This is a genomic window from Leisingera sp. F5 (genome assembly GCF_001593695.1).
The window spans coordinates 1-57,348 of the sequence record NZ_LUKH01000024.1 but is presented as its reverse complement, the minus strand read 5'-3'; the positions used below and the strand labels follow the sequence as shown (position 1 = coordinate 57,348).

Below are 57,348 nucleotides of genomic sequence, written 5' to 3'. Positions count from 1 at the left end.
TCCGAGATGTCGCCGAATGCGAACCGTTCGATCCAGCGCACCGAACCGATCAGCTGCACCACCTGCCAGAAACAGGCCAGTACCCCAATCACAAAGACAAAGACGATGAAACCGTTCAGCCAGGGATTGGCCTCGAACACCGGCAGCACCCGCGGCAAGGCGACAAAGGCGCCAAAGGCTGACAGCCCCAATGCGATCAGCATCATGATGATCTGCCGCACCGGCTGGGAAAACTGCGGCCGGGTTTTGCGGTCTGGCTGCGCCATATTACTTGGCTCCTGACACGTTGACTGCTCTTATTGGGTCGCAGCCTATAAGCAAAGTGTCAAAAGCGCCAAGGCTTTATGCGGTGATTTCCCGCACCCTTCCTGCCAGCCAATCCAGATCCTGGTCGTGCAGGCCGATCTCCGCCAGATGTTCGGCAGTGTTATAGAGGTACTCAGTATTGGGACCGCGCCCGCCCACCGCATGGGCGATCATCTGCGCCTGTTTTTCCAGGCTGAGACCGCCGCAATACTGCACATGGTGCGGGTCGATCACATAGGTGACGGCGGTGACAACGCTGCCATCCCCCAGTTCCACCTCCAGATCCCGCTCCAGATAGGCGGAGGAGATCAGCTCGCGCTCGCGCAGCTCAGCCAGGGTCCGTTCTTCGTGGCCTGCTTCCACCGACAGCGCCAGCCCTTTGCAGTTGGCCCCTTCGGTTTCGTCCAGCGCCAGCACCAGACCGGGATGATCCTCGGTGCCGCGGTGGTGGATCGAGGTCATGCAAAAGGATCTCGCATAGCCATGAAGCACCGCCACCTCGCGCCGTGACACCGGAAAGCCGGGGTTCCAAAGAAGCGATCCGTATCCGAATACCCACATGGTCATGTTGTCTGGCCCTTTCTGCTCCCCCTCTATAAACAGCAATCCTGATCCGGACAAAAGAGGCTATCCGATGCGCCTGGCAAAACTGCTGATTGCCGCCCTGATGGTGTGGAGCCTGTATTGGGCAGCAGCGTCCTGGGGGCTGCGCAGCGGCATCGCGGCCTGGTTTGCCGAGCAAGAGCGGCGGGGCTGGCAGGCTGAGTTTTCTGCTCTTGAAACCAGCGGCTACCCTATCCGCCATATGACCCGGATCAGCCGCCCGGCGCTGGCGGATCCCGGCACCGGCACCGCCTGGCGGGCCGACTGGCTGGATCTGGCAAGCCCTGCTGCCTGGCCGGGCAAGCTGGACCTGCACTTCCCTGCCTCGGCCCAGCGGCTGTCCTATTTCGACCAGACCGCAGTGATCACGGCCCAGGATCTGCAGGCCAGCCTGCATCTTGCGCCGGGCGCGGCGCTGGCATTGGAAGAACTGGCGCTGATCTCGGGCCCCTGGCAGATCGCCCGAAGCGGCGAGACGGTGCTGAGCGGCGCGGCGCTGGACCTGCGCATGGTACAGTCGGACAGGCCTGAGATATACCGGGTTACGGCGGAAGCCGCTGAGTTTGCCCCGCGCGCCGCCTGGCGGCGGCTGCTGGCGGCCAGTTCTGCACTGCCGGAACGGTTTGACATGCTGGCGCTGGAAATGACGGTTGCTTTTGACGCGCCCTGGGACCGGGCCGCGCTGGAACAGCGGCGGCCGCAGCCGCGCCGGATTGATCTGAAACTGGCAGAGGCCGGCTGGGGCGATCTGCGGCTGAAGGCCGCCGGAACGCTGACATTGGATGCGCAGGGCCTGCCGGAGGGCGGGATTACGCTGCAGGCGGAAAACTGGCGCGGGCTGGTGCTGATGGCGGAGCGCAGCGGCGCCCTGCCTCCCAGCCTGCGCAGCTCTGTCGAGCGGGTGCTGAGTCTCTTGGCTGAAACAAGCGGCAATCCGCGGAACCTGGACATCACGCTGGGGTTCTCCGGCGGCTACGTGACACTTGGCCCCCTGCCCCTGGGCCGCGCCCCGCGGCTGATCATCCACTGAAGAAGCCTGCAAGCGCTGCCGGCCTAACGCCGCCGCTGCCCTTTGCAGGCCATGAATACCAAAACCGGACAGGCGCATAAGGGCAGGCCTGCCACTGAGGCACGTCTCAGAAATTCCACTTCGCGCGCAGCGCGCCCGGCCCAAGGCTGTAATGTGCCCTTAGGCACTTTCAGGCGCGGGAGCACACCGCTAACGGCAATATGAACCGCCGCGGTGGCGCGCTACATCCAGGTGGAAATGGTCGCGGTGATAGCGGTCGGCTTCCGGCCCCAGCACGGTGCCGAAGGGTCCGCAGGCCGCGCGCCATATCTTCTTCAGCGTCTTGCGGGTCTTGCGGTTCTGCCAGCCTTTCAGCACCGTCACCGTCTCACCGCTGGCAAGGGTGAAGCCGGAGATGTCGATTGCCCGCCCTTTGCCATGTTCCGAAATCTTGGCACCGGGGCGGTTGTTGCGGGTGCGGCAGGCGTAATGGGCGGCGACGCGCAGGGAGACCACCTTGTTGCGGCGGCCGAAGGCGGTTTCGACCTCGCGGTTGATCCAAGTCTTCAGCGCACGGGCTGTATTGCAAGTCATCAGCGAGGCCTGGCTAAGGCGCACCCCGGCAATCTCGCGCACCCGCACCGCGTCCTTGGCGCCGCAGCCGGGCAGCGTGCCGGAGACATGACCGACGCTGTCGCCCTGGATATCAACATCGCCGCAGACCGACCCCTTGCGCCGTTTGCGGCGTTTGAACAGCACCTGCTCAGCCAGGCTGTCCGGCCGTGCAAAGGGCAGCAGCGATGATCCCGGCCCCAGCAGCGGCAGATCTGCGGGGCGGGCTGCTGCCGCCAGGACCTGCTCCGATTGCGGGCGCGAAACCGGGCGGAATTCTGGCGCTGTGGCAATGCCAGCGGCCTTTACGCCCGCATCAGCCTGCGGGCGCGCAGGCGGCTCAAGCGAGGTTTCCGGCGCAGCGGCCAGCGCGGCACCGCCAAGCAGTGCTGCAAGCAGAAGGGCGCCCGCGCGGATCATTTCTTTTGCCCCCGGCCAAAGTCCGGCGCATCGGTGTCCTGACCAGCCTCGATGATGCCGCGGCGGATCGCACGGGTGCGGGTGAAGTAGTCGTGCAGATGGTCGCCGTCGCCGGTGCGGATGGCACGCTGCAGGGCAAACAGCTCTTCGGTGAAGCGGCCCAGGATCTCCAGCGTGGCGTCCTTGTTGGTGAGAAACACATCGCGCCACATAGTCGGGTCCGAGGCGGCAATCCGGGTAAAGTCGCGAAAACCGGCGGCGGAATACTTGATCACTTCGCTGTCGGTCACCCGGCGCAGGTCGTCGGCAACGCCCACCATGGTGTAGGCAATGAGGTGCGGCGTGTGCGAAGTGACGGCCAGCACCAGGTCGTGGTGGTCGGCGTCCATCTCATCGACATTGGCGCCCATCCCTTCCCATAGCGCGCGCAGGCGGGCGGTGGCGTCCGGATCGGTGCCCTCGACCGGCACCAGCAGCGACCATCGGTTGTCGAACAGTTCGGCAAAACCGGATTCCGGCCCCGAATGCTCGGTCCCGGCCAGCGGGTGGGCGGGCACGAAATGCACACCTTCGGGAATATGCGGCAGCACAGCGTCGATCACATGGCGTTTGACCGACCCCACGTCCGAGACTGTGGCGCCGAGCTTCAGCAGCGCGGCGATGTCTTCCATCACCGGGCCCATGGCGCCGACGGGAACGCAGAGCACCACCAGGTCAGCATCCTGCACAGCCTCCCGCGCGCTGTCGCAGACGCGGTCGCAGAGGCCGATGCGGCGCGCCGTGTGGCGGGTTTCTTCGCTGCGGGCATAACCGGTCACCTCACCCGCCAGCCCTGCGCGTTTCATCGCCCAGAACATTGAGGAGGCAATCAGGCCAAGGCCGATCAGCGCGACGCGGCCATAAACATGTTCACTCATGCCTGGCCCTCTTTGAATGCTTTGACAGCTGCGGCCACACGGCGGCAGGAGTCCTCGTCGCCGATGGTGATGCGCAATGCTGTGGGCAGGTTGTACCCCGCCACCCGGCGCACGATCAGGCCCTGCGCTTGCAGGTAAAGGTCGCAAGCCTCTGCCTCTGCCTGGCTGGAAAAGCGGGCCAGGATGAAGTTGGTGCTGGAGACATCCGAGGGAACGCCCAATTCCGCCAGTGCATTTGCCAGCCAGGCGCGCCACTTGGCATTTTCGGCGCGGCACTGGTCCACGTAATCCGTGTCGCGCACCGACGCCTCAGCGCCCGCCAGCGCAGTGCTGGAGACGTTGAATGGCCCGCGCACCCGGTTCAACACGTTGATGACTTCCCGAGGGCCGTAGCCCCAGCCGATCCGGGCGCCGCCCAGACCGTAGATCTTGGAGAAGGTGCGGGTCATGAAGACGTTGCTTCGGGCGCCGATCAGCGCTGCACCTGCATCGAAACCTTCGACATATTCGGCATAGGCCCCGTCCAGCACCAAGATGGCGCCCGCCGGGATGCCATCGGCCAGCCGGGCCACCTCAGCCTCGCTGATCATGGTGCCGGTGGGGTTGTTCGGGTTGGCGATGAACACGAGCCTGGTACGGTCGGTGCAGCCCGCCAACAGCGCGTCCACATCGGTGACGCGCTCGCGCTCTTTCATCTCTACCGGGGTGGCACCGGCTGCAAGTGCACTGATGCGGTACATGGCAAAGCCGTGTTCGGTATAAAGCACCTCGTCGCCCGGTCCGGCATAGGCCTGGCACAGGAAGGCAATGATCTCGTCGCTTCCCGCGCCGCAGATGATCTGCTCCGGCTCCAGCCCGTGAACCTCGCCGATTGCCTGCCGCAAACCGCTGTGGTCCGAGCTGGGATAGCGGTGCATATTGGCCGCCGCGTCCTGCATCGCCTGGACGGCGCGCGGGCTGGGGCCCAGCGGGTTCTCGTTCGAGGAGAGCTTCACAACATTGCTCACCCCATTCACATGGGCAGCCCCGCCCTGATACAGAGCGATGTCCATGATACCGGGCTGCGGTGTGAGTTGGGTCATAATTCGGGCTCCTTAATTCCTGCCCGTTCTAGCGGCCCAAAGGCTGGTGGGGAAGCACCAAGATGACGCTTCCCCATTGCTGCCGTCCCCCCGGCGGCAGCCCCCAATGACGGTGCAGCCGGCGTTAATGCGCCGCTGCCGACTTGGGCATCTTGCGTTTGGCTTCGGCCATAATGATTTTTTGGATCTGCTTGCGCAGCTCCATGTCCTTGCGCATCGCCTCATTGGCCTGCTTCTGCATGGTCGAGGCCGATTGCGAGCCGTCCGAGCTGGTCAGAACCTCGCCTGCATATTTGCTGAAGGTCTTGCCGCTGATCTGCTTGGCAATCTCGCCATAGATCGCGTCGCCATGCAGCTTGATGAAATCCTCGGTCGCCTTGGTGCCGTATTTAGCAATGAGGTCCTTCTTGACCGCGCCTTCCATGGCGGCGGGCGCCAGTTTGGTCTTGAGGAATTTTTCAGCGGCGCCAGTGAAGCCGGAGGAGAATTTATCCAGCGCCTTGCCTGCGCCTGCCGACATGATGCCCGCGGTCAAGATTTTGGCAATGCTTTCCTTGATCTCCTTGGTGTTCGGCGGGCGGCCCTTTTCGATCAAGGGCTTGGCCAGGCCGATGGTTTCCTTCAGCGCTTCAGTCACCATCGCCTCGCCGGCCTTGGATTTCAGGAACTTCTCAAAGAAAACCTTCACCGCCTTTTTGGGAAACTCCCGCGAAAGCTTCGAGGCTGCGGCCTTGGCCAGATCATCTGCGAGGCCGGCTGACAGCTTGGCGGTCAGCTTGCCCCCTGCAGCCCCCGCAAGACCGGCGATAAAGCTGTCGATGAAGACTTTCTTGGCCGCACCATCCCAGGTCACCTTGTTGCCCGCCAGATGCTCGCCCAGCTGACCAGCGCTGGATTTCAGCGCTTCGGTGCTGGCGGCAGCAATGGCGTGGGCCTTGGCTGGTGACATGCCCTTGGTCGCCACCAGACGGGCGGTCATGTAGGTTTCGACCACGGCAAAGGAGACCTCGCGCACCACTTCCAGTTTCCAGACAATCCCGCCGGCGGTGGCGATCCGCTGGTCAATGAACTTCTTGAAGGCCTTGCCGCCGGTGTTATAGGCTTTGGAAGCCTTAACATCCTGTTTGTAGACCTTTTTCCAGTCAGGTTTCTTCTTGCTCGTGAGTGTTTTCAGCAGGCTGGATTCGGAACGGGCATTCAGGATCGGCGTCCAGGGCGGATCGGTCTTGTCATTGACGACGCTGACGGCAAATTCCGTCAGGGCGTTCAGGAAGGTGTCGTTGCCCTGGCGGGTGCTTTCTACCTCGTTGCAGAAATCAACCCAGGATTCCGCTTGGCCGTACATCATGTTGGCCTTAGCCAGAAGCTTGCGGCGCAGTTCCTCCTGTCCGGCTTCGAACTCTGCCACGGTGATCAGCTTGGTCTTGCCGTTCTCGACGACCTCGACCCGTTCGATCTTGGTATCAGTGGCATATTGCGCGGCCAGTTTGGGCAGACCTGCGTTCCAAGTGCGCATGCCGGGGTCGACAATGCCGTCGGGCTTGCGGAAGCCCAGTTTCTTCTTCTGAAAGTCCTTGATGGTCTTGATCAGCCCGGCGTCGCATTTGGTGCTGACCTCGATGGAATAGCCGTTTGCCTTGAGCATCAGGCGGACCAGCTCGACATCTGCGGGGGCGTTTTTGACCGGCTTGAATTTGCTCTCGCCAGTCTTGGGGTCCGGTTTGGTGATCCGTTTCTTATCACCAACAGGGGCGGAAAGCTTTAGGGCCATAACAGTGCTCCAATCAATAAAATACAGTTAAAGCGTGCCACGCACCCGTTCGCGCTGTCGCGGGGGATTTGACCGGCATATTCCCCCTTTAAATACAGGGATTCGATACCTACATATCACGTGTATGCGAGGTGCTTCCCAGCCCCGGGAAAGCACCCCTTCCGTTTGTTCCTATGCCACCAGCGCCTTGAACCGCGCGGTTTCCGGATCGACATTGTAACGGGCCGCAAGCTCCCCTGCCCTTTGGGTCAGATCGTTGACGCAATCAATGATGTATCGCGCGCGCGCCTCCTCCATCAGGTATGAGAAGTTGAGCCGAACCCAGCCGGGTTTCTTCATTTCCTCGCCTGCCTGCAGGTCAGCAAACAGCCTTTCCGACTCCGGCTGATCAATGCCCAGCAGCCTGTGCGCATAGGGTCCCGCACAGGCGCAACCACCGCGGGCCTGGATGCCGTAGACATCGCTCAGCATCCGGGTGAACAGCTGCTGATGCACCGGCTTGCCCGCCCCGTCCGAAACCAGGAAGGAGAAGATCGGCAGCCGGTGCGCATCACGGTGGCCCAGGATCTGCAGCCGCGGATTTGACGACCAGCCCGCCCAGGCCATGTTTGCGAACTTGGCTTCGCGGGCTTCGATCTTCTCTTGGCCGACTGCTTCCTTCACCAGAAATGCCAGCGCTGCGCGGATATCGCCGATCACGTTCGGCGTACCCGCTTCTTCACGAGTCGCCAGGTCCAGGCTGTATTCATGCTGCCAGGGGGACACAAAGCTGACTGTCCCCCCGCCCGGCCAGGACGGGCAACGGCGGCGCACCGCGCCGGTGTTGACCACCAGCACACCCGAAGCACCGGGGCCGCCCGGGAATTTATGCGGCGAGACCACCACGGCGTCTTTGCGGGCAGCCCCGTTTCTACCCATGTCAATCGGCAGGTACGGGCCGCCTCCCGCATAGTCCCAGACCGCCAGCGCGCCGTGTTCATGCAGCAGGCAGCTGATGGGATCAGGTTCGGTCAGGATGCCGGTGACGTTGGAGGCCGCCGAAAAACTGCCGATCTTCAGGTCACTGTCGGCATGCTGCTTCAGGGCAAGCTCCAGAACCGCCAGATCCGCCCCGCCCTCAGCGGCCTCGGGGATTTCCACCACCTCCGCCTTGCTTTCGCGCCAGGGCAGGATGTTGGAGTGGTGTTCATAAGGGCCAATGAAAACAACCGGCCGGACAGCCTCGTTCACGCCGAAAAGGCTGACCAGCCGATTGAGACCCGCGGTGGCACCCGATCCGGTGAAAATCACCGCATCATCCCCAGTGGCGCCGGTCATGCGGGCAATCTCAGCCCGGGCCTCGCGGCGCAGGCGGGTCATCTGCGTGCCGCAATAAGAAGCCTCGGTATGGGAGTTGGCATAGAAGGGCAGCACCTGGTCCGCCACGAAATCCTCGACCTGTCGCAGCGCCCGGCCGGAGGCAACGTAATCGGCATAGACCAGCGGCACCTCGCCATCGAGGCCCGGGATCATCACCCCGTCACCGATCACGCTGCGGCCCAAGGCGCCGCTTTGAGCCGCCTGCCGGATTGTCTGTTTGAATGCTGCCAGGGTCATGTCGCGCCTCCGAAATCTGTTGAGGCATGATGAACGGCTTCTGGCGCAAGAACTTAATCAATTACTGAGTGGAAACTACAGTTCTTGTGTCATATGATCTGCACATGAGCAAAATTGCCGATCAAATTGACCGAAGTATCCTGCGCGCGCTGCAGCAGGATGCCAGCTTGTCGCAACGGGAGCTGGCCGATCAGGTGGGGCTGTCGCAGAACGCCTGCTGGCGGCGGCTGAAGGCGTTGAACGACAGCGGGCTGCTCAAGGGCTCGACCGCGCGGCTGGACCGCAAGCAGCTGGGGCTGGATCTGGTGGTTTTTGTGCTGCTGCGCACAAGGCATCATTCAGCAGACTGGCTGCAAAAATTCCGCCGCCATGTGCTGACCATTTCCGAGGTGGTGGATTTCCACCGCATCGGCGGCGATTACGATTATCAGCTGAAAGTGGTCACCGAGGATATGGCCAGCTATGATAAGGTGTATCAGCGGCTGATTTCAGGTGTCGAGCTGGACAGCGTAACCTCCTATTTCGCGATGGAGGCCATCGCCGAGGGACGTCCGCTGCCGCTGTAGGAGAACGGGTTTAAAGGGGGGCGCCGCCCCCAGCCCTGCGGGCTCCCCCCGGAGTATTTTCAACCAGAAAGAAGCTGCGGTCGTTTAATGCCCGAAGGCGCTGTCCTTCATCCATTTCGGACGTTTGCCCTCCGGACCCATGCGCATGTGCAGGCAGGCGGTGCCGAGGCGCTGGAAGTAAAGGATGTCGACCGGGTACCAGCCCGCAGACGGCACCTCTACTTCTGTCAGGATGGTGCTGTCGCAGGACTGCCGGCCGTCGTATTCACCCACCACCTGGCCGCCGACCCTGGCGCGCAGCCCGTCATTGGTGAGGAAGTCGATATTGTGGATGCCGGGCTGGTCAATTTTCACATAGCCGGTGATCCGGGCCACGACGTTCAGCGCCCGTTTGGACGTGAGCGTGTTCTGCCCCTCCTCCGTGTCGCGATTGTCCAGGCCTGCGATGGGCTGGCCCGGTTCGCTGGAGATTTTCAGCGCCGAGGAGGCCTCAACCAGAGACTTCACATCATGCGGATAGGCATAAACCACAGACAGCCCCGGCTTGACACCGGAGGGCTGCGGATCCGCAGGTGTCAGCTTCAACGGCGCGGCGCCTGCGGAGGCGGCGGTCAATACTGCCATGGCGGCGGCGGCCTTCAGATAGGTTTTCATCACTTACTCCCTGTCGTTTTACAGGCAGGATAGTGGCAGGCGGCGCGCAGGGCTACCGGGTTTTACCACTGCGGGCACAGCACTGCAGGAAACGAAAAAGGGCTGCCCTGCAGGACAGCCCTTTCGCCATGCGCCGTGACGGCGGCAGGCTTAGTTTTTGGCGTAGAATTCCACAACCAGGTTCGGTTCCATCAGAACCGGGTACGGCACGTCGCCCAGGCCGGGGGTGCGCACGAAGGTTGCTTTCAGCTTGGAGTGGTCCGCTTCGATGTAATCGGGAACGTCGCGCTCGGCCAGCTGGGTGGCTTCCAGAACGGCAACCATCTGCTTGGACTTGTCGCGGACTTCGATCACGTCACCCTCTTTCACGCGGTAGGAGGGGATGTTGACGCGCTTGCCGTTCACGGTCACGTGGCCGTGGTTCACGAACTGGCGGGCCGCAAAGACGGTCGCAACAAACTTGGCGCGGTAGACAACCGCGTCCAGGCGGCGCTCGAGCAGGCCGATCAGGTTTTCACCGGTATCGCCGTTCACACGCACAGCTTCACCGTAGATGCGGCGGAACTGCTTTTCGGTCAGGTCGCCGTAGTAGCCCTTGAGCTTCTGCTTGGCGCGCAGCTGGATGCCGAAGTCGGACAGTTTGCCCTTGCGGCGCTGGCCGTGCTGGCCCGGGCCATAGTCGCGGCGGTTGACCGGGGACTTCGGACGGCCCCAGATGTTTTCGCCCATGCGGCGGTCGATTTTGTACTTGGCAGACGTGCGTTTGGTCACGGCTGATCTCCTTATTAGTGGCTTCGCAGCTTGTTCCGGAAACCGGTTCCCACTTTCCGGGCTGCGAACGCGTCTGCATCGGCAACCGTCTGGTTTGAACCGCCCCGGGCAAGCCGTGACTATTAAGGGCGTTGTCCTCTTGCTCCGGATCCAGGATCCGGGCATGACAGGCATCCCCTTGCGGGGGCCGCCAACACCAATGAAGCCGCGCTTATATAGGGGGATGGGGCAGAGTCAACACAGCTTTGGCGCGTTCGTCGTGAAAACTTGCAGGCGCGGCCCGGACCGGGCCTGAAATAGCGTTCTGCCTCGTGTTCGTAAAGGCTCAGGCCGCCTCGTGGCCCAGAATCGCAGCCTCGGACGCGCTCAGATTGCGGCGGGCATAAGCGCCATAGGCCAGCGGGTTGCGCTCCAGTCCGGGGTGCAGACGGAACAACCGTGCCCGGTCGCTGTCGCTGAGCGCCGTCAGCGACGCATTGGAGGGGTGGAAGCTCTCGGTCTCAACTCCATTGGCCCACAGCACCTGGTGGTTTGCCAGCATGATATGGATGTAGGTCGCCTGCCGCACCGAGGCGTCAGGCAGGATGGTGCGGCCATTGACCAGATCACCAGCCGCGACCAGCACTTCGGGCGTGTTGAACAGCGCCCGCACCCGGTCGCCGCGCAAGAGCATCCGGTGATCAGGCGAGACCAGCAGCTCCTGCTCCGGCCGGTCGATCCCCAAGGCCCCGGCGTGGATGCGGATCGGCCGCAGCCGCGGCATCACAAACAGCCGCGCACCGCTGATCCGGCGGGAGCCGATCCAGAGGATTTCCTGAGCACCGTTGTCGCGGGTCTGCACCTTTTCGCCCTCGCGCAACTGCTCGACCCGTTTCGGGCCGCCGGGCGTTGCGATCAAAGTGCCCGGTGTAAAGCAGATCACCCCGGTTTCGCCTTGCGGACGATCCGTGCCGGCCGTGCTCAGCGAATGATGCACGACCCAAAGATCAGCACCGCGCGGCGGGAGTTCATCAACGAACATCAAGAGCGGGCGCTGGCCCGGCCCGACTTCGATCAGGGTGACAGTAAAACTTTGCACGCCATTGGTCACGACAAAACTGCTGTCCATCAGCGGTTCATCCACCTCGACCGCAGCGACATCGGTCCGGTTCTGAACTGCCGCACCAACCAGCCGGCGCACCGACCGTGCTGCCCGGCGGCGCAAATCTGCCTCGCCATTTGCCATATCCAGCCGCAACAGCTCTGACGGCCCGTCCACCCGCACAGCATCGCCATGCCAGGACCAAGCCGCCCCTACATCAAGAGCGTCAACCGGTGCAGCCGGAAGGCCGTCAACCTCGGTTTGCGACCAGGAAACAACAAACGTGCCACGAAAGCCCGTTTTCATCTGCCTGTATGCCTGCCTAAATTCGTTTTTTATTAACGAAAGCTTAACAACGCACCTTCAGGCCTGAAACCGCAGGGCTATAAAATGGTTGTGAGCGTGCCCTTTACGCATCATTCCTCATGCGGTTGCAACCGTTTCGGCGGCGCTCAATCGCTGGGAAACAGCGCAGATTATTGTCCGCAAACGCACAGCAAAGCCGTTTCAATTCAGCGGACTATAGCTTGATCGCAAAGCCTGCGCAGCCTGCCGCACCACCTCTGCCACCTGCAGAAGCTGCCGTGCGAGCGGGTTGCTGCGGCGCCAGATCATGCCAATTGTGCGGGCCGGCTGAGGATCCCGGAACCGCGAAACCGAGACAACAGCCGAGCGGGTCTCGACCGGGACGGCCATTTCGGGAATCAGCGTGACGCCGATTCCGGCGCTGACCATCTGCACCAGGGTCGACAGCGAGCTGCCATCCAGAAGCTCGCGCGGAGCCGCCGATTGCATGTTGCAGAACGACAGCGCCTGATCGCGGAAGCAATGCCCCTCCTCCAGCAGCAGCAGACGCATTTCGCGCAGGCCATCGGGACCGGGAACCGGCTTGCCGGTGTCCGCGCCGGGACGCACCAGCACAAAGTCCTCCTCGAACAGCGCAACTTCCTCAAAAGCCGGCTCGGAAACCGGCAGCGCAACAATCGCCGTGTCCAGCCGGCCCTCTCCCAGTTCGTCAAGCAGCCTTGGGGTCACGGTTTCGCGCACACGGATGTCAGCTTCCGGATACTGCCGGGTCAGATTCCCGACAATGGACGGCAGCAAATAGGGGGCGATAGTGGGAATCACTCCGATCCTTAAACGTCCGGCCAGCCCCTCACGGGACGCGCGCGCCAGTTCGCCCAGCTCATCAACCGACCGCAGGATCCCGCGCACCCGCAGCGCCAGATCCTCTCCCAGTCCGGTAAGCCGTACCTGGCGTGCGCCGCGCTCAACCAGCTGCACCCCCAGCACTTCCTCCAATTCCTTGATCTGAACCGACAAAGCGGGCTGCGACACTGCGCAGGCATCTGCCGCGCGGCCGAAATGGCGATGCTGGGCCAGCGCCTCGAAATAGCGCATCTGGCGGAGGGTCACGTTTATCATAGGTTTTCATTATCACTGCGATGAATAAATGCAACTTAATCCAATGGAAATTCCCTGCTAGCCTCCTCTGCAGGACGACAGGGAATCCCGGCAACAGCAGTCTTTGCCCCAAATGCAGTTTCAGGCGGCGCCTGCGCTGCTGGACTGATCCGGGAACATTTCTGCCTCGACGCAGTTCAACTAATTGAAGCCACGATCGGAGAAGAATATGGACGGAAACACCCCCGCGGAAAAATGCCCGGTAATGCACGGCGCGGCGCTTAATACCGACAGCGGCGGCACCTCGAACCAGGATTGGTGGCCGAACCAGCTGAACCTGAAGATCCTGCATCAGCATTCGCCCAAGTCGAACCCGATGGGGGCAGATTTCAGCTACCGCGAGGCCTTCAAGACACTCGACCTGAAGGCCGTGAAGCGGGATCTGTTTGCGCTGATGACCGACAGCCAGGACTGGTGGCCTGCGGATTACGGCCACTACGGCGGGCTGTTTATCCGCATGGCCTGGCACAGCGCGGGCACTTACCGCACCGCCGATGGCCGCGGCGGCGGCGGCACCGGCAACCAGCGCTTTGCACCGGTGAACTCCTGGCCGGACAACGGCAACCTGGACAAGGCGCGGCGCCTGCTGTGGCCGATCAAGCAGAAATACGGCAGCAAGATCTCCTGGGGTGATCTGATGATCCTGGCAGGCAATTGCGCCATTGAATCGATGGGCGGCCCGGTGTTTGGCTTTGGCGGCGGCCGTGCCGACGTCTGGGAGCCTGAGGAGGACGTCTATTGGGGGTCCGAAAACGAATGGCTGGCCACCAGCGATCAGGCAAACAGCCGCTATTCCGGTGACCGGGAGCTGGAGAACCCTCTGGCAGCCGTGCAGATGGGGCTGATTTACGTCAATCCGGAAGGCCCCGACGGCAACCCGGACCCTGTCGCCTCGGGCCTGGATGTGCGCGACACATTTGCGCGCATGGGCATGAATGACGAGGAAACCGTGGCGCTGGTTGCAGGCGGCCACACCTTTGGCAAGGCCCATGGTGCAGGCGACCCTGAACTGGTCGGTGCCGAGCCTGAAGCCGGTTCGATGGAGCAAATGGGCCTTGGCTGGATCAATACGCATGGGTCCGGTAAAGGCGGCGATACGACGACTTCAGGTATCGAAGGCGCCTGGAAACCCAATCCGACAACCTGGGACATGGGCTATTTCGACGTGCTGTTCGGCTACGAGTGGAAGCTGGAGAAGAGCCCCGCAGGGGCGCAGCAGTGGCACGCGCAGGACGTGGCGCCTGAGCATATGGTGGTGGACGCGCATGATCCGAGCTTGCGCCATGCGCCGATGATGACCACCGCCGACATGTCGCTGCGGATGGACCCCGAGTACGAGAAAATCTCGCGCGATTTCCACGCCAACCCGGAGAAATTCGCCGATGCCTTTGCCCGCGCCTGGTTCAAGCTGTGCCACCGCGATATGGGTCCGAAGTCGCGCTACCTGGGCGCGGATGTGCCTGCCGAAGATCTGCTCTGGCAGGATCCGGTACCCGCGGTGGATCATGCGCTGGTGGATGAACAGGATACCTCGCAGCTGAAGGCCAATATCCTGGCAACCGGGCTGTCGGTCTCTGATCTGGTTGCCACCGCCTGGGCCTCGGCCTCGACCTTCCGCGGCTCGGACATGCGCGGCGGCGCCAATGGCGGCCGTATCCGGCTTGCGCCGCAAAAGGACTGGGAGGTGAACCAGCCAGACCAGCTGGCCAAGGTGCTGAACGCGCTGGAACAAATCCAGAGCGAATTCAATGCCAGCGCCTCTGGGGGCAAGAAGGTCTCGATGGCTGATCTGATTGTTCTTGCAGGAGGCGCCGGTGTCGAAGAGGCTGCAAAGGCTGCGGGCCACCCGGTGGACGTGCCTTTCACCCCTGGCCGCACCGATGCCAGCCAGGAGCAGACCGACACCGAAGGCTTTGCTGTGCTGGAGCCGGAGGCCGATGGTTTCCGCAACTACCAGAAGGCGGCCTACAGCGTGCCGACTGAGAAGATGCTGGTGGACCGGGCGCAACTGCTGACCCTTGGCGCGCCGGAAATGACTGCGCTGATCGGGGGCCTGCGGGTGCTGGGCGCCAATCATGGCGGCTCCAAGCACGGTGTGTTCACGGACCGGGTTGGCGTGCTGAGCACCGACTTCTTCACCAATATCACCGATATGGGTGTGGAGTGGAAACCGGCTGAGGACGGCACGTATGAGGGCCGCGACCGGGCCAGCGGTGCAATCAAGTGGACCGGCACGCGGGCGGATCTGGTGTTCGGCTCCAACTCGCAGCTGCGGGCATTGTCCGAGGTCTATGCGCAGGCAGACGGCGAGGCAGCGTTTGTGCGGGACTTCGTGGCGGCTTGGGTCAAAGTGATGAACGCAGACCGGTTTGACCTGGCGGCGTAAGCAAGTTTAAAAGGCTAACAAGGCGCTCCGGAAAACCGGGGCGCCTTTTCTGTTGCTGGCTTCGAGATAGAAAGCGGAGGGCAGCGCCCGGCCAGGCGGGGCATCTATTCAACCGCTGCCGCCCCCTGGCCGAATTCGATCACCCGGGTCTCCGCGGTGTAGTCCGATTCAATGATCAGAATGGCCAGCAGCCCGATCATCGCCAAGGGCGGCAGCAAAACCGCATAGATCAGCGCCAGCCGTTCCCAGGCCATATGCATGAACACCGCGATGATCAGCCCCGCCTTCAGCGTCATGAAGATCAGGATCAGGCTCCAGCGCAGCAGCCCCTGCAACTGGGCGTAATCGACCCAGTAGGAGGCCGCGCTGAGCACGAACAGCAGTATCCAGACCGCGAAATAGAGTTTGATCGGATGTTGCTGCCCCTCGTCATGCGCCATCTCTGCGGCCTCAGCGGTTTGCGGTGAATGTGTCATTTCGGCCCCCTACCATAGATAGAAGAATGCAAAGATGAAGACCCAGACCAGGTCGACGAAGTGCCAGTAAAGTCCCATGATCTCCACCGCCTCGTAATCGCCGTTGCCAGCGGACATCCAGCTGCGCTGGTTGCGGTCGAAATCGCCGCGCCAGACCCGCCGGGCGACGATGACAAGGAAGATCACGCCGATGGTGACATGGGTTCCGTGAAAGCCGGTGATCATAAAGAAACTGGCGCCGAACTGCTCTGCCCCCCAGGGGTTGCCCCAGGGGCGCACGCCCTCGGAAATCAGCTTGGACCATTCGAATGCCTGCATGCCGACAAACATCGCGCCCAGCGCGGCGGTGGCTAGCATCAGCACGGCAGTGGCCTTGCGCGCCTTGCGGTAGGCGCAGTTCACCGCCATCGCCATGGTGCCGGAAGAAGAGATCAGCACAAAGGTCATGATGGCAATCAGGATCAGCGGCAGGTTTGCACCCCCGATGTGCAGGGCAAAAACCTCGCTGGCGTTGGGCCATTCCACGGTGGTGGAGTTGCGGGCGTTCAGATAGGCGACCAGAAAACAGGCAAAGACAAAGGTATCGCTGAGCAGCAGGATCCACATCATCGCCTTGCCCCAGGAAACCTTCTTGAAGGCCCGCTGGTCCGAACCCCAGTCGGCGGCAAACCCGCTATGGCCCCGCTGCTGCAGCGTCTGGTCCTGGCCTTGAAGCGGATGATGTTCCATCGGTGTCCCTCCTCAACTCACAGCCGCGCGGCACAGCGCCAGAAACGCATTGCCCCAGCCCTGCAGCAGCGCAAACAGCATCAGCCAGAACGCCAGCAGCGCGTGCCAGTAGAGCGCGCAGAGCCGCACCCCCGGCAGCAGCGCCTTCACGTCTCCGGCGCCGGCGTGGCGGGCGCAGATCACCGCCAGCGCGATGATACCGCCCAGCATGTGCAACCCGTGCAGGCCGGTGATCAGATAGAAAAAGCTCGCCGCCGGAGTGCCGTCCAGCGGGTAGCCGCCATCGGTCAATGTGATCCACACCTGCACCTGGCCCGCCAGAAAAGCGAGTGTGGCGATGCTGGCAGCAATCAGGCTGGCACGCAGCCAGCGCGTGGTACCAGCCCGTGCCGAGATCACCACAAGCTGCAAAAAGAAACTTGCCAGCAGCAACAGTGCCGTGTTCATCCAGACCCGGCCGGGCAGCGGCACCAGCTCCCAAGGGGTTTCTTCGATCTGCATGACAAAGGCGCTGCCCAGCATAGCAAACAACCCGCCGATCACAGTGACAAAGATCGCGATGAAGATGATACCCGGCGCGCGGCCCGGACCATGGGCGGCCAAAGGCGCAATTCCGGTTTCCAGCCAGGGCTTGGAGGCCAAGTGCTGCTGCGACAGCCACAGACCGGCAGCCAGGGCGACCAGCGCCAGGAAGGCCAGGATGACGGTCACAGCCGCCGCCCCTCGCCGTCCGGCATCCAAGGATCAGTCTGCGCGACATAATCCTCGGGCGCGCCGGGCACGCTGTAGTCATAGGCCCAGCGGTAGACATTGGGCAGCTCGTCCCAATTGCCATGCCTGGGCGGGATTTCAGGTGTTTGCCACTCCAGCGATGCCGCCCGCCAGGGATTGCCGCCCGACGCGCGCCCGTGGCGCAGGCTCCAAAGGATATTGAACAGGAACAGCACCTGTACCGCGCCGACAATCAGCGCCGCCGATGAAATGAAGGCATTCAGCCCATCCACCGGCGCGGTGAGGAACTCCGGCTCGCCGATCTCAAAATATCGCCGCGGCACCCCGACAAGGCCGACATAGTGCATCGGGAAGAAGATCGCATAGGCACCGATGAAGGTGACCCAGAAATGGATCTGCCCCATTGCCTGGTTCAGCAACCGGCCCGTCATAAGCGGATACCAGTGATAGATCGCGCCAAAGATCACCATGATCGGCGCTACCCCCATCACCATGTGGAAATGGGCCACCACAAACATGGTGTCCGACAGCGGCACGTCTACCACCACGTTGCCCAGGAACAGCCCCGTCAGCCCGCCGTTCACGAAGGTCACGATAAAGCCCAGCGCAAACAGCATCGGGATGGTCAGGTGGATGTCGCCCTTCCACAAGGTCAGCACCCAGTTGTAGACCTTGATCGCGGTTGGAATGGCGATGATCAGCGTAGTCGTTGCAAAGAAGAAGCCGAACCACGGGTGCATGCCCGAAACATACATATGGTGCGCCCAGACGATAAAGCTGAGCGCGCCGATGATGACGATGGCCCAGACCATCATCCGGTAACCGAACACGGTCTTGCGCGCATGCACCGCAATCAGATCGGAGACGATGCCGAAGGCGGGCAGCGCCACGATATAGACCTCGGGGTGGCCGAAGAACCAGAACAGATGCTGAAAGGCAATCGGGCTGCCGCCGCCATAGCTGAGCTTTTCGCCCAGCTCCACCAGCGTCGGCATGAAGAACGAGGTGCCCAGGAGCCGGTCGAACAGCATCATCACACAGGCGACAAACAGGGCCGGAAACGCCAGCAGCGCCATCACGGTTGCGGTGAAGATCCCCCAGACCGTCAGCGGCAGCCGCATCATCGTCATGCCGCGGGTGCGGGCCTGCAGCACGGTCACGGCATAGTTCAGCCCGCCCATGGTGAAGCCGATGATGAACAGGATCAGCGAGAGCAGCATCAGGATGATCCCGCCCTGCGCGCCGCCCGGTGTGCCGGACAGCACCGCCTGCGGCGGGTACAGCGTCCAGCCTGCGCCGGTGGGGCCGCCGGGGACAAAGAAGCTGGCGACCAGCACCAGCACCGCCAGCAAATAAACCCAGTAGCTGAGCATATTGACGAAAGGAAACACCATGTCCCGGGCGCCCACCATCAACGGGATCAGGTAATTGCCGAAGCCGCCGAGGAAGATCGCCGTCAGCAGGTAAATCACCATGATCATCCCGTGCATGGTGACAAACTGGTAATAAGCCTCGGGCGTGATGAAATCGAAAGTGCCAGGAAACCCCAGTTGCAGCCGCATCAGCCAGGACATCACCAAGGCAACCAGGCCGATGGCCACGGCGGTGCCGGAATACTGGATGGCGATGTATTTGGCATCCTGCGAGAAGACATACTTGCCGATCCAGCTGTGCGCATGCGGCGGCATCACATCGGCAACTTCGCGCGGCGGCAGATTGCTGTCTGGTTCAGGCAAGTAGTCGGTCATTACAGAACTCCGTCACAGTTACCATACTCCGTCACAATTACCTTCCGCCCGGCTGCCCCCATGGACGGACACCTTGTTTCCCCGCAGTTTCCCCCGCAGCCAGGGCACCGGCTTTATCGCGTTACGGAACCGCGGTTGAGCGCGCTGCGAGCCGGGTTTGAGAACCGCCGGCGTTTGCGTATTCCTCAAAAGTCAGCTGCTCCTGCAGCCACTCCTGGTATTCTTCGGCCTCCACCACCGTCACATAGCCGCGCATAAACGGATGCGCTGTGCCGCAGTATTCGGCGCAAAGCACTTCATACGCGCCAGTGCGGGTGGGGGTGAGCCAGATGTAGGTGACCATGCCCGGCACCATGTCCATCTTGGCGCGGAACTCGGGCACGTAGAAATTGTGCAGAACATCAATCGAGCGCAGCAGCAGCTTCACCGGCTTATCGACCGGCAGATAAATCTCGCCGCCTTCGATGATCAGGTCATCCTTGCCAAAGCGGTCATGCGGATTGACTCCCAAAGGGTTCTCCCCGTTCACCCATTCCGCATCGGCAGTGCCCAGCACCCCGTCAGCGCCGGGCAGCCGGTAGGCCCAGCTCCATTGCTGGCCGAAGACTTCAAGTTCAGTGGCGTCTTCAGGCACGGTTACGAACTGCTTCCACACAAACAGCCCCGGCACCAGCATCGCCGCCACTCCCACAGCGGTCACCCCGGTCAGCCACAACTCCAGCCGTTTGTTTTCCGGGTCGAATTCCGCCTTGTGCCCGGGCCGGTGGCGGAATTTCCAGACGCAATAGGCCGTGAACAGGACCACCGCGGCAAACACCGCGCCGGTGATCCAGAAGGTTATAACCAGCGTATCGTCGATATAGTCCCAATTCGACGCGATCGGCGTCCACCACCACGGACTTAACAGATGGAACGCAACAGACCCCGCCACGATCAGCACAAGCACGACCGCAATCAGCATCCCGCCCCCTTTCCCCGCTGCCCGGACATTTCCGACCGTCCGGCACTCAGGTTCATTTGGCATGAGACGCCACTATATTACGGTTTCACAAATTAATCCAGAAACCGGAAGTTTTACGCCTTTTGCGGCAGGAAATTTCCATTTCCCAGCATTTTCCGGCAAAGCCAATGGGGTGCCCGGCTCCGGCACCCCATACTTTGCAAGACCGCAGATCCGGGCCTACTCCGGCAAGTATTTCTCCGACCAGGCCTCACCCGCAGCGCCGCCGGCAATCATTGCCTCCGCCTGTTCCGGCGCATAACCCAACCGCTCCAGAATGGCTCTGGTGTGCCCGCCGTATTTCGGCGCCGGCCCCGGGATAGTGATCCGGCCGGCTTGCGGGCGCACCGCATTCGGCGCCACCAGATCGCACCAGCGTCCCATGGGGTGCTGGTCGTGGCGGATCACCCGGAAAGTTGCTTGTGCAAGGTCTATACTGCCGGCGCTTTCCAGCTGCAGCGCCGCATCGCGGGTTTCGTGCAGCGAGGACAGCGGCACCGCGGTGGCAGAGGTGCCGGCAAACGCCGCGCGCCAATGCGCCAAGGGCTGAGTGCGGAACCGCTCCGCCAATGCGCCGTGCAGCTGATCCTCCGGCAGCTCAGCCAGATCCGTCAGCTCAGCCACCCGTACCAGCGCAGCGCCGCGTTCAGTGGGGGCGGCAAAGAAGAACCAGCAGTCCGAGGCCTGGTAGCAATGGTAGAACGGCCCCCAGCCCAGGGCCTCGCGGCCCGAAGGCTCGTCGAAGGGTACCCGGCCCGCGTGGTCAAACATGAACTGCGCCTGGATCAGGTTGCCGGCCGCTGCAAGCGAAGCCCGCGCCACCCCGCCCTTGCCAGTCTCCTTGAGTTGCAGCAAGGCGCCGCCCAGGGCCACGCAGGCGCAGAAGCCGGTCAGCACGTCGATGGTGCCGAAATGGGCGTGTTCCTCGGGCGTGTCCATACCGCCGCCAAAGCGCAGCATCACGCCGGTGGCTGCCTGCGCCAGATCATCATAGCCCAGATGATCGGACTTCGGCCCGCGCATGGGGCCGCCAAAGGCATCCAGCTGCACCAGGATCAGGCGCGGGTTGATCCCGGCCAGCCGTTCTGGAGACAGACCCAGATAGTCGCGCTGCTGGTCGGTGCCGTTCATCGTGATCATGTCAGCGCCGGCAATCAGACGGGCCAATGCCTCCTGCCCCTCGTCTGTGCGCAGGTTCAGCAGGATACTCTCCTTGCCGCGCTGCGCATGGATGCCAAAGACCACGGTGTTCCAGGGGTCGACAGACGGCTCTACCGGCTGCACCAGCGTCACCTCTGCGCCGAACCGCGCAAGCGTCGAGCCGATGGTCGGCCCGGCAATCACATTTGTGAGGTCGACGACCTTCAACCCGTCGAGCCATCCTTTGCCTTCATGACCGCTGCCAGTGCTGCGCTCCGGCTCAGCCAGCAGCGCCGCCAGATCAGCTTTGACGGCGCTGATCTTCTGCGCCGCGCCTGCGTCATCACTCAGCCAGGCGACATTGCCCATCTGCCGCATGGCGCCGTGTCTGGCGTCCTCTACCTGCAGCACCAGGCCCGAGGCCAGCGCATGCGGGTCATCGAGCCATTCCTTGGTAAAGCGCTGCGCGGTGGCGGGCGCCTTGGCGGCGCCAAACAGCTCTTCCCATTCATGCGACGGCTTCGTCAGGAAGGCGGCCTTCATTGCCGAAGACACCCGCGCGCGGTCAGACGGCCCCACCGGGTAATTGCGCATCGACCATTCTGCGGGCCAGTCCTTGGTATCCAAGTAAGCCGGGAAATCCGGCAGCTCGTCGGCCAGATCCTTCAGCCCCAAGGTCTCCAACACCCGGCGGGGATGAGTAGCAACCGAGCCGGCCACCACATAAAACCCTCGCCCGTCGCCGCAGGTATAGGTGCGGTAGAACGGGTCGAGGAACTCGGACAGCTCCTCGAACTTCAGGTTCATCGGCAGCCCCTCGGCGGCGCGGCGGTCCAGCTCCACCTCGCGCGGGGATTTGTAGCGCTCGGGATAGTCCTCGATCTGCTCGCAATTATAGACCAGCCCCTCCAGGAGCGCGGCGGCCAGCGGCACCTCGATATGGTCGCCGCCATTGGCTTCGCGGGCGTTCAGGGCAAACAGCACCGACATCGCGCCGAAGCTGGCGCCATAGGCCGAGGCCAGCGCCAGCGGCGAGAAGGACGGGTTGATGCCCATCAGACGGCGGTTCAGGCCCATGTCGGTGAACTGGCCGGTATAGGCCGCGATCACGGCCTCCCAGGCGGGCAGGTCAGCCAGCTCCGCGTCAGTGGAGGCAAAGCCCGGCATCGACAGATAGACCAGCTGGTTGTTGGCCGCGCGCAAGGTCTCCGGCCCCAGGCCCAGGCGGTCCATCACACCGGGGCGGAAGTTCTCGATCACCGCATCGGCGCGTTTTGCGAGTTCGATTGCGGTGGCGCGGCCCTCTTCGGACTTCAGCTCCAGCGCGAGCGTCTGCTTGCCCCGCGACAACATGTCAAAGGCCGGACCATCAAACCCGGTGCCGCCGGGCGGGGTGATGCGGATGACCTCAGCCCCTAAGTCGGCCAGCATCATGCCAGTCAGGGGGCCGGCCAGGTAGTGGCCGAAATCAAGAACACGAATATGGGAAAGAGGACGCTGCGGCATGGGAAGGTCTCGCCTGTTGTCGGTGCAAAGTTCAATCCGCAACAGATTATCTTCAGGCCCCGCAATATCCACTGGCCAAAAACGCATGCGTTCCCTAACAATTTCCTATGGAACGCTCAATACGCCCCACCGCCGGCTCGCTGAATGCCCTTTTGGTGCTGGAGGTGGCGGTGCGCCATGCCAGCCTGTCGCGCGCCGCGGCTGAGCTGGGGCTCAGCCAGCCTGCCGTCTCCCGCCATATCGCGACGCTGGAGGACCGGCTGCGGCAGCCGCTGTTCGAGCGCAACAACAACCGGATCGCGCCGACCGCCAATGCCGCCCGGCTGGCCGGTGCGGTGGCGCTGGGACTGGGCCATGTGGACCAGGCCTGGAGCGAGGTTCTGGCCGCGCCGGAAACCAACGAGGTGACGCTGGCCTGTACATTCGGCTTTGCCGACCAATGGCTGATGCCGCGCTATTCGGACTTGCGCGCCTATCTGGACGGCGGCCGGGTGCGGGTAGTGACCACCGACCAGCTGGGCGACATCGACCTCAGCCGCCTGGATGCAGCGGTGGTCTGGGATCCGTCACGGATGCCCGACCGCCCCTATTTTCCGCTGATCCCAGCAGAAACCTTCCCGATTTGCAGCCCCGGCTTTCTGCAGGCCCATCCCGAAGCCGGCGCGGATATTGCGAGGCTACCGCCGGAACTGTTTTTGCATTTCGACACCGGCGCCTCCGGTTTCCTGACCTGGGAGGGCTGGTTTGCCCAAGCCGGCCTGACAGCGCCGCAGTTCGGGGCGGCGGCTGAGTTCGATGCCTATCCGTTTCTGCTGCAATCGGTACGCCGCGGTGAGGGGATCGGGCTGGGCTGGACGGGGATCGCGGATCAGGCCCTGGCTGCCGGTGAGGTTCTGCGGCTGGGGCTCGCAGTTTCCGACCGGCCCCACAGTTATTTTCTGCAACACCGCGAAACCGGCGGCAGCGCGCTGGAGCAGTTGCTGAAGTGGTTCAAGCGGGAAGCCGCAGCCAGCCGGGGTCCGGCCAGCCCCAACTGAAAAGGGCCGGAGGGATCTTTCCCGCCGGCCCTGCTGCCGCCTGAACGGGCGGCTGATCTGTTTACCGGGCAGCCCTGAACAGCTCCGCCCGGCAGTGTTGCTTATTCAGCAGGTGCGCCTTCTGCAGCCTTTTCACGCTGACCGTCACGGAACAGCGCCTTGGCCAGCGCCACACACATCAGGCCCATGACCATGGTAAAGGGCAGCGCGCCGATGATCATCGCGCTTTTCAGCGCTTCCATCGGGTCCGCTCCGCCGTTCTGCTTGCCTGCGAAAAGCAGTGTGCCGATCACCGCGGTCAGGATCAGGCCCCAAACGATCTTATGCTTGTTGCCGATGTTCTGGTCGCCGCCGGACATGATGGTGTTCATCACCAGAATGCCGGAGTCCGCCGATGTAACCAGGAAGGTCATGATCAGCACCACGCACATGATGGTGATACCCGACAGCAGGCCGCCGTCGATCATGCTCTGCAGGGTCACGAACAGCTTGGCCGTGTTCGACGCGCCGATGATGGCGCCTTCGGCCGCACCGCTCAGTTCCAGATCGACCGCGGTGCCGCCCAGGATGGTCATCCAGGCAAAGCAGACCATCGCCGGTGCAAACACGCAGCCGATGATGAATTCACGCACCGAACGGCCGCGGGAAATGCGCGCCAGGAACAGGCCGACAAAGGGCGAGAACGCAATCCACCAGGCCCAGTAGAAGGTGGTCCAGCCTGCCTGCCAGCCGAATTGGCGCTGCGGTTCACCCGCTGCATAGGCGGCCGACAGAACGTCGTCGGACAGGGCAGCTGCTTCGCCTTCCAGACCCGATTTGAAGCCGTCGAAGGAGCCCCATGCATTGGTTGCACCACCGCGCAGCGCATCGGCATAAGGTGCCGCTTCGGCAGGCAGCGCTGCCGAGAAGTCGGCCGCCGCTTGCGGGGTGTAGGGACCGAAGCTCAGTGAGACAAAGTGCAGAATGTAGTCCACGAAGGCCGAGGCATATGTGGTCATTGCGAACATGAACGAGCCGAAGACCACAAAGGTCAGCAGCAGGATGATCGACAGAACCAGGTTCAGGTTCGACAGATACTTCACGCCGCGGCCCACGCCGGACACCGCCGAGATGATCGACAGGCCCATGATGGCAAACAGGCCGGACAGCAGGCCAACAGTGCCCGGTGCCGGAGCGTCGCCGCTCATGTCCATCATCCATTCCATGCCGGTGATGGCATAGACGCCGTCAACGAACTGCGACACGCCGAAACCGATGGTCACAGACACACCCAGGATGGTGGCAACCACGCCCAGCACGTCGACGACATGGCCCGCGATGCCGTTCATCAGCTTGCCGAACAGCGGTGTAAGCGCGGTACGGATGGTCAACGGCATATCGCGGGTATAGGCGTAATAGGCCAGCGACAGACCGGTCACCACATAGATCGCCCAGGCATGGAAGCCGTAATGCAGGAACGTGTAGCGGAAGCCGGACTGAATGGCTTCCTCGGTGTTAGGCACCACGTTTTGCGCCAGCACTTCAGGGTTGGAGCCCCAAAGACCAAGCGGTTCAGCAGTTGCAAAAACCATCAGACCGACGCCCAGACCGGCGCCGAACATCATCGAGAACCAGGAGAAGTCCGAGAACTCCTTGGCCTGACCCGGCGTCCCCATGATCCGCTTACCGGTTTGCGGCAATGCGGCGACCACAAACAGGAAAAAGGCGAAGAAGCCGACGATAACGATGTAGAAGGCATTGAAGTCTTCCAGAATGCGCCAGTTCAGGCTGCCCAGAACGCCAGTGGCGTTTGCCGGCCAGACCAGTGCCCAGAGAACCAAGGCGACCATGATCCCCTTGCTGAGCAAGGCGATCTCAAGGCTGTGCCCCTTATAGAAGCCACCGTCGGAGGTTTTAATCTCCAAATCGGTGAAAGGTTGTTTAATTGACATGCGTTTCCTCCCGTTTCGCACGTGCCGCACCGAAGTGCGGATTTTCGGCGGGTTGCGGTCCCGCCGGCATCCGGCGTCAGCCCATCAGGGCGTTGATCCTGTTCAGCGTTGCCACGCTGACCGCGACGCCATCTGTCCGGGCTTTGATCCGCTTGGTGCGGCGCCCGTCGCCCGGCAGATGTGCGCCGGCTTGCCCGCGCACCGCTTCTACGATCCCGGCCATTCCAGCACCAAAAGCGTCATTTGAGGTGGCAACCGGGTCGATTGCGATGAACATTTGGCCGGTTTTCGGCGGCCCGCCTGCAGTACCGGAAAATGGCGAGGCGTTGATGCCAAGGGTTGCACCGGTCAGAGCTGCGGCCATGATCTCGGTCAGCAGCGCAACACCGACGCCTTTGTAACCGCCTGACGGCGCCATTGACCCCTTAAGGCCGGCGTCCGGGTCGGTGGTCGGATTGCCGTCTGCGTCCAGCGCCCAGCCCAGCGGGATCTCCTTGCCTTCACGGGCGTGTTTCATCACTTCGCTTTTGGCGATGGTGCTGGCGCTCTGGTCGATCAGCAGTTCCGGTTCGCCGTCTTCACCCGGCACCGCCACGGAGAACGGATTGGTTCCGACAACCGGCTTGGCGCCGCCTGACGGAGCGATGGACGCGGGCGCATTGGTAAAGCCCAGACCTACCAGGCCTGCGCGGGCCAGACGGGCGGTGTGATAGCCCAGCACGCCGCAGTTATAGCTGTTGCGGATCGCCAGAACCGCGACACCCTGCTCGCGGGCTGCCGGGATCAGCGCCTCGAACCCCATGTCGATCGCGGAATGGGCAAAGCCGGTGGCGGCATCCACCGCCACCACGCCGGGACGCGGACGCGCCAGAGCCGGAACCGCCTGCCCGTCCACCTTGCCGCATTGCACATGCTCGGCATAGATCGGGATATAGGCCAAGCCATGGCTGGCGACGCCATCCGCTTCGGTTGCTGCGGTGGCAACAGCCAGCGGGCGGGCATTGGCCTCGGATGTGCCGGCCGCCACCAGGGCGCGGAAGGACAGATCCTCGATCTCGGCAAGGGTCAGGGTTTTGGTTTCGGTCATAGCGACGCCTCTTCAGTCGTTGTCGGACAGCCCGGCACCTGCGCCGCGCAATCGCGAAGCTTCGGTGGCGGGCGCATAAGTGCGGTGGGCAAGGACGCCAAGGCGGTCCCAGGCCTCGGCCGGAGCGCTGCCGCGCAAAACCGGCTCCCGGCGGTCGGTCATTTCAGCCGGAGTGGTGAAAGCAACCTTGTCGGCAAGCATCGCTGTGTAGGCGTCGGGAGCGCCCCGCGCGCACAGCTGGCGGCCATCCGTTGCAAGGTAGACACCTGCCCATTCAACAGCGACCGGAGTCTCCAGCCGCAGCGCGGCCCCTGCAGCGAAAGGAACCAGCAGCAGCGGCACGCAAACACGCTCCATTTCGATCCGGCCCGCATCCATCAGCTGCACCGCGCAGTCGCTCAAGGCGGCGCCGGCAATCAGCGGGCTCATCCGCCCCGAAGGCGCGCTCCACACGCCGGTCAGCGCTGCGGGCGCGAAATCGGCAGGCGGCAGACGGTCGTTCAGCTCCAGAAGCGCGGCCAGCAGCTCCGCTCCCGGAAGGCCGAAGGAGGACAGCCAGCGCGTGCCTTTTGCGGCTTCTTCGGCCAGGCCCCAGGGAAGGCCGGCGCCACGGGCAGCGCGTTTGCACATTGCTTCGATCTCATTCAGGGAATGGTTCATGCCAATGCCCCCTCTTCCAGCCTGGGATAGACCCAGAATTCGGCGTTCTCCTGCGAAAGCTCCTGCGGATAGGGCGCATTGCCGTACATGCAGATCCGCACCCAGCGGTCAGAGCGGGGATCAAACTGCGTGGCACCGAAGAAAGCGAGTTTGCAACGCAGCATGTCAATCGGCAGAACATCGTGCGAAATCGTATTGTCACGGATCTCAGCATAAGGTGCGCGGCCCGCGATCTGCGCGCGGCGCACCGTATGACGGTATTCAGGATGGCGCAGCAGGAACTCGGCAACGCGGATCTCCCCCTGCCAATGCGCCAGCGCATTGAACAGCGCCGCAGCATCCCGGCCAGGCGCCAGCGGCTGCTCGTATTCTTCCACCGGCTCCTCGAACCGTTCACCCAGGCGCGGTTCAAGCTTTTCTTCCGAAACATACCAGGCGCGGGCGCGGTTTTCCCGTTTCTGCCAGTCTGTACCGATCGCCCATTCATAAATCCGCGTCAGCAGCCCGCGCAGTTCTTCAATGGTCATCGCTCCGGCGATCCGGAATGTCGGCGTGTTGTCTGCCGCCATGCCGTCGCTCAAGTCGTCAACCAGGGTGCCATAGGGTTCCAGCATCATTGAGGCCAGCCATTCCTGACCTTCCAGAGACAGGGTTTCTTCGGCCCAGCGGTGCATCTGATCCCATGGCTGAGGACCGGTCAGCACCTGCGGAGTGCTCAGATAGGCGTCAATCTGTTCCAGATCGTTCCGCAGCCCGGCCAGTTTGCGCACCTGAATCTCATGCTCGGACTGCCACAGGGCAACATTTTTCTTGCTGCGCTGCAAAAGCCGCAGGAACAGGGCGATTTCGTCCTCCGAAGCGCTATCCAGGCTGCGGACAATACGGATGGCATCCTCGCGGGCTGAGATCCAGTTGTTGAATAGAACCGGATGGTTCAGCAGGAACGGAGCCATGCCCAGTCCGGTTGAATTTCCGATCCCCAGCGAACGGGCCAATTCCGGGTCCAACAGTGCTGCTGTTCGACCTGCCGCCTTAGCGCGCAGGTCCGCCATATGCTGCACCAGATCGCGCACGAACCAGCGGGTCAGGAAAACCGACAGCATCTCGGCCTGGAAGGGAACCTGGAATTCTGGGCGTTTTGCTATCATTTCGCGGTCCGCGGCGCCCAGTTTACCCGATCCGTAAACAGCCGTGGTCCGCATCAGATAGCCGACGGCCTCAAGCTGGGTGGCATCCGGCTGGCGGCCTTCGGACAAGGCGGAAACCACATGTTCCCACAGGCGCACGGACCGGTTCGCACGCGACACTGAAATCTCGCGTTCACTGACCCGGCCGGCTTCCTGATACGGGACATTGTTTGAAAGGCGTTCGATGTCCTCGTCCGTCGGGACACCATCGAACAGGGCAAACGTGGCATCCCACGCAGTTGCAATCACACGATCCGACCGCATTTCAGGCGGCAGATCGTGCGCAAAGGCGATCAGGGAATAGGTCCGCGCAGGGCCGGTTGCGGAAAAGACCGCAACGCCGACCCCGTTTTCATCAATATCAAACTTGGGGCGCGAAAAGCTCCAGTTTTCGCGTGCCATGCGCCGTGTCAGAATCCGCATGAAGCTGAGGCGGCACTGGTGCAAAGAGCCGAGACGGCTGAGGCGCATGACCTGCGCCGGGTCCCGTAGTGATATTGATGTCTGCGCGGTTGTTTCCATTTAGGTTATCCTTTGGGGCCAAAGTTTTCGGCAAAGAACCGGTGCCAGTTCCCGCCCATGATGCCGCTGACCTCACCATCGTTCATGCCCGTCGCGCGAAGGCCCTCTTCGATGTTTCCAAAGTCGCGGTTGTCCTTGAACCAGCTTGGCATTTCCGGGAAGCCCGGCGCGGCGGCTGATCCTTCGCCGTAGTCGATTTCCTTGCTCCAGCGGCCGACGCGCATCCACTCAACCACGCTGTCAGGCTGGTCCTGGCACAGATCGGTGCCGATGCCGAGGTGTGCCACCCCGTATTTGTCGGCAGTGCGTGCAATCATTTCGCAGAAGCTTTGCAGGGTGCAGGCGCCCTTGTCCTTCAGATGGTGCGGATAGACCGAAAATCCCAGCATGCCGCCGTGGCCGGTGACGGCCCGGATCACATCATCCTTCTTGTTGCGCAGGGCCGGCGACCACTCATACGGGTTGGCATGGGTGATGGCGATCGGGCGGGTGGAAATTTCCGCCGCCTCGATAGTGGAACGATCAGCCGAATGGCTCATGTCCACGACCAGGCCAACCCGGTTCATCTCCTTGATCACCTGCTTGCCCATGCGGGTGATGCCGGGATCCTCGGCCTCGTAGCAGCCGGTCGCCAGCAGCGATTGGTTGTTGTAGGTGAGCTGCATGAACCGCGCACCCAGGGTGTGCAGGATCTCCACCAGGCCGATGTCGTCCTCCATCGGCGACGGGTTCTGGAAGCCGAAGAACACTGCGGTACGGCCGGTTTCACGGGCCTTGTCGATGTCAGAGGCCCACTGCCCCTTCATGATCAGGTCCGGATACTGCTCGAACCAGCGGTTCCACTGTTCGAAGTTCAGAACCGTTTCGCGGAAGTTCTCGTGATAGGCAATGGTGACTTGGATCGCGTCCACGCCGCCTTCGCGCAGCTGGCGGAAAATTTTCTCCGACCAGTTGGCATATTGCAGGCAATCGATACGGTATCCGGTCATTCAAGCACCTCGAATTTCAAAAACCATCGCCCGGCCCTTTGCGGCGGGCGGTCTGCGCCCGCCCCATATGAGGCGGAACGGGCGCGTCCAAGAATTGGCAGGCCGGCTGCACGGCGCTGCCAGAGCTCTTTAATCAGACCGGATTGCCGGCGCTGATGTAGGCGGTCTTGACGGTGGTATAGAACTCCGCCGCCGCCTTGCCCTGCTCGCGCGGGCCATAAGAGCTGTCGCCGCGGCCGCCGAACGGCACGTGGTAGTCGGTGCCTGCAGTGGGCAGGTTGACGGCGACAACACCGGTGCGCGCGTTGCGGCGGAAATGGGTGGCACGGGCCAGCGACTGGGTCACGATGCCCGAGGTCAGTCCGAAGTTGGTGTCGTTCACCACGCTCAGCGCCTCGTCGTAGCTGCCGACCTTGATCACGCTGGTCAGCGGCGCGAACATTTCCTCGCGGTTGATGCGCATGTCGTTGGTAGTGTTCAGGAACACGCCCGGGGACATATAAAAGCCCTCGTGCGGCATCTCCAGGCGCTGGCCGCCGCAGGCCAGTTCCGCACCTTCGGATTTGCCCAGATCGACATAGGCCAGGTTTTCGTTCAGCTGCTGCTGGCTGACAACAGGGCCGATTTGCGTCCCCTCCTCCAGGGCATGGCCAACTTTGTAGGCGCTGGCGCCCGCGACCAGTTTCTCGACAAATTCATCGTGAACCGAAGCATGCACAACCAGACGCGACGACGCGGTGCACTTCTGACCGGTGCTGCCAAAGGCGCCGCCAAGCGCGAGAGACACAGCCAGATCAATGTCTGCGTCATCCATGACCGCCAGCGCATTTTTGGAGCCCATTTCCATCTGCACTTTGGTCAGGTTCTGGATCGCGGCCGAGGCGATGCCCTTGCCAACCGGAACCGAGCCGGTGAAGGAAATGGCGTTGACCTTGGGGCTTTCCACCAGGCGCTGACCGATTGAGCGGCCCGAGCCCATGACCAGAGAGAACAGGCCCTTGGGGATGTCCTGACGGTTAATGATTTCGGTCAGCGCTACAGCCGATGCCGGGGTGATATTGGCAGGCTTCCAAACCACGGCATTGCCGTAGCACAGCGCTGGTGCAATCTTCCATGACGCGGTTGCGGTCGGGAAGTTCCAGGGGCTGATGATGGCTACGGTGCCTACAGCCTCGCGGCGCACGTCGATTTCAACTCCGGAGCGCACAGAATCGGCGTTTTCGCCCAGCTGACGCAGGCATTCAGCGGCGTAATAGGTGAAGAACTGACCGGCGCGGTAGACTTCGCCCTTGCCTTCAGCAAACGGCTTGCCTTCTTCGCGGGACAGCAGGGTGCCCAGCTCTTCGGCGCGGCTCATCAGCTCGTTGCCGATGTTCATCAGCACGGCCTGCTTGCGCTCCATGCCATAAGCTTCCCACTCACGCTGCGCGACTTGCGCCTGGTCCAACGTTGCCTCCAGCTGATCGGCGCTGGCCTGGGCAAACATGCCGACCAGATCGCTCAGATCCGAAGGGTTGCGGTTTTCGATTTCGCTTTCGCCAGCCAGCCATTCGCCGGCAATCAGGTTCAGTTTGGTCACGGAGAAGCCCCAGATGCTGAATTTCAGGTTTCCGGCAGGATGGACTTCGGCACCGGCATCAGTCAAACTCAATTAACTGAACGTAACTACAGAAATTCTGAAGTCATGGCATTGAAAATCGAAATGTTGCGCGCCTTTTGCACCGTAGCGCAGACTGGAAACCTGTCGGAGGCGGCCAACCGTCTGGGCCGAACCCAGTCAGCCGTCTCCATGACCCTCAAGCAGATGGAGGACCATCTGGGCAAAAAGCTGTTCGAAGGCGAGCGCAAGAACCAGCTGTCGCCCTTGGGAGAGCAGGTTTTTGAACTGGCCCAGAAACAGGTGCGCCAGTTTGATCACACCGTGCAAAGCATCGAGATGGCGGCTGAGGCTATTCACGGGCTGATCCGTATCGTCTCGGTTCCCTCGGTCGCGGCGCTGGTGTTTCCGCCGGTGCTGGAGCATATGACCGCCCGCTATCCTGGCCTCAAGGTTGAGCTGCGCGATACCGACACCCAGCAGGTGCTGGATGCGCTGGCCGAGGGCAAGGCGGATATCGGCATCGCCTCTGGTTACCACCCGCTGAACGGGGTCAAGGCGGTGCCGCTGTTCGAGGACCGCTTCGGCCTGGTCTGTTCTGCCGGGCACCCGCTGTTTCAACAGGACGCCCCGCCTTCCATTACGGATGTCACCAGCGCGGGATTTGTCCGCAATGCCCTGTGCGATCTGATCCGCAATGAGCGGTTTGTGGCGGCCAGCAGCGGCGCCGATGTGACAATCCACAACACCCATTCGCTGATCACCATGGTGCGCACCGGCAAATGGGTCACGGTGCTGCCGCAGACCGTGGCCCGGTTCATGCCGGAAACCACGGCCTTCCGCCCGATTGCCGATCTGCCGGACAGGCGCGAAGTCTATCTGTACCAGCGCGACCGCTCGCGTTTTGCGGCGCTGTCCGAGGAATGCTGCGCCTTCATCCGGTCCTGCGACCTGTCCAGCGGCCTGCCTGGCTAACCGGTGCCACTTAGGCCGGCCCAGTTGTCCCCCGAATGATCTGCTCCAGGTCGCAGCACAGGCTGAACGGTTCCGGCGTATCTGATGTGATGAAGCGGGTGAACTCTGCGCCCGCGAGCGTTCCGATGGTTTCCGCCGGGATCCGGACCGTTGACAGGCCGGGTTCAATGTCAGCCGAGCCTTTGAAATCACCGATCCCCATCACCGACAGATCTTGCGGCACCTTCAGCCCGCGTTTCTGCGCCCCGTACAGCGCGCCCTGGGCAATCACGTCATTGCCGCACAACAGCGCGGTCGGACGGGACGGCCCGGCAAGCAGATCCAAGGCCGCCTGCTTGGCCTGCGCCACGCTGTAAGGCGCCTCGGACTTCCGGTCCTCTGGCACGGTGACGCCGGCAGCTTCAAGGGTTGCCAGCACCGCCGACAGCCGGTGCCGCGCCCGGTCATTGCCCTGTGTGTCAGGGAAGATCAGGCCGATATCCCGGTGTCCAAGCTCCAACAGATGCGCCGCCGCCATCCGGCCTGCCTGCCTGTTGTCAGCCCCGACACAGGGCAATGCCGCATCCTGCGCATAGTTCCAGATCGCCATCGCCGGGGTTTCCTGCTGCGCGATCAGCCGGGCGGTGGCCTGCGAATGCTCCAGCCCGATCAGCGCCACACCGTCGACCCGGTGCTCCAGAAACTTGCGCACCATCGCGTATTCCCGGTCCAGATCATACCCGTGCGAGGCAAGCAGCAGGCTGAACCCCTCCTTGTCGATGGCATCCGAAAACGCCTGGATCACCTCGGCAAAAATCGCATGGTTGATTGTTGGCACAACCAGGCCGATAGTGGCTGAACGCTTACCGTGCATCGTCTGCGCCGCACGGTTGCGGATATAGCCAAGCTTTTGCACAGCGCGGTTGATCTTCTTACGAGTCGCCGGGCTGACCAGATCAGGGTGGTTGAAAGTGCGCGACACCGTGGAGGGAGACACTTTTGCAGCCTTGGCCACCGCGACAATATCGACGTTACCCTTTTGTTTTGAAGCCAAAACTTCCCCTCCCGCGATAGTTTTATGAAAACGTTTGCAATACTATTTTCATGGCCTAACCTGAATTGTCAAGAAACGTGAAAACGGGATCAGCCGGGTTGGGAGGCCCTGAATGGACTTCATATTTTATTTCGGAGACGTCTTCTCGCCGCTGTCCTTCCTGCTGCTTCTGGGCGGCACGATTGGCGGGCTGATCCTGGGGGCAACCCCCGGGCTATCCCCAACAATGGCAGTGGCGCTGCTGATCCCCTTCACCTTCCACCTGGAGGCCGTGCAGGGTCTGATCCTGCTGGGGGCTGCCTATACCTCCACCGTTGCAGGCGGCGCCGTCAGCGCGATCCTGCTGAAGATCCCCGGCGCGCCGGCCAATATCGCTACCACGCTGGACGGCCACCAGATGGCCAAGCAGGGCAAAGGCGCCAAAGCGCTGCAGCTGTCGTTCCTGGCCTCGGCCGTCGGCGGCATCTTCGGCGTGCTGCTGCTGATCTTCCTGACGCCTATGCTGGCCGAATGGGCACTGGCCTTCGGCCCCTCGCATCTGTTCTGGCTGGCCATTCTGGGCGTGACGGTGATCGGCTCGCTCGATTCAGCTTCCGTTGTCAAAGGCCTGCTGTCCGGCTGCATCGGGCTGTGGCTGGCCACCATCGGCTTTGACGACATCATGGGCGCCCAGCGCTTCATCTTCCACCCGTCCCTTGGCGGCGGCATCAACATCATCGCGGCCCTCATCGGCCTGTTTGCCATCCCGCAGGTGCTGACCATGTTCGCCAAGGGCCGCCGCGCAACAGGCGCCGAAGTGATCGAGGTGCAAAAACACTCGGTCCTGGACGCCACCAAGGAGCTGATCCGCCGCCCCCTTGCCCTGGGCATTGGCACTATCACCGGTTCGATCATTGGCTTGATCCCCGGTGTGGGCGGGCAGATCGCCGGGCTGGTGGCCTATGACCAGACCAAGAAGTTCTCCTCCGAGAAGGAGAAATTCGGCAAGGGCCACAGCGAGGGCGTGATCGCAGCAGAAGCTGCCAACAACGCCATGGTCGGCCCGTCGCTGGTACCGCTACTGACCCTGTCGATCCCCGGCAGCCCCACCGCCGCCGTGCTGCTCGGCGGGCTGCTGATCCATGGCATCTTTCCGGGCTCCGACCTGTTCGACAATCACCCGGATGTGGCCTGGACCTTCATCAACTCGATGCTGGTGGGCCAGGTTCTGATGTGCCTCTTCGGCCTTTACGTGGCAGGCCTTGCCGCCCGCGTCGCGCAGGTGCCGCAATCGGTGATGGCGGCCATCGTGCTGGCGCTGTCGGTGTTCGGCGCCTACTCGGTGCAAAGCTCGATGGGCGACGTCTATGTCATGGCCTGCCTTGGCATCGGCATGTATTTCCTGGAGCGTTTCGGGTTTTCCGCCGCGCCGCTGGTACTGGGGCTGATCCTGGGGCCGATTGCGGAATCCAACTTCATCCAAGGCGGCATGATCGCCGACGCCACCGTGGGCCGGGCCAGCTACTTCCTGTCTGGCGGGCTGAACATCTTCCTGATCGCTGTGGTTGTTGCCTCCATCGCCTATTCGGCCTGGATGGAGCTGCGCAGCCGCCGTTACACCACCAAAGAGGAGGCGCAGGCATGAACCGGTCTCAGCACATTTTCGGCTCCGGCTTGGTCCTTGCCGTCGGCATCTGGGTCGCCTGGATCAGCTACACGCAAGCCCCTGCCGAAGCCTTCCTGTTCCCGCGCCTGATAGCCTCCGTCTTTGTGGTGCTGGCCGGCTGGACCTTTGGCAAGGCGGTTCTGGGCCTCAGCAAGGTCGGCTCGGGTGTTTCGCGCACCATGTTCATACAGATGGTGCCGGGGCTGGCAGTGATGCTGATCTATGTCTTCTGGGCCGCCAAGACGCTGGGGTTCTATACCGCCACCGCCATCGGTTTTTTCATTCTGCTGTCGATTTACGACCCCGCGCCGCATTCCGAAGCCAAAACCTGGATCAAGCGCGCAGTGGTTACCGCCTGCTTTGTTGCTGTGATGTACGGGCTCTTTGCGCTGCTGCTGAGCGTCTACACGCCGCGGGAAATTCTGTTCTGACCGTTTGAACGCGGCCCGGAAACATAAGCGAAACCATAAGGGAGGAGAAGAAAATGAAAAAAATGATTGCAGGCGCTGCCATGGCGCTGATGGGTCTGGGCGGAGCCGCCTTGGCCGAGGATTACCCGGAACGCCCGATCATGATGATGGTCTCCTACGGCGCCGGCGGAGCAACGGATTTCCAGGCCCGCATCGTGACCATGACTGCGGGCAACGAGGATGCTTTGGGCATGCCCATCGCCATCATCAACAAGCCCGGAGCCGGCGGCCGGGTCGGCTGGAACTGGTTTGCCACTCAGGCCGACCCGGACGGCTATACCCTGGCAGCCTACAATGTGCCCCACTTCATCGCCCAGTCGATCAAGGGCGGCGTGCAGTATTCGGCAGACAGCTTTGAACCCATCGCCAATTGGGGCGCCGACCCGGCGGTCTTTGTCGTTGCCGCGGACAGCCCCTTCAATTCAATGGCGGATGTGGTTGCCCATGCCAAGGAGAACCCGGGCAAGCTGACCTTTTCGGGCGCCGGGTTGTTTGTGGGCCACCATATTGCCGCGCTGCAGATCGAAAAGGCCGCGGGCGTCAAGATGGCCTATATCCCGACCAAAGGCGGCGGTGCGGCTGCGATGAAAGCCGTTATCGCTGGTGAGGTCATGGGCGGGGTAAACAACCTCTCCGACGCGTTTCGCGCACAAGCGGCGGGCAATGTCAGGATCCTCGGCGTTGCGGACCTGCAGCGCTCGGACTTTCTGCCCGATGTGCCCACCATGCAGGAGCAAGGGCTGGAAGTGGACAATTCATCGGTCAATTTCCGCGGTGTGATGGTTCCCAAAGGCACCCCGCAAGAAGTGATCGACCAGCTCGCCGACACCGTGCCGGAGATGTTCGCAAACCCCCGTGTGGCCAAGAAAATGCAGGCCGGCGGCTCGCCCATGCACATCATGACCCGCGACGAGGTCAAGGAAATGTGGGCCGCCCGCGAACAGACGCTCAAGGAACTTCTGGCCGGGCTCTGATCCCGCCACCCTTGGCCGAAACCCTCCGGGGCAGCGTCCCTGCCCCGGACAATCAATCGAGGAAAGACATGAACGCTCAGGACGCACTCGCCTCCGGCATCGCCGGGGTGGAACAGATCGTGGCGCGCGCCCGCACCGCCCAGCAGGCCTTTGAGGCAGGCGGCAGCCAGGCGCTGTATGACAAGGCAGCTTTGGCGGCAGGCTGGGCCATCATGGAACCCGCCCGCAACCGTGCCCTGGCTGAGCTGGCAGTGGAAACCACCGGCCTCGGCAATGTGCCGGACAAGATCACCAAGAACCACCGCAAGACGCTGGGCCTGTTGCGCGACATCGCCGGCGTCCAGACCCACGGCATCATCAGCGACGATCCTGAAACCGGCATCACCGAGATCATGCGCCCCATCGGCGTGATCGGCGCCGTTGTCCCCTCGACCAACCCGGCGGCTACACCCGCCAACAACATCATCAACGCACTTAAGGGAGGCAATGCCATTGTGGTGGCGCCCTCGCCTAAGGGCGTCGCCTCCTGCGAGCTGCTGCTTTCCTGCATCCACGCTGAATTCGCCAAGCTGGGATTGGACCCGGATCTGGTGCAGATGATCCCCGCGCCCGGCTCCAAGGCCAAGACCCAGGCGCTGATGGAAGCCGCCGACCGGGTGATCTGCACCGGCAGCCAGAACAACGTGCACCGCGCCCAGTCCTGCGGCACCCCCGCTGTAGCCGTCGGGGCCGGCAATGTGTCGGTGATCGTGGACGAAACCGCCGATCTGCCCGATGCAGCAGCCAAGATCACCGCCTCCAAGACATTCGACAATGCCACTTCCTGCTCCTCGGAGAACTCGGTTGTGGTTGTGGACGCTATTTATGACCGGTTTATTGCCGCATTGGCCCAGGAAGGCGGCGCGCTGATTCCCGAAGCAGAGGCAGACGGTATCATCGCCAGACTCTGGCCGGACGGCCATCTGAACCGCGAAGTTATTGCACAAGACGCAGACAAGATGCTGACCGCGCTGGACATGGACGGAAACGTCCCCGCGGACACCAAATTCCTGGCGGTGGAAACCAAGGGCATCGGCCCGGACCACCCCCTGTCCGGCGAAAAACTGAGCCGCATTCTGGCGGTCTACCGCGCCGCCGATTTCGCGGATGCCAAAGCCATCGCCGCGCGCATTCTGGACCATCAGGGCAGCGGCCATTCCATCGGCATTCACACTGCCAGGGACGAACGCGCGATTGAGCTGGGCCGCGAGATGCCAGCCTGCCGGGTGATCGTCAATCAGGCGCATACGTTTGCCACCGGCGGCGCCTTTACCAATGGCATGCCGTTTTCCCTGTCGATGGGTTGCGGCAGTTGGGGCGGCAATTCGATCGACACCAACCTCAACTGGCGCCATTTCGTGCAGACAGCCAAAGTCGTGCGCGAAATTCCACCCCGCGAACCGGCACTGGACGACATTTTTGCCAGCTATTGGGCGGAGGCAGGCCAATGATGGAACTGCCCAAGGGAACCATTCGCGACTGGCTTGACAAACGCGCCAAGGACGGCGGCACCGGCTTTGTCTTTCCCGATGGCGCGCCGGACCTCTCCTGGCCCGAACTGCGCAGAACCGCCGAGGCCATCGCCCGTTCGCTGACCGCGATGGGCATCGCAAAAGGCGAAAGCATCGCCATCCTGCATCCCAACGGGCGCGAAGCCCTCGAATGCTTGTTCGGGGTGCTCTACGGCGGCTTCCGCGCCACCATGATCAACCTGGTCGCAGGCAACAGCGCCGTCGCCTACGCCCTGCAGCACAGCGGCGCCCGCTTTGCCTTTGTGCATGACAGCCAGACCGGGCTGTTCGAGCAGACTGCCGACCTGTCCATCCTCTCCCCATTGGACAGGCAGGCAGTCACTGGCGGCTCACCGGCAGAGCTGCACCCGCTCTCTGCCGGTGACCACGCTTTGCTGATGTACACCTCCGGCACCACCGGGCAGCCCAAGGGGGTTGTGCACAGCCACGCCAGCCTGCTTGCCGGCGGCTGGACCACGGCGGCTGCACATGAACTGACACCGCAGGACCGCGGCCTGTGCGTGCTGCCGGTCTACCATATCAACGGGTTGTGCGTGACGGTGATGGGCACGCTGATTTCCGGCGGCTCGCTGGCGATGTGCGAGCGTTTCTCCGCCAGCCGTTTCTGGGCCCATGCCGGCTGGTCGCAGGCCACCTGGTTTTCGGTGGTGCCCACCATCATCTCGCACCTTTTGCACTCGGAACTGGACCCGGTCGACAGCACTTGCGCCCGCATCCGTTTCGGTCGCTCTGCCTCCTCAGCACTGGCCCCGGACGTGCAGCGCGCGTTTGAGGACCGCTTCGGCATACCCATTATCGAAACCATGGGCCTCACTGAGACCGCCGCCCAGATCCTGTCGAACCCGCTGCCCCCCGGCACCCGCAAGATCGGCTCCCCCGGCATCGGCTATGGCAACGAAGTCGCTATCCTTGATGCCAATCAGAACCCAGTCACCGATGGCAGCGAAGGCGAGCTGGCCGTGCGCGGCCCCAATGTGATGCTGGAGTACCTCAACAACCCCGAGGCCACCGCAGGCACTTTCACCGCGGACGGCTGGCTGCGCACCGGCGACCTGGGGCGCATCGACGCCGACGGCTATGTTTTTGTCACCGGCCGCCTTAAAGAGCTGATTATCAAAGGCGGCGAAAACATTGCCCCGCGTGAAATCGACGAAGCCCTCTACTCTCACCCCGACGTGATCGAGGCCGCGGCCTTTGGACGCCCCTGCAAAAGCTACGGCGAGACGGTGGAGGCGGCGGTCAAGATCCGCAACGGCTCCAGCCTGACCCCGCTGGAGCTGATTGAGATCTGCCACTCCGTGCTGGGGCGGTTCAAATCGCCGGACGAGATACACATCCTGCAGGACCTGCCCAAGGGGCCGTCAGGAAAGATCCAGCGCAACAAGATCCTTGGGGAGATCAGCAACACCTGAGACCCCCAAGGGGCCCAATCCGCAAGACCCTAAGAGGGTCAGCCTTTGTGCCCCAATGTTTCGCGCGCGAAACATCCGGTCGCACTGCTGGCCGGTTCGCCGCGCCGCAGCGCGGCGCCGGGCCCAACGGGCGCCGGCTGTCCGTCAGGACATCCGGCAACGGGCGGGAGACCTGTGCTGCGGCACTCTCAGGCCAAGTGAAAGGACAGAAACGGCTCACCGCCATCCGCGTCCTGGACCCAGCGGGCCTTGATCCCGAAGATCCCGGAAACCGTTTCAGGCGCCAACGCCTGCTGCGGTGTGCCCAGCGCCACCAGGCGTCCGCCCGACAGCACCGCCACCCGGTCGCACATCAGCGCCTGATTCAGATCGTGCAGCGCCACGACGGTAGTCACCTTCAGGTTCCGGATGCAGTTCAGGATCGACAACTGATGGTGAATATCCAAGTGGTTTGTCGGCTCGTCCAGCAGCAGCAGCCCGGGCCGCTGCGCAAGTGCGCGGGCGATGTGCAGCCGCTGCCGCTCACCGCCGGACAGGGTGGCCCACTCGCGGCTGGCAAACCCCTCCATTTCCACTGTCTTCAGCGCATTTTCCACATGCTGGCTGTCTTCGCCGCTCCAGGGCCTCAACGCTGACAGCCAGGGGGTCCGCCCCAGTTCCACCACCGACCGTGCGGTAATTCGCTCGGCGGTGTCTGCCTGCTGTTCAACGATCGCGGTCCGCTGGGCGACCTCTCTGCGCGTCAGCCGCGCCAAGGGTTTTTCCGCCAGCAGAACCTCGCCTTGCGAGGGGCGCGCCAGACCCGCCAGCAGCCGCATCAGCGTGGATTTCCCAGACCCGTTCGGACCAACCAAGGCCAGGGTCTCTCCCGGCTGCACCGTCAATGAGACATCAGAAAGCAGCAGCTTGCCGCGGATAGAGTAAGACAGGCTGCGGGCTTCGATCTTCATCGCGCAGCCCTTCTTCCACGCACCAGGATCACCGCAAAGGACGGTGCGCCGATCAGGGCTGTGACCACGCCGATGGGCAGCACCTGTCCCGGAATGATGATGCGGGACACGATGTCGGCGCCAATCAGGAACACCGCGCCGGTCAGCGCCGCGGCCGGCATCAGCCTGCGGTGACCCGGGCCAACCAGGAACCGCGCCGCATGGGGGATGACCAGCCCAACAAAACCGATGGAGCCGACAATCGACACCATTACCGCAGTTGTCAGCGCGGTGGCAAAGATCAGAGTGACCTGCACCCGCCGCACCGGAATGCCCAGCGAGGCCGCTGAATCGGTGCCAAAGGTAAAGGCGTCCAGCGCCCGCGCATGGAACCGGCAGACCCCCCAGCCCGCCAGAGCCAGCGGCACCGCCAGCCACACATCCGGCCAGCGCACCCCGCTCATATTGCCCATCAGCCAGAACATGATGCCGCGGGCCTGATCAGCATTGGCCGACTTGGCGATGATGAAAGCAGTCAGCGCGTTGAACAGCTGCGAGCCTGCAATGCCGGCCAGCACGATCTGCGCTGCCGCCGCGCGGCTGCCGCCTGCTCCGGCGGCCCGGGCCAGAACGGCAACAAAGCCAAAGGCCAAAAGCGCGCCATTGAAGGCGCCAAAGGACAGCGACAGCGCACCGCCGCCCAGCCCAGCAATGGTCACTGCAACCGCCCCGGTGGAGGCGCCGGCAGAGATGCCGAGGATGTATGGATCGGCCAGCGCATTGCGCAGCAGCGCCTGCAGCACCACACCCGCCACCGCCAGCGCCGCCCCGCAGGCCCCCGCCACCAGCGCCCGCGGCAGCCGGTAACTCCAGACAATGCCTTGATCTATCGGATCAACCGGCAGCCCTGCCCCGGCCAGCTTGTTGGCCAGAACAGACAGCACAAGGTCAGGCGCAAGCGCGGTTTCCCCGATCATTGCGCCTGCCAGAACCGCCGCAACCAGCACCGGCAAGGCCAGGCACGCGCCCTTGACGCCCTGCCATGTGATTGCGGCGGCTGCGCTCACTGGCTGTTGCCGATCGCGCTGAGTTCAGCAGCCAGTTCCTCCAGCGCCGGAATGGCACGGATGGTGGCATCCATCGCCTGAGCGTCCATCACGACGATGCGGTTGTTCTTGACCGCATCCATCTGGCTGGCCACCGGATCACTGCGCAGGAACTCCAGCTTTTTCTCATAGTCATCCGCAGCAAAGCGGCGGCGGTCCATGCGGGCAATCACAATCACTGTGGGGTTGGCTTTGGCGATGGTCTCCCAGCCGACAGTCGGCCATTCCTCGTCGGTTTCGATGACGTTGCGCAGGCCCAGCTGCTGCATCATGTAACCCGGCGCGCCCTTCTCGCCTGCCACAAACGGATCGCTCTCCATTTCAGGCGAAGAGAACCAGAACACGGCGGATGCATCTTCCAGTGCGACTTCCTGCGCCTTGGCAACAGCTGCCGCCTCGCGGGCCTTGTAGTCGGCGACCAATTCGGCGCCTTTTTCGGCTTCGCCAAAGATCGCCGCCAGCTCCTCGATGCCCTGATACAGGCTGCCGGTGGTGAACATCCGGGTGCGGGTTCCGTCGCCGCCGGTGGTGTTGTCCTTACCGACGCAATCGGCGGGCATCACATAGGTCGGAATACCCAGATCATGGAACTGCTCACGTTTGGCCACGACGCCTTCGGGGCCAACGTGCCATTCGTACTGCGCCGCAACCAGGCCGGGCCGCTTAGCAACCACGCTTTCAAAGCTCGGATCGTTGTCGGCCAGGCGGTCGATCTTGGCATTCAGGTCCGCGTATTCGGGCAGCACGTCGTTGAACCAGACCGAGGTGCCCAGCACCTTGTCGCCCAGCCCCAGCGCGTAAAGCACTTCGGTCGCCGCCTGGCCGACCGTTACGGAAGACGCTGCCGGCGCCTCGAAAGTGATCGACTGGCCGCAGTTTTCAATGGTCAGCGGAAAGGTTTCACCGGCCGCCGCAGCCTGTGCAGCAGCGATGAAGGAAAGGCCGATCAGGCCGGAACGCAAAAACATGATATTCGATCTCCATGTGTCAATGACCGGAGAACGGGTGAAAGGGCATTGACCGGTAAGGCAGAGGTCCTTGCCCCCGTTTGCGGCACCGGAAACCGGCGGCGCATCTTATCGGCAACCTCCCCGGACAACCCCGCCCGGTGTTTTTCGGTTTTCACCGGCAGGTCTCCTGACTGGCGGGTCAATGACTGTGCCGTCTTCCCGGACTGTTTTGGTCCAGTGACGTCATGGCACAGCTCTCGCCGCCTACAGTTGCGGGGGCAGTTCCGTTTGGCGCCGGCAGGCACCGCGGATTCCCTCTTAGCCCTTTCGGGACCGGTAAAGCGCGGGTAGCGCATCCCTTTCGTTGCGGCAAGAAAAAGTTATTCTGCAGCAGAAATTCTGCGGCCCGGGCACAGCTGCGGCAAGCAGCCTAGGTAGGAGGGTTTCCAAAGGCACGGACAGATGGAAAATTCCAGAAGAAGCCGTTTCAGGGTTGGGACACCCATCAGCCGCAGCCGCAAAAGCGGGACTGCAAACTGTCCGGAGACAGCCCGCAGTCCCGTTATTCGACCACGATCAGATCGGTATCCATCGCCTTGAGCATGTCCAGGATGGCCTGCGGCGGTTGCGCGTCCGTATAGAAGACTTCGAATTTGGTATCCTTGCCGATCGACACCGGCGCGCGCTTGTTGAATTTGTCATGATCGGCAACGACTATCCGGACCTGCGCATTGGCCGCCGCGACACGGGCCAAATTTGCCTCTTCCAGGTCATGCAGCATGAAACCCAGTTCGGCATTGATCGCCCCGGCCGAAAAGATGGCAAACTGCACGTTCAGCCGCCGCACCAGATCCAGCGCTTCGGCCCCGAAGGCGCCGCCGTCATGCGGGCGCAGCTCGCCGCCGGCCAGAAACACCCGGTTGTTGTTGCGCGATGCCAGCGCATGGGCCACCAGCACGGAGTTGGTCACCACAAAGAGGTTTGACCGCTGCTGCAGCTCCTGCGCCACATAGGCTGTGGTGGAACCAACGTCTAAAAAGACCGAATCCCCGTCGCTGATGGTCTTGGCCACCTCGATGGCCAGACGCTGCTTTTCAGAGGCGTGGGTGTCCATCCGGCTTTGCAGCGGCAGCTCGTTCACATCTTCAACCAGATGCACCCCGCCGTGAACCTTGCGGACCGCCTGGGCATCCTCCAGCGTGCGGATGTTCCGCCGGATGGTTTCATTGGACACACCCAGCCTGCCAGCCAGATAGCTGACCCTGCAGGATCCGCCTGCCTGCTGCAGCGCCCGCAGGATTTCCTCTTCACGCTGGTTGGTGGTCTTACGGGTTTTGGTCATCTGGCCTCCTGTTGCGTTGCTACGCCAGAAAGCCACAAAAAACAACACACGGACCTCTAGCGCCGCAATTTTTTGCTCAAAAACCGCCTAATTCAGAGACAATTGTGGCTTATTGTGGTTTTTTATTGACTGACAGACATAACCGCAGCACCATCTCAGCACGCGACGCCAAGAATCGCACAAAATGCCACATATCAGGGAATTCCTTATGCTGAGAAACTTCAACGCTTTGGGAGCCGTGGCGCTGACAGCCGCCGTTTCCGCTCCATCCGCCTGGGCCGCCGAGTCCTCCGACCCCATCAGACTGACACTGCACGACTGGTCCGGCCAGCTGATCAACACCAAGATCATGGGCAGCATCCTGCAGGAGGCAGGATACAACGTCGAATACGTCCAGGCAGACTATATCGCCCAGTTTGCCGGGTTGAAGACAGGGGACCTGCATCTGGCGATGGAAATCTGGGAAACCACCGGACGCGAGGCGCTGGACGACGCGACTGCCTCGGGCAAGGTGGTCAACGCCGGCGAAACCGGGCTGATGGCGATCGAGGAATGGTGGTACCCCGCCTATATGAAAGACCGCTGCCCCGGCCTGCCCGACTGGCAGGCGCTGAAAGACTGCGCCGAGGAATTCGCAACTGCTGAAACCTCCCCCTACGGGCGCTATGTCGGCGGGCCGGTCACCTGGGGCGGCTTTGACGAGGAACGCGTCGAGGCGCTAGAGCTGGAATTTGAAGTTGTGCATGCGGGCACCGATGCGGCACTGTTTGCCGAACTTGAATCCGCCTATCAGCGCCAGGATCCGATTGTCCTGTGGGTTTATGTGCCGCACTGGGCGCCGGCCAAATACGACGGCGAGTTCGTGGAATTCCCGCCCTATTCCGCGGAATGTTACGCTGATCCTGCGGCGGGGGTGAACCCGGATCTGGCTTATGACTGCGGCAAGCCGCGCGGCCCGATCTGGAAGGCGGCCTGGGCCGGACTGCCGGAAAAATGGCCGGGTGCCTATGAGATCGTTCAGTCCTACCAGATTACCAACGAAGAGATGAGCGCCATGGTCGGCAAGGCGGATCTGGAGGGCGTCGATATCGATACAGTGGTGTCCGGATGGATGACCGCAAACAAGGACCGCTGGTCCGGCTGGATCGGCAACTGATCTCACTCCCCGGGGCTGCTGCACGCTCTCCGGCAGCCCCGGTCTTTTCTCCTGTCCCGTCAATCAACCCGGCCGCTTTCTGCGGACCGGTCCAGGAACCGCATTGATGTCTCCCAAGACCAAACTCTCCTGCCGCAACATCTGGAAGCTTTATGGCGCCAATGCCGAGGCGTTTCTGAACAGCAACCCGTCCCCCAGCGGCGCGGAGATCCGCAAGGCAGGTATTATCGGCGCTGTGCGCGATGCCCGCATCGACATTGCCGAAGGCGAGATCTTCATCATCATGGGCCTGTCCGGGTCCGGCAAATCCACCCTGGTGCGCTGCCTGTCGCGGCTGATCGAGCCGACCGGCGGCGAGGTGCTGTTTGACGGTGTGGATCTGCTGACCGCCAGCGAGCAGGAACTGATCGAAATCCGCCGCCACAAGATGGGCATGGTGTTTCAGCACTTTGCCCTGCTGCCGCATCTGACCGTGCTGCAGAACGTGATGTTCCCGCTGACCGTTCAGGCCGCGCCCAAAGCCGAGGCGGACGCCAAGGCCCGCGAGGTGGTGGAACTGGTCGGCCTCAAAGGCCGCGAGGATTATTACCCGCGCGAGCTGTCCGGCGGCCAGCAGCAGCGCGTCGGTATTGCCCGCTCCTTGGTGACGGAACCTGATCTGTGGTTTCTGGACGAGCCGTTCTCGGCGCTTGATCCGCTGATCCGCCGCGAGATGCAGGACGAATTCCTGCGCCTGCAGGCCCGCCTGCACAAGACCATCGTCTTCATCACCCACGACTTCGAGGAGGCCGTGCGCCTTGCCGACCGTATCGCCATCATGAAGGACGGCGAGATCATCCAGATTGCCACGCCTGAGGAACTGGTGCTGAACCCGGCCACGGACTATGTCGCTGAATTCACCCGCCACATCCCGCGCTCCAAGGTGCTGACGGTGGGCGGCATCATGACCCCGGGCACGGACGGTGACGGCCCCCCGGTTCCCGCCGCCGCCCGGGTATCGGAGGTGGCAGAGCAGATCATCGCCGCAGATGCCCCGCGCCCGGTGTGCGATGAAAACGGGCGCATCATCGGCAGCATCGGCCGCACAGCGGTGGCCCGCGTGCTGTTCGGCGCGGGGAAAGCGGCATGAAAGCGCGTCTGACTTGGCAAAGCGCCGCAGCCTGGGGGCTGGTGCTGGTCACAATCCTGCTAGGCTGGTTCGGCCGCGATCTGGCCAAGGCGCTGGATGCGCGCTGGCTGATCAAGATCCCCTCCTCTTGGGTGATCCCCTTCAAAACCCGTATATCTTCCGCCATGTCTTGGCTGGTGGAGGACGCGGCCATCGGCCCGGTGTCCTTCACCGATGCCACCCGCGCCATCGCCTGGCTGATCGAACAGCCCTATGAGCTGATGCTGAGCCTGCTGGCGCATGGTTTTCTGTACGGCCCCGGCCCGGCCCCGCAGGTGCTGCTGCCGGCCGCCAGCTGGATCGCGGTCACCATCGCGGTGATTGCCCTGGGACACTTCTGCCGCAACTGGGGGCTGGCGGCGGTCGCCGGGGCCTGTTTTGCCTATCTTGCGGTCTTCGGACAGTGGGACAGCGCCATGGTCACGCTTGCCTCGGTGGTCATCGCGGTGCCGATCGGCGCAGGCGGCGGGCTGCTGGCCGGCATCTGGGCCTACCGCCACCCGCAGGGCGAACGCATCCTTTCCCCTGTTCTGGATCTGATGCAGACCATCCCGATCTTCGCCTATCTTGTGCCGATCCTGTTCATGTTCGGCTTCGGCCCGGTCTCGGCGCTGGTCGCCACCATCATCTATGCCACCCCGCCTATGATCCGCATCACCATCATGGCGCTCAAGTCGGTGGACCCGGAGATCCTCGACTTCGGGCGGATGGCGGGCACCACCAAACGGCAGCTGATGTGGCGGGTGCTGGTGCCCTCGGCCAGTCAAAGTCTGATGGTCGGCGTCAATCAGGTGATCATGCTGACGCTCAACATGGTGATCATCGCCTCGATGATCGGTGCTGGCGGGCTGGGGTTCGACGTGCTGGCTGCCCTGCGCCGCCTCGACATCGGCGCCGGGTTCGAGGCAGGCATCGCTATCGTGGTGCTGGCCATCGCCGTGGACCGGCTGAGCCAAGCTTTCGCCGAACGCATGGGCCAGATCCACCACACCTCACCCGGCTCCTGGGCCGCCCGGCACAAACGCACGGTGCTGGTACTGTCGCTGTTAATGATCACCTGGGTGCTGGGCCGCTTCTCGCCGTTGCTGCTGGACTATCCGGCCAGCCAGACCATCACCACTGGCGCCTTCTGGAATGACGCAGTCAAATACCTGAACGTGAATTACTTCGATGCGTTCGAGGCAGTGAAGGTCTTCTTCCTGCACTGGTTCCTGCTGCCGATCAAGAAAACCCTGCTGGGCATTCCCTGGCCCTGGGCGATTGCCATGCTGACGCTGCTGGGCTGGCGCGTCGGCGGCTGGAAACTGGCAGCGCTATGCGGCGTGATGTCTGCCCTGATTGCGGTCAGCGGCCTTTGGGCCAAGGCCATGGTCACTGTCTATCTTTGCGGCGCCTCGGTGATCCTCGCCACCCTGATCGGTGTGCCTCTGGGTGTGCTGGCCGCACTGAACCGGCGCGCAGGCATCGCCATCAACCTGCTGATCGACACCCTGCAGACCCTGCCCAGTTTCGTCTACCTGATCCCGGTGGTGATGCTGTTCCGGATCGGTGATTTCACCGCGATGATCGCCATTGTCCTGTATGCGCTGGCCCCGGCCGTCCGCTATGCCGCGCATGGCGTGCGCAGTGTCAGCGGCGAGCTGATCGAGGCAGGCTTAGTCTCAGGCTGCACCCGCTGGCAGCTGCTGCGCCTGGTGCGCCTGCCGATGGCGCTGCCGGAGATCCTGCTGGGCATCAACCAGACCATCATGCTGGCGCTGTCGATGCTGGTGATCACTGCGCTGGTCGGCACCCGTGACCTCGGTCAGGAAGTTTATATCGCGCTGACCAAGGCAGACACCGGCCGCGGCTTGGTCGCCGGTCTTGCCATCGCCTTCATCGCCATCATTGCCGACCGGCTGGTCAATGCTGGTGCCCGCGGCGCCCGCATCCGCTTTGGACTGGAGAGCTGACCATGACCCAATCCGATCTGCTGAACCGCATCCGCGCCCTGCCGATTTGGCAGGGAGAGATAGGCATCAGACCGCTCGACGGCGGTATCACCAATGTGAATTGCCTGGTCGAGGACAGCGCGGGCAAATACGTGGTACGTGCGGGCGATGACATCCCGCTGCACCAGGTGATGCGCTTCAACGAGCTGGCCGCCAGCCGCGCCGCCCATGCCGCTGGCCTGTCACCCGCGGTCGTGCATACCCAAGGCGGCCTGACGGTGCTGGAATACATTGAAAGCCGCACCCTGACCGAGGAAGACGTGCGCGACCCCGCCATGCTGCCCCGGGTACTGGAGCTGGTGAAATCCTGCCACCGCGAAGTGCCCAGGCATCTGCGCGGCCCGGCGCTGGTGTTCTGGGTCTTCCATGTGATCCGCGACTATGCGGCGACACTGCAGGACAAGGACAGCCCGCATGGGACGCTGGCTGCCGAGCTGACCGGCATCGGCAACAGCCTGGAACAGGCGGCGGGCCCCTTCGATATCGTCTTTGGCCACAACGACCTCCTGTGCGGCAACTTTCTGGACGACGGTGACCGGCTCTGGCTGATCGATTATGACTATGCCGGCTTCAACTCACCGCTGTTCGACCTTGGCGGGCTGGCGTCCAACAACGGGCTGTCAGAGCAGCAGGAGCACTGGCTGCTGGAAACCTACTTCGAAGCGCCTGCCAACGACGGCCTGCTGCACCGCTACGGCGCCATGAAATGCGCCTCGCTGCTGCGCGAGACCATGTGGAGCATGGTCTCCGAGATCACCTCCGAAATCGACTTTGACTACGCGGCCTACACCGCCAGCAACCTCGCGCGCTTCCGCGCCGCACTTGACGACTTTCAAAACACCTGAGGACTGACATGACCGAACTCCCCTCAACTGCCAAGGCAGTCATCATCGGCGGCGGTATCATCGGCTGCTCTACCGCTTATCATCTGGCCAAACTCGGCTGGACAGACACGGTGCTGCTGGAGCGCAAGAAACTGACCTCGGGCACCACTTTCCACGCCGCCGGGCTGGTCGGGCAGCTGCGCTCGAACGCCAATATCACCCAGCTGCTGGGCTATTCGGTCGATCTTTACAATAAGATCGAAGAGGAAACGGGCCTTGGCACCGGCTGGAAGATGAACGGCGGGTTGCGGCTGGCCTGTAACGAAGAACGCTGGACCGAAGTGAAGCGCCAGGCCACCACCGCGCATTCCTTTGGTCTGGAGATGGAGCTTCTGACCCCGAAAGAGGCACAGGAGCTGTGGCCGCTGATGGATATCTCCGACGTCATCGGCGCCGCCTTCATGCCAACCGACGGCCAGGCCAACCCGTCTGATATCACCCAGGCGCTGGCCAAGGGCGCGCGGATGGCCGGGGCCAAGATTTTCGAGGACACCAAGGTCACCGATATCGAGATTGAAGACGGTAAGATCCGCGCGGTGATCACCGAACATGGCCGGATCGAATGCGAGAAGGTGATCTGCTGCGCCGGCCAGTGGACCCGCACCTTTGCCAAACGCTTTGGCGTCAACGTGCCGCTGGTGCCGATGGAGCACCAGTACATGGTGACCGAGCCGTTTGAGGGCGTGCCCTCCGGCCTTCCGACCCTGCGCGACCCGGACCGGCTGACCTACTACAAGGAGGAAGTCGGCGGGCTGGTGATGGGCGGCTATGAGCCGAACCCGATCCCCTGGGCCAAGGACGGTATTCCGCAAGGCTTCCACTACACGTTGCTGGACAGCAACTTCGACCATTTCGAGCAGCTGATGGAACAGGCCCTGGGCCGGGTTCCCGCGCTGGAACATGCCGGCATCAAGACCCTGACCAACGGGCCCGAAAGCTTCACCCCCGACGGCAATTTCATCATTGGCGAGGCACCGGAGCTGAGCAACTTCTATGTCGGCGCCGGCTTCAACGCTTTCGGCATCGCAGCCGGCGGCGGCGCAGGCATGGCGCTGGCGGAATGGGTCCACAAGGGTGAGCCGCCGTTCGACCTTTGGTCTGCCGACATCCGCCGCTTTGGCCGCCCGCATTTCGACACGGACTGGGTGCGCACCCGCACGGTCGAGGCTTATGGAAAGCACTACACCATGGCCTGGCCGTATGAGGAACACAGCTCTGGCCGCCCTTGCCGCAAGTCGCCGCTCTATGACACGCTGAAATCCCAGGGCGCATGCTTTGGCGAAAAACTCGGCTGGGAACGCCCGAACTGGTACGCCGACGCCGCCAAGGGGGAAACGCCCCAGGATGTCTACAGCTTCGGCCGTCAGAACTGGTTCGACGCAGTGGGGCGCGAGCACAAGGCCGCGCGCGAGGCAGCGGTGCTGTATGACCAGACGTCCTTTGCCAAATTCGCGCTGAAAGGCCCGGATGCGCTGGCCGCAATGAACTGGATCTGCGCCAATGACGTGGACAAGCCGGTGGGGGCGCTGATCTACACCCAGATGCTGAACGGCAAGGGCGGCATCGAATGCGATCTCACGGTGGGCCGCGTCGCGCAGGACGAGTTCTACATCGTCACCGGCACAGGCTATGCCACCCACGACTTCGACTGGATCCGCCGCAACATTCCCGACGGCATGAACTGCCAGCTGTTCGACATCACCTCCTCCAACGCGGTGCTGTCGCTGATGGGGCCGAAAGCGCGCGGCATCCTCTCCGCTGTCACCCGCGACGATGTCTCTAACGACGGTTTCAAGTTCGGCACCATCCGCACCATCGGCATCGCCGGCTGCCCAGTGCAGGCGCTGCGCGTGACCTATGTGGGGGAACTCGGCTGGGAGCTGCACCTGCCGGTCGAATACGCCCAGACCGTCTATGCCGCACTGATGCAGGCCGGACAGCCGCACGGGCTGGTCAATGCCGGTTACCGCTCGATCGAATCCCTGCGCCTGGAGAAAGGCTACCGCGCCTGGGGCTCGGACATTGGCCCGGACCACACCCCGTTCGAATCCGGGCTTGGCTGGGCGGTCAAGCTCAAGAAGGATATCCCCTTCAAGGGCCGCGCCGCAGCTGAAGCGCAGAAGGCCGGGGGGGTGAAGAAGATGCTCGCCTGTTTCACCACAGCTCCCGGCGTGGTGCTTCTGGGCCGCGAAACCATCTACCGCAACGGCGAGCGCGTCGGCTGGCTCACCTCCGGCGGCTACGGCTACACCGTCGGACAGTCCATCGGCTACGGCTACATCCGCAATCCCGATGGCGTCGATGCCGACTACGTGCTGCGCGGGAGTTACGAGCTGGAGGTCGCCACCAAGCGGGTCCCCTGCGAGGTCCAGCTCAACCCGCTCTACGACCCGTCGATGAGCCGGGTAAAGGCCTGAACCGGCACGCCTGGGCGGGACAAAGCCACCGGCTTACCGCCCCTCCCGTCTGCGTCCGGAAGGGTGAAGCGGGCGCTGCCTTAGGCGGCGCCCGCCTGTCAGGATCCGGGTGTGCCCGGACCCTGGGATTGGATCAGACCGCGTGCCAGAGCTGGAACAGCAGCCCCACGGAAAAGGCACCGCTGAGCGATAGGCCGAGGTACAGCGCAAAGACCTGCGGACGGGCCAGAGCCCATACGGCCATAGCTGCGGGGATCGAGGTCACGCCGCCGGCCACCAGAAAGGCAAGGCCTGCCCCCGGCGCCATGCCCTGCTCAATCAGCCCGCCGACCAACGGCAGCGCCGCATAACCGTTCAGATAGGCGGGGACACCCACCAGCGTTGCGGTAATGATCGGCAGCAAACCTTCGCCGCCCAAGGCGGAAGTCACTGTTTCGGCCGGTATCCAGGCCAGCATCAAGCTTTCCAAAATGAAGGCCAGCAGCAGCCATTTGGCCAAAAACAGCGTCGTGGTCCAGGCGGTTCCGGCAAATTTTGCCCGACGCTCCGCCTCAGTCCAAAACTTCCAGATCACCGGCTTGGGCGCACGCATCCTGGCTCCGCCGCAGCCGCCGTTTCCGACACCCTCGCGCAACGCGTCCTTTAAGGCGCCACCCTGGTTCAGCAAGTGGACAACCAAACCGCCAAAGAGGCCAAGGCCGACTGCGGCAGCAGTTTTGGCCACAGCGAATTCAACGCCCAGAACTCCGGCGGTCAGAAAGAACATCGACGGGTCCATGATCGGCGATGCCAGCCAGAACGCCATGACGGCGGACAACGGCACCCCCATCGACAGCAGCGCTGCGATGAGCGGGATCACTCCGCAGGAGCAGAACGGCGACAATCCCCCTGCCAGCGCACCAAGCGCAATCATCAGAAGCGGTTTGCCGGTAAAAGCTTTGGCCACCAGATTGTCTGCACCAGTGGCGCCAGCCCAGGCCGCGATGGCAATGGAGAACAGCAGATAGGGGGCCGTATGCGCCAGCGCAGCCCCGGCAAAGACGGCGCTGTCTGCGGATTGGGCAGGATCAAAGATGGCCAGCAGCAGCAGGAGTACGGCAGAGGCCAGCCAGACCCGCTGCTCCTGGAAGAACCGCCAGACAGATGTGCCTGATCTTGGGGGAACGTTTGTTGCGTTTGTCATTTCCATATCACCAGATTTATAGTTATTTTAGATCGAAGAAGAGGCTTTTACCTCATGCGTTCTCCTCCTTGGCAGCCAGGGTGACGCCTGTGCAGCATTCGGACGTCAGAAAGTTCACCACGCCCAGCATCACGGGATAATCGACCCGGCTGAATACTTCGCGCCCGTGCTTTTCCTGTACAACCAGCCTGGCGTCCACCAGCGCCGACAGATGGTGCGCCAGCGTGGAGGGAGCCAAGCCCAGATGTTCGGCAATCTCGCCGACCCGAAGCCCGTCCTCCCCTGCTTTGACCAACAGGCGGAAGATGGCCAGACGGGCATCGTGACCAAGGGCGGCAAGGGCGCGGGCGTTGTTGCTTGATATTGTCATGACGTCAAAATAACCACAAACCCGGTTTTGTCAAGATGTGGGCCAGCATGAGACACCAAGCAAAGCTGCCGGCCGCACGGCGCCCTGAACCTAACGTTTCCGCACCGGTCAGGACTCTCAGCCGAATGCCGCAAATGGATGGCAGTTACCCGCACAAGATGCAGGTTCCGCCTGGCTTCGCCCCCAGCGCTTCGCAGCTGCACCAAGAGCAAACGGATCCCCCCTTGTCCAGCACTGTCCGGCACCATCAGGCCATGCGCAAAACCACGGCCTGACGACTGGTTTGCGCGGCCTAGCTGTTGGGCCGCACGCGGGCTGCGGTTTTGTTGGCAAAGGCCTCCAGCCGTTCGCGCGCCGCAGGCTGCGTATTCACGACTCCGGCCACGACAGCTTCGGCATAGGCCGCATCCATGCCCGACATATTGTTCAAATGGCTGATCGCCGAACAGATCGCATAGTTGGTCAGCGGCAGGTTTTGCGCGACCTTATCGGCAAGCTCGACCGCCTTGTCGAAGCTGGACTCTTCGGTGATGTATTGCGCCAGTCCCAGGTCGACCGCTTCCTGTCCCTGATACACCCGGCCCGTCAGGATCATGTCAATCATCCGGTATTTGCCGATCATGTCGGAAACCCGAATAGTGGCGCCGCCGCCGGTAAAGATGCCGCGCTGGCCTTCAGGAAGCGCAAAATATGTGGTCTGATCCATTACCCGGACATGGGCCGCGCTGGCCAGTTCCAGCCCGCCGCCGACAACCGCACCCTGCAGGGCCGCAATGATCGGCACCCCGCCGTATTCCATCTTGTTGAAGGCCTCGTGCCAGCGCAGGCAGACATGCATGAAGTCATCCGGGCTGCGGTCTTCCTTCCAGTGCTCCACCAGATCAAGGCCGGCACAGAAATGATCGCCTGTGCCTGCCAGCACCACCGCCTTTACGCCGTTCCGATGCGCGCCGCTGAAAAAGCAGATGAGCTCCTCAATTGTGGCGGCATCCAGCGCATTGCGCTTGGACGGCCGGTTGAGCGAGACAATAAAGACGCCATTGTCCCGCTGTTCGATGGCGAGCTTTTCGTAGGTTTGCGAACTGGCTGCTTGCGACATTGTTCTGACCTTTTCCTGACTGTCCGGTCCCAGTCCGGGCCGGGAATTTCCGTTGTTCAGATTTCGAAACCGGCATCGAACAGGCTTTCACTGCCGTCGATGATCCGGGCGCTTTCCGTTCCGCATTCCACAAGAATATGCTGTGCATAAAACACTGCGGTGGCGATCTTTTGTGTCATGAAAGCTGTATCTTCGCCCTGTTCAAGCTTGGCTTCAGCGGCCAGAACCGACCTGCCCAGCTGCCAGCCTGCGGCAAGATTACCTGCCAGCATCAGAAAGGGAACGCTGCCGGCGTATGCCGCGTTGATGTCCTTGGGCGCGGTCTCCAGGAGCCAGGCAAGGCTGGCCTCAAACGCGCGGCGCGCCTGCCCCAGCCGGTCCGCCACCAGCTGCGCCTTGGCACCGCCTTTTTGCAAGTCCGCCTCAGCCGCCGAGACCATTCCGGCAAAGCGGCGGGCGGTCTTGCCGCCGTCCCGCAGCACCTGCCGACCCAGAAGGTCATTGGCCTGGATCGCCGTTGTGCCTTCATAGATCGGCAGGATTCTGGCATCCCGGTAAAACTGCGCAACCCCGGTTTCTTCGATGAACCCCATGCCGCCGTGAACCTGCAGGCCCATTGAGGTGACCTCCAAAGACCGTTCCGTGCAGCATCCCTTGACCAGCGGCACCAGGAATTCGGCCATCTCCGACGCCTCGCGGCCTTTTTCGGCCTCAGCGTGATGTGCCAGATCCAGCCACCCTGCAGTGGCCATCGCCAAAGCCCGCCCGCCTTCGACCAAGGCCCGCATCCGCAGCAGCAACCGCCGCACATCCGGATGCTGAAGGATCGGCACAGCCTCCTTGGCGCTGCCGTCAACCGGGCGGCCCTGCACCCGCTCCTGCGCATAGCGCAAGGCGTGCTGATATGCGCGTTCAGATACGGCAACCCCCTGCACGCCTACTGAAAACCGGGCGGCCCGCATCATCACGAACATGTATTCAAGGCCGCGGTTCTCCTCTCCCACCAGAAAACCGGTGGCGGCTTCGAATTCCAGAACCGCCGTCGGACTCGCCCTGACGCCCAGTTTATGTTCAAGGCTGACACATTGGACAGTATTGCGCCGACCAAGCGATCCATCCTCTTGAACCAGGAATTTGGGCACAATGAACAGGCTCAACCCCTTTGGACCTGCCGGGGCACCAGGGGTTCTCGCCAGAACAAGGTGAACGATGTTTTCGGTCAGGCTGTGCTCGCCATAGGTGATAAAGATCTTTGTTCCGCTGATCGAATACGCACCATCCGCACCTGGTTCCGCCTTGCTCCGCACACGCCCCAGATCGCTGCCGGCCTGAGGTTCTGTCAGGTTCATGGTGCCGGACCATTGGCCGGAAATCATCGGCTCAAGGTATTGCTTTTTCTGCGCGCCAGAACCGGAAAGCAACAGCGCCACCACCGCCCCGTCAGTCAATAGCGGACATAGGCCAAAACTCATATCCGCTGCGTTCAAAATCTCTGTCGCGGCGGCCCCGGCGGCCCGCGGCAACCCCATTCCGCCAAAGTCTTCCGGGTGCGGCAGACTTTGCCAGCCCATCCCGGCGTATTGAGCAAAAGCCTGCAGGTATGGCTCAGGCATCACGACCTTGTCACCGTCGAACCGCGCGCCGGTTTCGTCCCCTATTGCCGAAAGCGGTGCGATTACGTCCGAACAAAAACGCCCGAACCCCTCCAGCGCAGCCTGGACATCCCCGGTTTCGATCCCGGAGTAAGCCGCCAGCGATGCGACCCCAGGCCAGTCAGACAAATGCTCGATATTGAACATGATATCGCGAACCGGCGCCTGATAGGTCATCTTTCACTCCGAATTGTGGTTCCTTCACGCCACCTACGTGTTGTTTGACATCGGCTCCACGTTCATATGGGACAAAGTCCTTTCCAAAAGTGACATCCGGCACTGGCGATCAATGAAATGGCAGGCTCGGATCCCCTTAGGTGCTTGATCCGATGGTTTGATGGTGCGATCTGACCTGCTCCCCTGAAAAGTCCTCGATTTGAGGTTAGCCTGTTCTCCAACTGCTCTGCCCCCTGAAAACTGGATCGTTCAGAGCTGGAGTGTTCCGCTGAATTTCCCTGGCTGGGAGAGGAGCGGAACCGCATGAAAGCATCGAAGTTCACGGAGGCGCAGAAGGCCTTCATCCTTAAGCAGGGCGACCAAGGCACACCGGTCGCGGAGATCTGCCGCAAGGCCGGGATCAGCCAGGCGGCATACTTCAACTGGAAGAAAGAATACGGGGGCCTTCTGCCGGACAAGATGCGCCGGCTGAAAGCGCTGGAGGACGAGAACACCCGGCTGAAGAGCTGGAGGACGAGAACACCCGGCTGAAGAGCTGGAGGGAAACGCAAACAGTCTGGGGGACTGTTTGCCCCGAACAACCGTGGCGGATCTGACGCTGGACCGGGAGATGCTTCAGGATGTCATTCGGCGAAAGCTCTGAAGCCTGGCCGTTTGCGCGAGATTGCCACCGGGATGTGCGTCGATTGGGGCGACGATCCGGAAGGCTTGTGGGGCCATCTGCTTCGACACATCCACCTGCCACTACAAGTCCCGGCGGACCGCTGTCCGGCAGGGCATCGCGCAGCGATGTCCCGAGAGGGGATCAGGCTGCCGTCGAACGGCAGATCAAGGAGATCGCAGAGACGCGTGTGCGCTATGGCTACCCCTGCATGGTGGACGCAGATATCCGCGATCTCGCCCTTCTTGGAAATCCCATGGCTCACAATGTACCGCGCGCGCTGCCGTTCCGGTGCGGCGAACAATTCAATCGTCGCGTTTACCTGTGCCAGATCGTGCTTCGCATGGGCGATCTCCGCGTCATATGCCTTAACCTGGCCCAGTATCTCGGCCCGCTTCTCTGTTAGGGTGTGAACAATCAATGGCTTTGGCATGCGCCCATTCCACATCAGATCCCGGCACTGGAAAGTGGACGTGCCACGGAATTGTTCCGCTCCTTTGACTTGGTATTTTGCCGCAAAGGAGAGACATCATGGCACCGAAACCAACCCCGGAATTCCGCGCCGAAGCAGTGCGCGCAGCGTTGACGAGCGGGCTGCCGCGTA

47 protein-coding genes, 1 pseudogene and 1 riboswitch (1 of these 49 only partly in view) are annotated in these 57,348 nt (G+C 62.6%); of the genes and pseudogenes, 16 read left to right on the top strand and 32 right to left on the bottom strand.

From position 1 onward, the window contains the following. Both A2I95_RS16735 and A2I95_RS16730 read right to left on the bottom strand, forming a co-directional pair. Positions 1-266 carry the beginning of a biopolymer transporter ExbB gene (locus A2I95_RS16735; protein ID WP_291731201.1) on the bottom strand. It extends 925 nt beyond the left edge of the window, so 266 of the gene's 1,191 nt are visible here — the first part of the coding sequence; its start codon is at positions 264-266; the stop codon falls past the left edge of the window. A 76-nt stretch (positions 267-342) separates the two neighbouring features. Beyond that, a complete protein-coding gene (locus A2I95_RS16730; protein ID WP_291731199.1) occupies positions 343-873 on the bottom strand; it encodes a gamma-glutamylcyclotransferase in 531 nt (176 codons plus the stop codon). A 67-nt stretch (positions 874-940) separates the two neighbouring features. Between A2I95_RS16730 and A2I95_RS16725 the strand changes: the two genes are divergently transcribed. Continuing rightward, the gene (locus A2I95_RS16725; protein ID WP_291731197.1) at positions 941-1,939 is read left to right on the top strand and encodes a DUF2125 domain-containing protein; all 999 of its coding nucleotides are present in this window, start codon (positions 941-943) and stop codon (positions 1,937-1,939) included. A gap of 189 nt (positions 1,940-2,128) precedes the next feature. Here the strand turns inward: A2I95_RS16725 and A2I95_RS16720 are convergent, their stop codons facing one another. The 5 genes from A2I95_RS16720 to A2I95_RS16700 all read right to left on the bottom strand — a co-directional run bounded on the left by A2I95_RS16720 (position 2,129) and on the right by A2I95_RS16700 (position 8,316). Next, positions 2,129-2,950 carry an extensin family protein gene (locus A2I95_RS16720; RefSeq protein ID WP_291731195.1) on the bottom strand — a complete coding sequence of 274 codons (822 nt, stop codon included), beginning with the start codon at positions 2,948-2,950 and terminating at the stop codon, positions 2,129-2,131. Then, positions 2,947-3,867, bottom strand: coding sequence for a prephenate/arogenate dehydrogenase family protein (locus A2I95_RS16715; protein ID WP_291731193.1), 921 nt, complete (start codon positions 3,865-3,867; stop codon positions 2,947-2,949). Before A2I95_RS16715 ends, A2I95_RS16720 begins: the two co-directional genes overlap by 4 nt. Further along, on the bottom strand, positions 3,864-4,949 hold the full coding sequence (gene hisC, locus A2I95_RS16710; RefSeq protein WP_291731191.1) for a histidinol-phosphate transaminase: 1,086 nt from the start codon (positions 4,947-4,949) through the stop codon (positions 3,864-3,866). Before hisC ends, A2I95_RS16715 begins: the two co-directional genes overlap by 4 nt. Positions 4,950-5,073: 124 nt before the next feature. Then, positions 5,074-6,720: a peptidoglycan-binding protein gene (locus A2I95_RS16705; RefSeq protein ID WP_291731189.1), complete on the bottom strand. Its 1,647-nt coding sequence runs from the start codon at positions 6,718-6,720 to the stop codon at positions 5,074-5,076. 171 nt (positions 6,721-6,891) lie between these two features. Continuing rightward, positions 6,892-8,316, bottom strand: coding sequence for an aminotransferase class V-fold PLP-dependent enzyme (locus A2I95_RS16700; RefSeq protein ID WP_291731187.1), 1,425 nt, complete (start codon positions 8,314-8,316; stop codon positions 6,892-6,894). A gap of 104 nt (positions 8,317-8,420) precedes the next feature. On the opposite strand from A2I95_RS16700, the gene A2I95_RS16695 reads away from it, so the two are divergent. Next, the gene (locus A2I95_RS16695; protein WP_291731185.1) at positions 8,421-8,882 is read left to right on the top strand and encodes an Lrp/AsnC family transcriptional regulator; all 462 of its coding nucleotides are present in this window, start codon (positions 8,421-8,423) and stop codon (positions 8,880-8,882) included. Positions 8,883-8,966: 84 nt separating this feature from the next. On the opposite strand, the gene A2I95_RS16690 is transcribed toward A2I95_RS16695, so the two are convergent. The 4 genes from A2I95_RS16690 to A2I95_RS16675 all read right to left on the bottom strand — a co-directional run bounded on the left by A2I95_RS16690 (position 8,967) and on the right by A2I95_RS16675 (position 12,813). After that, the gene (locus A2I95_RS16690; RefSeq protein ID WP_291731183.1) at positions 8,967-9,536 is read right to left on the bottom strand and encodes a PA14 domain-containing protein; all 570 of its coding nucleotides are present in this window, start codon (positions 9,534-9,536) and stop codon (positions 8,967-8,969) included. 150 nt (positions 9,537-9,686) lie between these two features. After that, positions 9,687-10,307, bottom strand: a complete 621-nt coding sequence (gene rpsD, locus A2I95_RS16685; RefSeq protein ID WP_027258072.1) for a 30S ribosomal protein S4 — start codon at positions 10,305-10,307, stop codon at positions 9,687-9,689. A gap of 325 nt (positions 10,308-10,632) precedes the next feature. After that, positions 10,633-11,694 carry a Hint domain-containing protein gene (locus tag A2I95_RS16680; RefSeq protein ID WP_291731180.1) on the bottom strand — a complete coding sequence of 354 codons (1,062 nt, stop codon included), beginning with the start codon at positions 11,692-11,694 and terminating at the stop codon, positions 10,633-10,635. Between the two features lie 201 nt (positions 11,695-11,895). Further along, positions 11,896-12,813: a LysR substrate-binding domain-containing protein gene (locus A2I95_RS16675; protein WP_291731179.1), complete on the bottom strand. Its 918-nt coding sequence runs from the start codon at positions 12,811-12,813 to the stop codon at positions 11,896-11,898. A gap of 208 nt (positions 12,814-13,021) precedes the next feature. Between A2I95_RS16675 and katG the strand changes: the two genes are divergently transcribed. After that, on the top strand, positions 13,022-15,238 hold the full coding sequence (gene katG / locus A2I95_RS16670; protein ID WP_291731178.1) for a catalase/peroxidase HPI: 2,217 nt from the start codon (positions 13,022-13,024) through the stop codon (positions 15,236-15,238). A 104-nt stretch (positions 15,239-15,342) separates the two neighbouring features. Here katG and A2I95_RS16665 read toward each other — a convergent pair whose 3' ends face one another. The 6 genes from A2I95_RS16665 to A2I95_RS16640 form a co-directional block, all read right to left on the bottom strand. After that, positions 15,343-15,714 carry a cytochrome C oxidase subunit IV family protein gene (locus A2I95_RS16665; RefSeq protein ID WP_291731176.1) on the bottom strand — a complete coding sequence of 124 codons (372 nt, stop codon included), beginning with the start codon at positions 15,712-15,714 and terminating at the stop codon, positions 15,343-15,345. A 9-nt stretch (positions 15,715-15,723) separates the two neighbouring features. After that, the gene (locus tag A2I95_RS16660) at positions 15,724-16,443 is read right to left on the bottom strand and encodes a heme-copper oxidase subunit III family protein (protein ID WP_291731175.1); all 720 of its coding nucleotides are present in this window, start codon (positions 16,441-16,443) and stop codon (positions 15,724-15,726) included. A 12-nt stretch (positions 16,444-16,455) separates the two neighbouring features. Beyond that, entirely contained in the window at positions 16,456-17,154 is a 699-nt protein-coding gene (locus A2I95_RS16655; protein ID WP_291731173.1) for a cytochrome c oxidase subunit 3, read from the bottom strand. Continuing rightward, entirely contained in the window at positions 17,151-18,923 is a 1,773-nt protein-coding gene (locus tag A2I95_RS16650; RefSeq protein WP_291731172.1) for a cbb3-type cytochrome c oxidase subunit I, read from the bottom strand. The genes A2I95_RS16655 and A2I95_RS16650 overlap by 4 nt, the downstream gene beginning before the upstream one ends. A 121-nt stretch (positions 18,924-19,044) precedes the next feature. Further along, positions 19,045-19,884 (bottom strand): cytochrome c oxidase subunit II, encoded by an 840-nt coding sequence (locus A2I95_RS16645; RefSeq protein WP_291731171.1) that lies wholly within the window; start codon positions 19,882-19,884, stop codon positions 19,045-19,047. Between the two features lie 219 nt (positions 19,885-20,103). Next, positions 20,104-22,569 (bottom strand): CoA transferase, encoded by a 2,466-nt coding sequence (locus A2I95_RS16640; RefSeq protein WP_291731170.1) that lies wholly within the window; start codon positions 22,567-22,569, stop codon positions 20,104-20,106. A 107-nt stretch (positions 22,570-22,676) separates the two neighbouring features. Between A2I95_RS16640 and A2I95_RS16635 the strand changes: the two genes are divergently transcribed. Further along, positions 22,677-23,606, top strand: coding sequence for a LysR family transcriptional regulator (locus tag A2I95_RS16635; protein ID WP_291731169.1), 930 nt, complete (start codon positions 22,677-22,679; stop codon positions 23,604-23,606). 101 nt (positions 23,607-23,707) lie between these two features. On the opposite strand, the gene A2I95_RS16630 is transcribed toward A2I95_RS16635, so the two are convergent. From A2I95_RS16630 to A2I95_RS16605, 6 genes are all read right to left on the bottom strand, one after another. Further along, the gene (locus A2I95_RS16630) at positions 23,708-25,537 is read right to left on the bottom strand and encodes a BCCT family transporter (RefSeq protein ID WP_291731168.1); all 1,830 of its coding nucleotides are present in this window, start codon (positions 25,535-25,537) and stop codon (positions 23,708-23,710) included. 76 nt (positions 25,538-25,613) lie between these two features. Beyond that, positions 25,614-26,624 (bottom strand): Ldh family oxidoreductase, encoded by a 1,011-nt coding sequence (locus A2I95_RS16625; protein ID WP_291731167.1) that lies wholly within the window; start codon positions 26,622-26,624, stop codon positions 25,614-25,616. Positions 26,625-26,636: 12 nt separating this feature from the next. Further along, positions 26,637-27,284: a DUF3726 domain-containing protein gene (locus A2I95_RS16620; RefSeq protein ID WP_291731166.1), complete on the bottom strand. Its 648-nt coding sequence runs from the start codon at positions 27,282-27,284 to the stop codon at positions 26,637-26,639. Further along, the gene (locus A2I95_RS16615) at positions 27,281-28,993 is read right to left on the bottom strand and encodes a hypothetical protein (protein ID WP_291731165.1); all 1,713 of its coding nucleotides are present in this window, start codon (positions 28,991-28,993) and stop codon (positions 27,281-27,283) included. The genes A2I95_RS16620 and A2I95_RS16615 overlap by 4 nt, the downstream gene beginning before the upstream one ends. A gap of 5 nt (positions 28,994-28,998) precedes the next feature. Beyond that, positions 28,999-29,982, bottom strand: a complete 984-nt coding sequence (locus A2I95_RS16610) for a membrane dipeptidase (protein ID WP_291731164.1) — start codon at positions 29,980-29,982, stop codon at positions 28,999-29,001. 133 nt (positions 29,983-30,115) lie between these two features. Then, complete coding sequence (locus A2I95_RS16605) at positions 30,116-31,561, bottom strand: aldehyde dehydrogenase family protein (protein ID WP_291731163.1); 1,446 nt, start codon at positions 31,559-31,561, stop codon at positions 30,116-30,118. A 105-nt stretch (positions 31,562-31,666) separates the two neighbouring features. Between A2I95_RS16605 and A2I95_RS16600 the strand changes: the two genes are divergently transcribed. Continuing rightward, positions 31,667-32,554, top strand: coding sequence for a LysR family transcriptional regulator (locus tag A2I95_RS16600; protein WP_291731162.1), 888 nt, complete (start codon positions 31,667-31,669; stop codon positions 32,552-32,554). 10 nt (positions 32,555-32,564) lie between these two features. Here the strand turns inward: A2I95_RS16600 and A2I95_RS16595 are convergent, their stop codons facing one another. Next, the gene (locus A2I95_RS16595) at positions 32,565-33,587 is read right to left on the bottom strand and encodes a LacI family DNA-binding transcriptional regulator (RefSeq protein WP_291731161.1); all 1,023 of its coding nucleotides are present in this window, start codon (positions 33,585-33,587) and stop codon (positions 32,565-32,567) included. A gap of 112 nt (positions 33,588-33,699) precedes the next feature. On the opposite strand from A2I95_RS16595, the gene A2I95_RS16590 reads away from it, so the two are divergent. The 5 genes from A2I95_RS16590 (at position 33,700) to A2I95_RS16570 (ending at position 39,659) form a co-directional block, all read left to right on the top strand. Further along, complete coding sequence (locus A2I95_RS16590) at positions 33,700-35,211, top strand: tripartite tricarboxylate transporter permease (protein ID WP_291731160.1); 1,512 nt, start codon at positions 33,700-33,702, stop codon at positions 35,209-35,211. Next, a complete protein-coding gene (locus A2I95_RS16585) occupies positions 35,208-35,663 on the top strand; it encodes a tripartite tricarboxylate transporter TctB family protein (protein ID WP_291731159.1) in 456 nt (151 codons plus the stop codon). The genes A2I95_RS16590 and A2I95_RS16585 overlap by 4 nt, the downstream gene beginning before the upstream one ends. Before the next feature lie 53 nt (positions 35,664-35,716). Next, positions 35,717-36,676 carry a tripartite tricarboxylate transporter substrate binding protein gene (locus tag A2I95_RS16580; protein WP_291731158.1) on the top strand — a complete coding sequence of 320 codons (960 nt, stop codon included), beginning with the start codon at positions 35,717-35,719 and terminating at the stop codon, positions 36,674-36,676. Positions 36,677-36,744: 68 nt separating this feature from the next. Continuing rightward, positions 36,745-38,166: an aldehyde dehydrogenase family protein gene (locus tag A2I95_RS16575; RefSeq protein ID WP_291731157.1), complete on the top strand. Its 1,422-nt coding sequence runs from the start codon at positions 36,745-36,747 to the stop codon at positions 38,164-38,166. Beyond that, positions 38,163-39,659 (top strand): AMP-binding protein, encoded by a 1,497-nt coding sequence (locus tag A2I95_RS16570; RefSeq protein WP_291731156.1) that lies wholly within the window; start codon positions 38,163-38,165, stop codon positions 39,657-39,659. Before A2I95_RS16575 ends, A2I95_RS16570 begins: the two co-directional genes overlap by 4 nt. Positions 39,660-39,847: 188 nt before the next feature. Here A2I95_RS16570 and A2I95_RS16565 read toward each other — a convergent pair whose 3' ends face one another. From A2I95_RS16565 to A2I95_RS16550, 4 genes are all read right to left on the bottom strand, one after another. Continuing rightward, positions 39,848-40,609 carry an ABC transporter ATP-binding protein gene (locus A2I95_RS16565; protein WP_291731155.1) on the bottom strand — a complete coding sequence of 254 codons (762 nt, stop codon included), beginning with the start codon at positions 40,607-40,609 and terminating at the stop codon, positions 39,848-39,850. Continuing rightward, on the bottom strand, positions 40,606-41,655 hold the full coding sequence (locus tag A2I95_RS16560; protein WP_291731154.1) for an iron ABC transporter permease: 1,050 nt from the start codon (positions 41,653-41,655) through the stop codon (positions 40,606-40,608). Before A2I95_RS16560 ends, A2I95_RS16565 begins: the two co-directional genes overlap by 4 nt. Then, entirely contained in the window at positions 41,652-42,662 is a 1,011-nt protein-coding gene (locus A2I95_RS16555) for an ABC transporter substrate-binding protein (RefSeq protein ID WP_291731153.1), read from the bottom strand. Before A2I95_RS16555 ends, A2I95_RS16560 begins: the two co-directional genes overlap by 4 nt. A gap of 141 nt (positions 42,663-42,803) precedes the next feature. Continuing rightward, a riboswitch (cobalamin riboswitch) is annotated at positions 42,804-42,997 on the bottom strand. A 209-nt stretch (positions 42,998-43,206) separates the two neighbouring features. Continuing rightward, a complete protein-coding gene (locus A2I95_RS16550) occupies positions 43,207-43,986 on the bottom strand; it encodes a DeoR/GlpR family DNA-binding transcription regulator (RefSeq protein WP_291731152.1) in 780 nt (259 codons plus the stop codon). A 208-nt stretch (positions 43,987-44,194) separates the two neighbouring features. Between A2I95_RS16550 and A2I95_RS16545 the strand changes: the two genes are divergently transcribed. From A2I95_RS16545 to A2I95_RS16525, 5 genes are all read left to right on the top strand, one after another. Beyond that, complete coding sequence (locus A2I95_RS16545) at positions 44,195-45,142, top strand: ABC transporter substrate-binding protein (RefSeq protein WP_291731151.1); 948 nt, start codon at positions 44,195-44,197, stop codon at positions 45,140-45,142. Between the two features lie 106 nt (positions 45,143-45,248). Continuing rightward, on the top strand, positions 45,249-46,271 hold the full coding sequence (locus A2I95_RS16540; protein ID WP_291731150.1) for a glycine betaine/L-proline ABC transporter ATP-binding protein: 1,023 nt from the start codon (positions 45,249-45,251) through the stop codon (positions 46,269-46,271). Continuing rightward, positions 46,268-48,262 carry a proline/glycine betaine ABC transporter permease gene (locus A2I95_RS16535; protein ID WP_291731149.1) on the top strand — a complete coding sequence of 665 codons (1,995 nt, stop codon included), beginning with the start codon at positions 46,268-46,270 and terminating at the stop codon, positions 48,260-48,262. The genes A2I95_RS16540 and A2I95_RS16535 overlap by 4 nt, the downstream gene beginning before the upstream one ends. Before the next feature lie 2 nt (positions 48,263-48,264). Then, positions 48,265-49,146 (top strand): phosphotransferase, encoded by an 882-nt coding sequence (locus tag A2I95_RS16530; protein ID WP_291731148.1) that lies wholly within the window; start codon positions 48,265-48,267, stop codon positions 49,144-49,146. A gap of 8 nt (positions 49,147-49,154) precedes the next feature. Beyond that, entirely contained in the window at positions 49,155-51,602 is a 2,448-nt protein-coding gene (locus tag A2I95_RS16525) for an FAD-dependent oxidoreductase (RefSeq protein ID WP_291731147.1), read from the top strand. Positions 51,603-51,735: 133 nt separating this feature from the next. Here the strand turns inward: A2I95_RS16525 and A2I95_RS16520 are convergent, their stop codons facing one another. The 4 genes from A2I95_RS16520 to A2I95_RS16505 form a co-directional block, all read right to left on the bottom strand. After that, positions 51,736-52,785, bottom strand: coding sequence for a permease (locus tag A2I95_RS16520; RefSeq protein ID WP_291731146.1), 1,050 nt, complete (start codon positions 52,783-52,785; stop codon positions 51,736-51,738). A 52-nt stretch (positions 52,786-52,837) separates the two neighbouring features. After that, on the bottom strand, positions 52,838-53,155 hold the full coding sequence (locus A2I95_RS16515; protein ID WP_291731145.1) for a helix-turn-helix transcriptional regulator: 318 nt from the start codon (positions 53,153-53,155) through the stop codon (positions 52,838-52,840). Between the two features lie 292 nt (positions 53,156-53,447). Continuing rightward, positions 53,448-54,254 carry a methylthioacryloyl-CoA hydratase gene (dmdD, locus tag A2I95_RS16510; RefSeq protein ID WP_291731144.1) on the bottom strand — a complete coding sequence of 269 codons (807 nt, stop codon included), beginning with the start codon at positions 54,252-54,254 and terminating at the stop codon, positions 53,448-53,450. 56 nt (positions 54,255-54,310) lie between these two features. Then, a complete protein-coding gene (locus A2I95_RS16505) occupies positions 54,311-56,083 on the bottom strand; it encodes an acyl-CoA dehydrogenase (RefSeq protein ID WP_291731143.1) in 1,773 nt (590 codons plus the stop codon). 303 nt (positions 56,084-56,386) lie between these two features. On the opposite strand from A2I95_RS16505, the pseudogene A2I95_RS16500 reads away from it, so the two are divergent. Continuing rightward, positions 56,387-56,949, top strand: a pseudogene (locus A2I95_RS16500) (transposase); the annotation flags it as partial. Between the last annotated feature and the right edge of the window lie 399 nt (positions 56,950-57,348).

Excerpts from the sequence above, each read along its gene's own strand:
- A2I95_RS16585 (WP_291731159.1), top strand. The coding sequence starts at position 35,208 with ATGAACCGGTCTCAGCACATTTTCGGCTCCGGCTTGGTCCTTGCCGTC.
- A2I95_RS16545 (WP_291731151.1), top strand. The coding sequence starts at position 44,195 with ATGCTGAGAAACTTCAACGCTTTGGGAGCCGTGGCGCTGACAGCCGCC.
- A2I95_RS16590 (WP_291731160.1), top strand. The coding sequence starts at position 33,700 with ATGGACTTCATATTTTATTTCGGAGACGTCTTCTCGCCGCTGTCCTTC.
- A2I95_RS16625 (WP_291731167.1), bottom strand. The coding sequence starts at position 26,624 with ATGACCGAAACCAAAACCCTGACCCTTGCCGAGATCGAGGATCTGTCC.
- A2I95_RS16720 (WP_291731195.1), bottom strand. The coding sequence starts at position 2,950 with ATGATCCGCGCGGGCGCCCTTCTGCTTGCAGCACTGCTTGGCGGTGCC.
- A2I95_RS16680 (WP_291731180.1), bottom strand. The coding sequence starts at position 11,694 with ATGAAAACGGGCTTTCGTGGCACGTTTGTTGTTTCCTGGTCGCAAACC.
- A2I95_RS16675 (WP_291731179.1), bottom strand. The coding sequence starts at position 12,813 with ATGATAAACGTGACCCTCCGCCAGATGCGCTATTTCGAGGCGCTGGCC.
- hisC (WP_291731191.1), bottom strand. The coding sequence starts at position 4,949 with ATGACCCAACTCACACCGCAGCCCGGTATCATGGACATCGCTCTGTAT.
- A2I95_RS16690 (WP_291731183.1), bottom strand. The coding sequence starts at position 9,536 with ATGAAAACCTATCTGAAGGCCGCCGCCGCCATGGCAGTATTGACCGCC.
- A2I95_RS16650 (WP_291731172.1), bottom strand. The coding sequence starts at position 18,923 with ATGACCGACTACTTGCCTGAACCAGACAGCAATCTGCCGCCGCGCGAA.
- A2I95_RS16635 (WP_291731169.1), top strand. The coding sequence starts at position 22,677 with ATGGAACGCTCAATACGCCCCACCGCCGGCTCGCTGAATGCCCTTTTG.
- katG (WP_291731178.1), top strand. The coding sequence starts at position 13,022 with ATGGACGGAAACACCCCCGCGGAAAAATGCCCGGTAATGCACGGCGCG.
- A2I95_RS16530 (WP_291731148.1), top strand. The coding sequence starts at position 48,265 with ATGACCCAATCCGATCTGCTGAACCGCATCCGCGCCCTGCCGATTTGG.
- A2I95_RS16645 (WP_291731171.1), bottom strand. The coding sequence starts at position 19,884 with ATGCTGATTGCGGTCGTGCTTGTGCTGATCGTGGCGGGGTCTGTTGCG.
- A2I95_RS16575 (WP_291731157.1), top strand. The coding sequence starts at position 36,745 with ATGAACGCTCAGGACGCACTCGCCTCCGGCATCGCCGGGGTGGAACAG.
- A2I95_RS16630 (WP_291731168.1), bottom strand. The coding sequence starts at position 25,537 with ATGTCAATTAAACAACCTTTCACCGATTTGGAGATTAAAACCTCCGAC.
- A2I95_RS16700 (WP_291731187.1), bottom strand. The coding sequence starts at position 8,316 with ATGACCCTGGCAGCATTCAAACAGACAATCCGGCAGGCGGCTCAAAGC.
- A2I95_RS16705 (WP_291731189.1), bottom strand. The coding sequence starts at position 6,720 with ATGGCCCTAAAGCTTTCCGCCCCTGTTGGTGATAAGAAACGGATCACC.
- A2I95_RS16640 (WP_291731170.1), bottom strand. The coding sequence starts at position 22,569 with ATGCCGCAGCGTCCTCTTTCCCATATTCGTGTTCTTGATTTCGGCCAC.
- A2I95_RS16665 (WP_291731176.1), bottom strand. The coding sequence starts at position 15,714 with ATGACACATTCACCGCAAACCGCTGAGGCCGCAGAGATGGCGCATGAC.
- A2I95_RS16730 (WP_291731199.1), bottom strand. The coding sequence starts at position 873 with ATGACCATGTGGGTATTCGGATACGGATCGCTTCTTTGGAACCCCGGC.
- A2I95_RS16600 (WP_291731162.1), top strand. The coding sequence starts at position 31,667 with ATGGCATTGAAAATCGAAATGTTGCGCGCCTTTTGCACCGTAGCGCAG.
- A2I95_RS16540 (WP_291731150.1), top strand. The coding sequence starts at position 45,249 with ATGTCTCCCAAGACCAAACTCTCCTGCCGCAACATCTGGAAGCTTTAT.
- A2I95_RS16565 (WP_291731155.1), bottom strand. The coding sequence starts at position 40,609 with ATGAAGATCGAAGCCCGCAGCCTGTCTTACTCTATCCGCGGCAAGCTG.
- A2I95_RS16505 (WP_291731143.1), bottom strand. The coding sequence starts at position 56,083 with ATGACCTATCAGGCGCCGGTTCGCGATATCATGTTCAATATCGAGCAT.
- A2I95_RS16535 (WP_291731149.1), top strand. The coding sequence starts at position 46,268 with ATGAAAGCGCGTCTGACTTGGCAAAGCGCCGCAGCCTGGGGGCTGGTG.
- A2I95_RS16610 (WP_291731164.1), bottom strand. The coding sequence starts at position 29,982 with ATGACCGGATACCGTATCGATTGCCTGCAATATGCCAACTGGTCGGAG.
- A2I95_RS16525 (WP_291731147.1), top strand. The coding sequence starts at position 49,155 with ATGACCGAACTCCCCTCAACTGCCAAGGCAGTCATCATCGGCGGCGGT.
- A2I95_RS16715 (WP_291731193.1), bottom strand. The coding sequence starts at position 3,867 with ATGAGTGAACATGTTTATGGCCGCGTCGCGCTGATCGGCCTTGGCCTG.
- A2I95_RS16660 (WP_291731175.1), bottom strand. The coding sequence starts at position 16,443 with ATGGAACATCATCCGCTTCAAGGCCAGGACCAGACGCTGCAGCAGCGG.
- A2I95_RS16725 (WP_291731197.1), top strand. The coding sequence starts at position 941 with ATGCGCCTGGCAAAACTGCTGATTGCCGCCCTGATGGTGTGGAGCCTG.
- A2I95_RS16615 (WP_291731165.1), bottom strand. The coding sequence starts at position 28,993 with ATGGAAACAACCGCGCAGACATCAATATCACTACGGGACCCGGCGCAG.
- A2I95_RS16570 (WP_291731156.1), top strand. The coding sequence starts at position 38,163 with ATGATGGAACTGCCCAAGGGAACCATTCGCGACTGGCTTGACAAACGC.
- A2I95_RS16580 (WP_291731158.1), top strand. The coding sequence starts at position 35,717 with ATGAAAAAAATGATTGCAGGCGCTGCCATGGCGCTGATGGGTCTGGGC.
- A2I95_RS16555 (WP_291731153.1), bottom strand. The coding sequence starts at position 42,662 with ATGTTTTTGCGTTCCGGCCTGATCGGCCTTTCCTTCATCGCTGCTGCA.
- A2I95_RS16520 (WP_291731146.1), bottom strand. The coding sequence starts at position 52,785 with ATGACAAACGCAACAAACGTTCCCCCAAGATCAGGCACATCTGTCTGG.
- A2I95_RS16515 (WP_291731145.1), bottom strand. The coding sequence starts at position 53,155 with ATGACAATATCAAGCAACAACGCCCGCGCCCTTGCCGCCCTTGGTCAC.
- A2I95_RS16620 (WP_291731166.1), bottom strand. The coding sequence starts at position 27,284 with ATGAACCATTCCCTGAATGAGATCGAAGCAATGTGCAAACGCGCTGCC.
- dmdD (WP_291731144.1), bottom strand. The coding sequence starts at position 54,254 with ATGTCGCAAGCAGCCAGTTCGCAAACCTACGAAAAGCTCGCCATCGAA.
- A2I95_RS16695 (WP_291731185.1), top strand. The coding sequence starts at position 8,421 with ATGAGCAAAATTGCCGATCAAATTGACCGAAGTATCCTGCGCGCGCTG.
- A2I95_RS16550 (WP_291731152.1), bottom strand. The coding sequence starts at position 43,986 with ATGACCAAAACCCGTAAGACCACCAACCAGCGTGAAGAGGAAATCCTG.